Genomic DNA, 55397 nt, shown 5'->3' with positions numbered 1-55397 from the left:
CCGAGGGCGCCTCGGAGGAGGAGCTGGCCCGCGACGTGGCCCGCCTGTCCGCGCAGTGGGAGAACATCCAGAAGAAGGCGAAGTCGGCCAGCCCGCCCGAGCTGCTGTCCGCCGAGCCCGACCTGACGATCAGGGTCGTGCGTGACGTGTTCAACGAGGACTTCACCTCGCTGGTCGTGCAGGGCGACGACGCCTGGGACACCGTCGACGAGTACGTGAAGTACGTCGCGCCGCATCTGGGCGAGCGCCTGTCGAAGTGGGACGCCGGTCAGGGTGACGTGTTCGAGTCGTACCGGATCGACGAGCAGCTCGCCAAGGCGCTGGAGCGCAAGGTGTGGCTGCCGAGCGGCGGCTCCCTGGTGATCGACCGCACCGAGGCGATGACGGTCGTCGACGTCAACACCGGCAAGTTCACCGGCCAGGGCGGCAACCTCGAGGAGACCGTCACGCGCAACAACCTGGAGGCGGCCGAGGAGATCGTCCGCCAGCTCAGGCTCCGCGACATCGGCGGCATCATCGTCATCGACTTCATCGACATGGTGCTCGAGTCCAACCGCGACCTGGTGCTGCGGCGCATGCTGGAGTGTCTGGCCCGCGACAGGACCAAGCACCAGGTGGCCGAGGTGACCTCGCTGGGGTTGGTCCAGATGACCCGTAAGCGGGTCGGTCAGGGCCTGCTGGAGGCGTTCTCGACGGTCTGCGACTGTTGCAACGGGCGCGGCCTGATCATCTCCACGGAGCCGGTCGAGGCCAAGCCGGAACCGCGCGGCACGCAGGGCAAGATGGCCGTGGAGAAGGCGGTCGCCGACAAGGTTTCCGCGGCGAAGGTCTCCGGCAACCGTGATACTGTGACCGGTGCGCTTGAAGAAGTCCCCGCTGAGGACGACCAAGCCAGCCAGACTTCCGGCAGGGGGCGGAGACGCTCCCGCCGAGCCAAGTCAGCCGAGTAGCTTCGGCAGACTTCCGACGTTCCGTCCGGTTCGCCTAGGGCGCCGTTAATCCGGTACCCTGGTGAATCGGTGCGTCAGGTGACGTGCCCTGTTGGCGCGCTTACTCGGTTCGTCGGTTTTGACAGGCCGAATGACAGGCGCAGCATTCGGAGTCAGCGGCCATTCCCGCGCGGGGTGGCCGGGGTTCGCAGTGCAACAGTGAGTCAGTAGAAGGGTTCCGCGGTGTACGCGATCGTTCGTTGCGGCGGCAGGCAGCAGAAGGTCTCCGTCGGTGACGTCCTCGAGGTGGACAAGGTCGCCGGCGAGGTCGGCTCTTCGGTTTCGCTGCCGACGGTGCTCGTCGTCAACGACGGCGATGTGACCACGGAGGCGGGCAAGTTCACGGTCAACGCCGAGATCCTCGGCGAGACCAAGGGCCCCAAGATCCGCATTCTCAAGTACAAGAACAAGACCGGTTACAAGAAGCGCCAGGGTCACCGCCAGCGGTACACCCAGGTGAAGATCACCGGCATCGACCAGGCCTGATCGGGAGTTTGAGAGATGGCACACAAGAAGGGCGCGTCGTCCACCCGGAACGGCCGTGACTCCAACGCTCAGCGCCTGGGCGTCAAGCGCTTCGGCGGCCAGCTGGTCAACGCGGGCGAGATCATCGTCCGCCAGCGTGGCACCCACTTCCACCCCGGCGACAACGTGGGGCGTGGCGGCGACGACACGCTGTTCGCGCTGGCCGCCGGTCACGTGCAGTTCGGTGTCAAGCGCGGGCGCCGGGCCGTCAGCATCGTTCCCGTCACGGAGTAGTTTCCTCCCGGGTTTTCGCAGCCAAGGGGTGGATCGATCGAGTGTCGATCCACCCCTTGGCGTTGTGCGGGGATGTTCTGCGGCCCCGCGCTTGTTTGAACAGGCGACCGCCCGGCGTGAGGACTGCCGCCGGGCTCGTTGACGCAGTGGAGATGCCCCTGCCGGGGTGATGGAGAGGGTGCTTGATGCCGGACTTCGTGGACCAGGTGGTCCTGCACATCAAGGCCGGTGACGGGGGGAACGGGTGCGCCTCCATCCACCGGGAGAAGTTCAAGCCGCTCGGCGGCCCCGACGGGGGCAACGGCGGGCGGGGTGGCGACGTCGTCCTCGAGGTCGATCCCAACACCGCGACCCTGCTCGACTACCACTACCGCCCGCACCGCAAGGCCGGCAACGGCAAGCAGGGGCAGGGGTCCAACCGTGACGGCGCCAACGGCGACGAGGTGGTCCTGCCCGTGCCCAACGGCACGGTGGTGAGGGACAGCGCCACGGGCGAGGTGCTGGTCGACCTCGTGGGGGTCGGCACGCGCTACGTGATCGCCCAGGGCGGGCACGGCGGGCTGGGCAACGCGGCGCTGGCCACCACCCGGCGCAAGGCGCCCGGGTTCGCGCTGCTCGGCGAGCCGGGCGACGAGCTCGACGTCATGCTGGAGCTCAAGAGCGTCGCCGACGTGGCGCTGGTCGGGTTCCCCAGCGCCGGGAAGTCGTCGCTGATCGCCGCGCTGAGCGCGGCCAAGCCCAAGATCGCCGACTACCCGTTCACCACGCTCGTCCCCAACCTGGGCGTGGTGACGGCCGGCGACACCGTGTTCACCGTCGCCGACGTGCCGGGGCTGATTCCCGGGGCGTCGCAGGGCAAGGGCCTCGGGCACGAGTTCCTGCGCCACGTCGAGCGGTGCGACATGCTCGTGCACGTCATCGACTGCGCCACCATGGAGCCGGGGCGCGATCCGATCACCGACTACGAAGTGATCGAAGCGGAGTTGCGGGCGTACGGCAAGCTCGACGACCGGCCGCGGCTGGTCGTCCTCAACAAGGCCGACGTGCCCGACGCCAGGGAACTGGCCGAGATGGTCGCGCCGGAGTTCGAGGCGCGAGGGCTGCGGGTCTTCACGATCTCGGCCGCCACGCACGACGGGCTGCGCGAGCTCACGTACGCCATGGGCGAGTGGGTGGCCGCCGCCAGGGCCGCCAAGCCGGTCGAGGAGCCCACGCGGCTGGTGATCCGGCCCAGGCAACTCGGGGACGCCGGCTTCCGGGTGCGACGGGTCAACGACAACCTGTTCCAGGTCACCGGCGAGAAGCCGGAGCGGTGGATCAGGCAGACCGACTTCAGCAACGACGAGGCCGTGGGTTATCTCGCCGACCGGCTCGAACGGCTCGGGGTGGAGGAGGAACTGGCGAAGGCCGGCGCCCGTGCGGGGGTCGAGGTGGTCATCGGGCCCATGGAGGGCGGCTACGTCTTCGACTGGCAGCCCACGCTCCACGCCGAGTCGGTACGGCAGGGTCCGAGGGGCTCCGACGGCCGCCTCGGGTAGGCCCTCTTCTGGTGTGCCCGATCCGTCCCTGCCGGGCGGGTGCCCGCGCAGGGCGGTGGCGGCGGGCGGCTGGTGCCTTCGGGACGCTCGTGGGCGGGGAGCCTGGTCCGTGCCAGGTGTCGGTCCCGTGGTGGATCAGTGTGGCGGGTCGCGGTTGTTCCCGTCCCGCTGGGGCTTGTGTCTGGCTCCGAGGGCTTGTCCGCCGGGGGGCACGGCGTGATGGCGTCCGGCGTGCGACGGTCACGACGAGGGGCCGGCTGGAGGCCGCCCCTGCCCGGTCAAGGGCGGAGGGTGGCTTCGGCGCCGCCGTCGGCGTAGAGGATCTGGCCGGTCATGAACGCGTTGTCCGGGCTGACCGTCCAGGCGAGCAGGGACACGATCGCGGAGACGGGCCCGGGGAATCCGAGGGGCTGGGGCATCATGGAGGAGACGAGCGCGCGGGTGGCCGGATCGTCCAGGAACATCGTCCTCGCCGACTCCGTGTCCACCACGCCCGGTGCGACCGCATTGAGCGGAATGCCGGCCTCTGCCCAGGCAGGGCTGACGGCGGCCCGGCGGAGCCAGCGGTTGAGCGCCAGCTTGGTGGACGGGTAGACGATGCGCCCCCGGCCGGCCTCGACGGCGGTCGTGACGGCGGACACGGCGGCCTCCTCGTCCATGGACAGGCACGCGCCGACGATGGAGTCGTCGGCGGCCACGATCGCGCTCAGCGAGGAGACGGCGACCGCCCTGGGCCGGTCCGATGCGGCCAGAAGGGGCCGGAGGCGCTCCAGGGTCGCGATCGTGCCGAAGAAGTTGAGCCGCGCGGTGAGCGGCGACGGGGCGGCGCTGCCGGCCACGGCGATCAGGCCGTCGACCCGGCCGTCCGAGGCCGCCGCCACCCCTGAGGCGAGCTGTTCGCGGCCCTCCGGGGTGGTCAGGTCGGCGGTCACCTCGGCGTCGCGCACGTCGCAGCGGATCACCCGGTCGCCGCCCTTCTCCAGGTGGTCTGCGGTGGCGGCGCCGATGCCCGACGCGGCCCCGGTGACGACGTAAGTACGGATTCCCATGGACAAATTACTACATCGAATGAATAGATACAGTCAATGTAGTAATGTGGCGTCATGGCGGACGGGCTGAGGGAGCGGAAGAAGCGGCGTACGCGCGAGGCGCTGACAGCGGCGGCGGTGGAGCTGTTCCGGCGGCAGGGCTACGAGGCGACGACCGTCGCCCAGATCGCGGCCGCGGCCGACGTGTCGACCAGGACGTTCTTCCTGCACTTCCCCACGAAGGAGGATGTCGTTCTGTCCGACGCCGGCACGCGGGTCGAGCTGGCCGTACGGACCATCGAGGGGCGGAGGCCGGACGAGCCGCTGCCCGACGTGCTCGCCACGGCGGTCGAGCGCATGATCAGCGAGGTCGCCGGCTCTGACCTGGCCACCGGGATGGCCGACGTCCGGGTGGAGCTGACGCTGACCGTCCCCGACCTGCAGGCCCGGATGATGCGGCGGCTGCTGGACGCGCAGCGGCGCGTCGTCGACGCGTTGTGCCGGAGCTATCCGGAGGAAGACGACGAAGTGGTCGTCGGCGCGATGGTGGGGGCGATGATGGGTGCGGTGACCTCGGCGGCCGCGTACGCGCTGCGCCGGGGTGACACGCCGGAGGAGGTCACCGCCGCCATGCGCGCGGCGGCCGGGCGCGTCGCACGTTCCAGCAGCCGATAAGCTGCCAGACGTGCGGGAACAGCTCAGCTCGGCGTCCAAGGTCGTGGTCAAGGTCGGCTCCTCCTCGCTCACCACCCCCCAGGGCATGATCGACGTCGACCGGGTCGACGCGCTGGTGGATGTGCTGGCGGCGCGGCGCCTGGCCGGAACGCAGATCGTCCTGGTCTCCTCGGGAGCGATCGCGGCGGGCCTCGGCCCGCTGGGGCTGACCGCGCGACCACGTGACCTGGCCACCCAGCAGGCGGCCGCGTCCGTCGGGCAGGGTGTGCTCGTCGCCCGCTACACCTCCTCCTTCGCCCGCTACTCCCTGCGCGTCGGCCAGGTGCTGCTCACCGCCGACGACATGATGCGCCGCGCCCACCACGCCAACGCCCAGCGCACTCTCAACCGGCTGCTCGAGCTGGGCATCGTGCCCATCGTCAACGAGAACGACACGGTGGCCACCGACGAGATCCGCTTCGGCGACAACGACCGCTTGGCGGCGCTGGTGTCGCACCTGATCCACGCCGACGCCCTGGTGCTGCTGTCGGACGTCGACGCGCTCTACGACGGCCCGCCGAGCCGCAGCGGCTCGCGCCGGCTGACGGAGATCCGCGGCGCCGGCGACCTGATCGGGGTCGAGCTCGGCAGGAACGGCGCGGCCGTGGGCACCGGCGGCATGGTGACCAAGGTGCAGGCGGCCAGGATCGCCACCGGGGCCGGAGTGCCCGTGGTGCTCACGGCGGCCGCTCACGCGGCCCAGGCGCTGAGCGGAGCGGACGTCGGCACCTACTTCCACCCCGGCGGCCGCCATCCCGGCACGCGCCTGCTGTGGCTCGCGCACGCCACCACCGGGCGCGGCCGGCTCCACCTCGACCAGGGCGCGGTCGACGCCATCGTGGGCCGGCGCAAGTCGCTGCTGCCGGCAGGGGTGACGTCGGTGGAGGGCGAGTTCGCCGCCGGCGACCCCGTCGACCTGTGCGAGCCGAAAGGTCTCGTGGTGGCACGCGGCCTGGTCAACTTCGACGCTGCCGAGATCCCCGGCCTGCTCGGGCGCTCCACGTGGGAGCTGGCGAGCACGCTGGGTCCGGAATACGAGCGCGAGCTGATCCACCGTGACGACATCGTCATACTGGAAGCCCACAGTTGAGAGCCGGATGCCCGACCGACGGGCCCCGGTGACGAAGGACGGACGGGGCGCCGGGCGCCCCGGGCAGCGGAGCGGAGCGGAGCCATGAGCACAGAGTTCCTGAAGGTCGCCCACGCGGCGCGAGAGGCCGCCGCCGAGCTGGCCCCGCAGCCTCGGGCGCCGAAGGACCGGGCGCTGCGCGCCATCGCCGACGCGCTGGTCGCGCACGCGGCGCCGATCCTCGAGGCCAACGCCAAGGACGTCGAGCAGGCCAGGTCCCAGGGCACGGCCGAGGCGATGATCGACCGGCTGCGGCTCGACGAGGCCAGGATCGCGGCCATCGCCGAGGCCGTGCGGCAGGTCGCCGACCTGCCCGACCCGGTCGGCGAGGTCGTGCGCGGCGCCACGCTGCCCAACGGCCTCGAGTTGCGCCAGCTCAGGGTGCCGCTGGGGGTGATCGGCATCATCTACGAAGGCCGGCCCAACGTCACCGTCGACGCCGCCGCCCTCTGCCTCAAGAGCGGCAACGCGGTGCTGCTGAGGGGCTCGTCCAGCGCCCACTCCTCCAACGCCGCCCTGGTGCGGGTCATGCAGGACGCCCTGGCCGGCACCGAGGTCCCGGCCGGGGCCGTGCAGCTCGTCCCCGGGCTGACCCGCGACTCGGTCAAGGAGCTCATGCGCGCCCGCGGCCTGGTCGACGTGCTGATCCCGCGCGGCGGAGCGTCGCTGATCAACTCGGTGGTCGAGGAGTCCACCGTCCCGGTGATCGAGACCGGCGTCGGCAACTGCTCCGTCTACGTCGACGCCGACGCCGACCTCGACCTGGCCGTGCAGATCCTGGTCAACGCCAAGGCGCAGCGGCCCTCGGTGTGCAACGCGGCGGAGACGTTCCTGGTGCACGCCGACGTGGCCGACGCGTTCGTGCCCCGGGCGCTGCGGGCCCTGGCCGAGGCGGGCGTGACCGTCCACGGTGATGCGAGGATCGCCGCGTACGGCGAGGTCGTGCCGGCCACGGATGACGACTTCCGCGCCGAATACCTCTCGCTCGACATCGCCGCCGCCGTCGTCGGCTCGCTGGAGGAGGCGGTGGCCCACATCAGGCGCTACGGCTCCGGCCACACCGACGCCATCGTCACCAGGTCGCAGGGGGCCGCCCGCAGGTTCGTCGCGCTCGTCGACTCGGCGGCCGTGGCGGTCAACGCCTCGACGAGGTTCACCGACGGAGGCGAGTTCGGCTTCGGGGCGGAGATCGGCATCTCCACACAGAAGCTGCACGCGCGCGGCCCGATGGGGTTGCCCGAGCTGACGTCCACCAAGTGGATCTACACCGGTGAGGGGCATTTGCGCACGTCGGAGGGCACGGTGGTGGCCGGTTAACCGGCGTGTCGGCATGGCCGGCGCCTGACGACGCGGCTTGACTGGGGGCATGGAAATTGTCGTCGCCCTCGCCCTCATGGCCGCGGTGTTGTTCGGCGCCGACCGGCTGCTGCTCCGGCTGGAGAGCCGTGGCCGGGTCAACTGGCGCAGGAACAATCGCAGGCGGCTGTCCGAGGCGCCCACAGCCGAGCTCGACAGCATGTTGTCCGGCGGGCCGGCCACTCACGCGCGCCATTAACCTTCGGCGTGCCTCACGCGGTGACTCGCGTCACGGCGCTAGGGTTGTGTCCCTTATGGGCGCGCCGGGCGGGGAGGGACGGTGAGCAAGCTCGGCAAGGTGGGGCCGTACACCCTGGTCGAGCGGCTCGGCCGCGGCGGCATGGGAGAGGTCTATCTCGCCTCGACCCGTCGTGGCGAGCACGTCGCACTGAAGGTCCTGCACGACCTTGCCGAGGACGAGACCTCGCGCATCAGGCTGGAGCGCGAGGTCCGCGCGCTGCGCAGGGTCGAGAGCCCCTACGTCGCCAAGGTCCTCGACGCGGACCTGGGCTGCGCGCGCCCCTACCTGGTCATGGAGCACATCGAGGGCGCCACGCTGCTCGACCGGGTACGCCAGAACGGCCCGCTCGACGACGCCGACCTGGTCGACCTCGCCCAGGGCATCGCGGCGGCGCTGGCGATCATCCACGCGGCCGGAGTCGTCCACCGCGACCTCAAGCCGGGCAACATCATCATGGGCGCCGGCGGGCCGGTCCTGATCGACTTCGGCATCGCCCAGGTGCTCGACGCGACCCGGCTCACCATGACGGGCACGTTCCTCGGCACGCCCGGCTACACCGCGCCGGAGATCTTCGCCGACGAGCACGTCGACTCGCCCGCCGACGTGCACGCGTGGGCGGCCACGGTGGCGTTCGCGGCGACCGGGCGGCCGACGTTCGGGCGGGGCACGGCCGAGGCGCAGATGTACGCGGTGCTGAACGGGCAGGCCGACCTCAAGGGCGTGCCCGTGCAGCTGCTGCCCCTGCTGCGGGCGGCGCTCAACAGGGAGCCGGGCAAGCGGCCGACGGCGGCGTTGCTGGCCGATCGGCTGTCGCGGCTGGCCAGGGCGGCGAGCGGGGCCGATCAAGAGCCCGCGGCGAGCGGTGGGCGGGCCGTCGAGGCGGCCGAGGAGGCCGGCAAGGGCACGGCCGTGCGCAGCCGCACGACGGAGGACTCGGCGCGCGGACGGGCCGGCGGCACGGGTGCGGACGGCAAGGTGCCCGCGCCGCGGGGCCGTACGAGCGCCGACGGCAAGGGCGCGGCGGCGCGCAGCCGTGGCAACGCGGACGGCGCGGCGGTCCGGAGCCGGGCGGCCGGGGACGGTCCCGCGGCGCGCAACCGCGCGAACCCGGACGGTTCCGCCGCGCGCGGCCGGACAGGCGCTGACGGTGCCTCTGTTCGTGGCCGCGCGGGCACGGACGGGGCCGCGGCGCGGAGCCGGGCGAGTACGGACGGTTCCGCGCGGAGCCGGACAGGCGAGGACGGGGCTGCACGGAACAGAGCGAGTACGGATGGATCCGCGCGGAGCCGGGCGGGTGCCGATGGGGCCGCGCGGAACAGGACGAGTACGGACGGGGCCGCACGCAACCGGGCGGGCACGGACGGAGCCGCGGCACGGAACCGCACGGACGGGGTTGCTGCGGCGCGGAGCCGTGTCCAGGCCGAAGGGAAGGTGCCCGCGCCGCGGAGCCGAGCGAGCGTCGACGGCAAGGTCACGGGGCCGCGCGCCAAGGTGACCGCGCCACGTCAGCGGACGGCGGCGGCCGTACGCGCGAGGGCCGCGACCAAACCGCAGGACAAGCGGAAGACGGGCCTGCGTTCCGAATCGTCCACCACGCTGCCCGCGGGCAACGGCGCCCTGCTGCTGCTCGCCGCGCTGGCGGTGCCGTGCGTGGTGACCTCGGTGATCTGGCCGATCGCCTCCATCGCCATCACGACGGTGCTCGTGGTGCTGACCAGGACCCTCTGGATGAGCCACTGGCTGGTCAGGAACCGCAGCTCACGGGCCACGCGCGTGGCCCTGCGCGTGCTGCTCTTCCCGCTCGCGCTCGCGGCGGCGGCGGCGACGGCCGCCGTGTGGCCTGGCGTGCCCGTCGCGGTGGCGTCGGGCGGGGCGCTCTGGGCGACCGGCGGGGGTCAGATCGACGCTGACTGGTGGCAGCAGCCGGCGCCGGTGACCGTGGCCGGCGTGGTGTTCGGCATGTTGTGCGGTGGATTCGCCGGGCGCGAGATCGAGCGCATCGGCCAGCGCCTGCCCGATCTGCGCAGGGAAGGGCTGCGCGCACTGGCCGTGCTGGGCGGGTTCGTCGCCCTGTGCGCGGCCGCCGTGCGCGCCATCGCCCTGCTGCTCTGATCCGCCGTCGCCGTGCGCGGCGGATCACGCGGTCGATCACGCTGATCGGCCGCGTGCGGCGCTCCCGTCAGCCCTGGCCGCCGTCGCGGCGGGAGAAGCGGTTGAAGATGCGCTCGCCCGCGTTGACGGCGCCCTCGGCCACGTCGCGCAGGACGCCGATGAACGGGTCCTGCGACTGCTGCCACGAGGCGCGGTAGGACTCTGCCGCAGCCTTCATCTCGTCGGTCACCCGGGCGTTGGCGTCGTCTTCCCTGCGCGGGTAGTCGCCGCCGATGATCCGGTCGTACTCGCCGCTGCGCTGCCACTTGTCCAGCTCCGCCACGCGCACCACCGCGAACGGGTGGGTGGTGCCGAGCAGGTTGAGCACCTTGAGGAAGCCGTCGCGAAGGTCGCCCGCGGTGTCGTATTCCTGGTACTGCGCGAGGAACGCCTCGATGTTCATCTCGTGGGTGTAGTCGCCGCCGGCGAGCTTCATCAGCGCGCGCTTGGCCGCCTCGGGGTTCTGTCCCGTGAGCAGGCCGCCGCGGTCGGAGGACAGCTCGGACTTGCGGTACCACTCCTCCAGGCCCGCGACGATCGCGCGCAGGCCGATGTAGCCGAGCGGGATCCAGGCGACGCGGGTGGCGAGGCGGGTGAGGATGTCGAGCATCGTCCGGTAGACCGCGTGCCCCGACAGGATGTGCGAGGTCTCGTGGCCGATGACGAAGCGCTGCTCCTCCTCGTTCATGAGGTTGAGCAGGCCGGTGGTCACGACGATGAACGGGTCGTCGAAGCCGATGGCCTTGGCCTGGACCTGCGGGTCCTGCTGGACGTAGATCTCGGGGATCCGGTGCAGGTCGAGGGTGTAGGCGGCGTCGCGGCCCATGTCGTAGAGCGAGCGGAACTGGGTCTCGCTCACGCGTACGGCCGACGCAAGATACATCAGGCGCAACCGGCGCTCGCTGACGAGGCCGGACATCTGCTTGAGAACTGTGTCGAACCCACTCAACTTACGCAGAGCGACCAGGGCGGACCGGTCTGCGGGGTGTTCGTAGGCTCGGGACGATATGCCGGGCAGTTGGACGCGGTTGCGGTCCGGGGTGGTCGTCATGCCCGGCATGCTACGTCCGCAACCGAAGCGATGCGCGGACATCACTCAGGGGGGTGCCATCATGTTGTCGTAGGACGTCCGCGTAAGGTCCGATTCATGATGAACGCGCCTGGTATCCAGGGGAAGCGGCGAGTGGGCGTGATGGGCGGGACGTTCGATCCCATCCATCATGGACACCTTGTCGCGGCCAGCGAAGCGGCCCACCATTTCCATCTCGACGAGGTCGTCTTCGTACCGACCGGACGGCCGTACCAGAAGTCCGAGCGTGAGGTCTCGGCGGCGGAGGACCGCTATCTGATGACGGTCATCGCGACGGCGTCGAACCCCCGCTTCTCCGTGAGCAGGGTGGACGTGGATCGCCCTGGCCCTACCTTCACTATCGACACATTGCGTGATGTATCGGACGTTTATGGTCCGCAGACCGACCTTTTCTTCATCACCGGCGCCGACGCCCTCGGCGCCATCCTCGGCTGGCAGGACGCCGGCGAGTTGTTCGAGCTGGCCCACTTCGTCGGCTGCACGCGCCCCGGCCACACGCTGCACGACCCCGGCCTGCCCGACGGCAAGGTGACGCTGCTGGAGATCCCCGCGCTGGCCATCTCGTCGTCGGAGTGCCGCCAGCGGGTCGCCAAGGGCGAACCGATCTGGTATCTGGTGCCTGACGGGATCGTGCAGTACATCAACAAGCGCGGGCTCTATCACGCCACCGGCTGAAGGTCGTCACGCTGTGGGTGAGGGGTTTCGGCCCGGAAGGGTACGCTCAACATAAGGCTTGCTGCCGACACAGGAGGACAGACCCGCATCGTGACCGCATCTGACAGATCCGTCCAGCTCGTGCGCATCGCCGCGGAGGCCGCGGCCGACAAGCTGGCCGATGACATCCTCGCATACGACGTGAGCGAACAGCTCGTCATCACCGACGCCTTCCTGCTCTGCTCCGCCACCAACGACCGTCAGGTACGCGCCATCGTCGACGAGATCGAAGAGCGGCTGCGCACCGAGGCCGACGCCAAGCCCGTGCGCCGAGAGGGCGAGCGCGAGGGCCGCTGGGTGCTGCTCGACTACATCGACATCGTCGTGCACGTCCAGCACGAGGAAGACCGTACGTTCTACGCGCTCGAGCGCCTCTGGAAGGACTGCCCGGCCATCACGCTGCCGGAGAGCGTCATGCAGGCCAATCTGCAGCGGGCCCGCAGTTGAGTAAAAGGATCGTGTGTCTGCGTCACGGGCAGACGTTGTGGAACGTCGAGCGGCGCTTCCAGGGCCACTCCGACATCCCTCTCGACGAGACCGGCATGGCGCAGGCGGCCAGGGCCGCGTCGCTGCTGGCATCGCTGCGTCCCACCCTGATCGTCTCCTCCGACCTCCAGCGGGCCAACGACACCGCGCTGGCGCTCGGGCGGGTCGTCGGGCTCGACGTGGCGGTCGACAAGGACTTCCGCGAGCGCGGCGGTGGTCAATGGGAAGGGCTGACGCGCGAGGAGATCGCCGCGCGCTGGCCCGACGAGTACGCCGCCTGGGAGGCACCGGACGGAGAACCCGTCGGTGACGTGGCCGCCCGGGTGGCGGCCGCGATGCGCAAGTGGGCCGGCCGCCTCGACGACGACGGGCTGCTCGTCGTGGCCTCGCACGGGGCCGCGCTGCGGCTCGGGATCTGCGAGCTGCTCGGGCTGCCGGAGGAGCTGTGGCCGGCGCTCGGCGGGCTGGGCAACTGCTCCTGGTCCGTGCTGCAGGAAGGGCGCAAGGGCTGGCGGCTGCTGGAACACAACGCGGGCACCCTGCCGGAGCCGGTCAACAGTGACGACCGGCCGGAGGCCGTGGCCTGAGGTCCGTACGGCTCGGGGGCCGTACGGGAGCGTTCCGGTGTGCCCGCGCGATTAGGAGAATCGCGGCGGATGGCTATATGCTCTCCGAGCGCCGCAACGGGTGTGCTCGGAGCGGTGATCAGGGGCTATGGCGCAGTTGGTAGCGCGCCTCCATGGCATGGAGGAGGTCTGGGGTTCGAATCCCCATAGCTCCACCCGCGGGGTCGGCATGAGAACGGCGGTGTCCTTCAGGGGCGCCGCCGTTGTTCGTATGTGCGGCCGGGGCGCCGATCCGGCGACGGAGGTCGCGCGTGCACCCGGCTCGACCGAACCGTGACCGGGTTGTCGGGTGTTCGCCTGACACGCCCGCGTGCGGGCCGTCCGTAGGCTCGGACCCGGCCACGGTTCGAGCGCGGGGGCGGACGCATGCCTGGCCGCCGAAGGACGGCAGGCCCCCCTCGTGCTCCGTCGGACACGGCCTTTCGGCTGGTGTGGCCACCCGGTCAAGGTTCTGCCGCTCTGCTGTGAAGGGTCGCTGATGTCCACCCCATTCCCGCCGTCTCCGGGGCACGGCCCCTCAGGGCCGCCGTACGGGCCTGGCGCGCAGGGGATGCCGGGGCAACAGGGCGGTGGCTTCCCGCCGATGGGGCCCGGAGGGCAGGGTCCGCGGCCGGGCGGTCCCGGCGGGGCGGGTCAGAGCGGTTCTGGAGGTCCCTGGCCGGGCGGGCCGGGTCAGAGCGGTCCTGGAGGGCCGTGGCCGGGCGGTCCTGGGCGGCCTCCTCGGCGCAACGGCGGTGGGAAGGGGCCGCTGATCGCCATCGTGGCCGTGCTCGCCGTCGTCCTGATCGGCGGGGCGGCCGGAGGGTGGCTGCTCATCCAGCAGTTCAGCGACGGACCAGGGCCGCCGCCCGACCCGTCCGGCAAGCGGCCCAGACTGGTGCGGACGCCCTCGGCGACCCCGGCCGCCGAGGCGGTGAAGCTGCGGCCGATCACCGGGTCCCAGCTCTGCGACGCCATCCCGGACGCCCTGCGCAAGAGCCTCGTCACCGACGGCAAGTACGGCGGGAGGGACGCGTCCACCGGGGCCGCCGCGGAGGACGACAAGCAGGCGAGCTGCGGGTGGCGAAACAACAAGATGGACGTCGGCGGCGGCGTCATCGGCCATCGCAGCCTGAACATCTCCGTCCAGGCCAGGAGCTCCGACACCCGGAACGCGATCGCGTACGCCAAGGACCGCTTCGAGCGGGACAGGAAGGCGCACGAAGGGCGCGTCAACGTACGGGACGGGCAGCGGATCGACGGGAAGACCTCCGGCTCGTCGTTCGGCGAGACCATCAAGCTGGACCACGGCGACGCCTCGTACAGCCAGAGCTCGATCGGGCACAGCGGCCTGTCCGCCGAGGTGTACGTCCGGCAGGGGCCGTGGCTGATCAAGGTCCGGTACGGCGGCAGCAACCGTTCCGGCCGGAAGTACCCGTCGGGCGACGAGGTGCGCGCCGCGGCCGGCAAGGTCGCCGAGCGCATCACCGCGGAGATGGCCAAGGACGCCTCGAAGGTCAAGGTCGGCGGGCCCTGCGGGATCATCAGCGTCGCGGACGTGCAGTCGGCGTTCTTCCCCGCCGTCACGGGGCCGTCCGTGGGCGACAACGACGGGCGCATCAAGCAGACCACCTGCACCTGGGCCATCCAGGAGGCGGTGAAGCACGAGCCGGGCCAGGAGTACACCACCAGGGGCGGAAGCCTGCGCGTCCACGTCGTCGACTGGGGGAAGGACGGCAGCAGCGGGTCGGACTTCCAGTTCGATCGTGATGCCAGGAAGTACGACCGCTACCGCGCCAAGGGCGGCATCGGCAACAGCGTGAGCCACACCACGTACGGGCCCAGGGAGGAGCTTTCGGGGCTCGGGGAGAAGGCGTTCGCCGTGGTGTCCTCGACCACCACGCCGGGCGAGCAGGACGAAGAACCCCGGCAGGAGTTGCTGATCAAGGTTCTGTCCGGCGAGCGTACGGTCGAGTTCTCCTTCAGGGGCACGACGGCCGGCGGCGGCATCGTCGAGGCCGACGACTACGAGAAGCCGGTCTTCGAGCCCGCGGTCGCCAAGTCCGCCGTGACGCAAGTGGCGAAGACGTTCCTCGCCGGACTGAAATGACCGGCGGCGCGGAGGGGTCCGGCGCCGCGGGCGGGCGGCGGCCCGGGCGCCCGTTCGGGGGCGCCCGGGGCTGACCGCCGAGGTCACGAGCTCGCCGGGTGGACAGGGGGTTGCCCGCCCGGCGGGGGAGCGTGCTGGAGGGGCGCGGCCCCTCCAGCACGCATTCCTCACGCGGGCGCGGCGCCTGGAACCGGTGCGCGGTCCGGTCACCCGGGCGGGTGAGGGCTGGGACAAGCAGGGCGAATGGGCAACCGTCCATAGTTACCGCACGCGAAACTAATTTTCCACATTTACTGCGAGATGGAAAATTTCTTCCTACATCGCTTGACCTGGGCGGTTAACACTGGGAAAGCTGTGGCGGGACAGCAGCAGCGTGAAAGGACCCCCATGGTGACTGTCCGCGCGTTCGCGCCCGGCGACGAACGCTCCCTGGTGGACGCCTGGAACAGGAGCATGCCAGGAGATCCCACCACCTCCGGATGGTTGCGGGACTGCGTGCTGCTCGACCCGAACTTCGACCCCGAGGGCCTGCGGGTGGCCGTGGTGGACGGGCAGGTGGTGGGCTGCGCGTACGCCGTCCGCAGGCTGACGCCCCTTGCCCCCGGCACCGATCTGGAGCCGGAGACCGGCTGGATCCCGTTCTTCTTCGTCGCGCCGGAGCATCGCGGCGGCGGGCTGGGGCGGCGGCTGGTGGGGGAGGCGCTGGCGTTTCTGGAGGGCGCCGGCCGAACGCGGGTGGATTTTTCGTCCTATACGCCGAACTACGTGCTGCCGGGCGCCGACCCGGAGCTCTACCCCGCCGGCTTCCGGCTGCTGGAGTCGCTGGGCTTCCGTACGCTGTACTCGCCGGTCGCGATGGACCGCACGCTCGTCGGCTACGTGACGCCGGAGGACGTGCACGAGCTGCGCGCCAGGCGCGAGAGCGAGGGGTACGTCTTCCGCAACCCCGCCGTGGGCGAGCTGCCGGAGCTGATCCGGTTCGCGGCCGACGCCTTCAACCCCGACTGGGGCGAGGCGATCCGCCACCACCGCGACCCCGATCGCATCGTGATCGCGAAGAAGGACGGGATCGTGGGCTTCGCCCTCTACGCGGCCTACCGCGGCATCCCCGAGCGGTTCGGCCCCTTCGGCGTCGACCCGGGGCAGCGCGGCACCGGCCTCGGCAAGATCCTGCTCCATCTCACCATGACGATGATGCGGGCCGAAGGGCTCCACTCGTCGTGGTTCCTGTGGACCGGCGAGACCAGCCCCGCCGGCCACCTCTACACCAAGGCCGGTTACGAGATCACCAGGCGGTTCCACGTGATGAGGCGAGAAGCATGACGCACGTTCTGGCCATCGGCGCCCACGCGGGCGACCTCGACCTGACCGCGGGCGCCGTGCTCGCCCAGCACGTCCTGCGCGGCGACCGCGCGACGCTGCTGCACCTGACGCTCGGCGAGCGCGGCCATCCCCGCATGTCCGTGGCCGACTACGCCAAGCAGAAGCGCGAGGAGGCCGAGACGTTCGCCGAGCGGATCGGCGCCGGCGTGCGCTTCCTCGACTACGAGGACGGCCTGCTCCCCGAGGACGACGAGGTCAAGATGCGCGTCGGCGACCAGATCAGGGAGCTGCGGCCGGACGTCATCCTGACCCATTGGGGCGCGTCCATCCACAAGGATCACGCTCGCACCCACCGCATCGTCGAGGACGCCCGCTTCTACGGCGGGCTGAAGACCCTCGAACGCGAGCAGCCCGCCTACTGGGCGAGCGAGCTCTACTACGCCGACAACTGGGAGGACGCCGAGGGTTACGCCCCCGACGTGTTCGTCGAGCTCAGCGAGGAGGCGTACGAGATCTGGTCACAGGCCATCACCGGCTACGCCTACGCCAGGGGCGAGACCTACGGCTTCCCCTACGTCGACTACTACCGCGCGCTGACCGTCGTGCGCGGTGCACCAGCCGGATACGGCCGCGCGCAGGCGTTCGCCGCCCCGAAGGGCTCGCGCGTCCTCCGGACGAAGTATTTCGGAAAGGCAGCCCTCCAATGATCAGGCCCCCCGTGAAACGTCTGCTGGCGGTGCTCGCCGCCCTCACCCTCGCCGGCTGTTCCGGCGGCGGAGGCTCCGGCGGGAGCGGTGAAGGTGAGAACGCCCCGCCGCTGATCATCCACGCCGTGGACGCGGGCACGTTCCAGGAGGACTTCAACCCGTACCACCTCGAAGGCGTGAACTTCGGGACGAGCGGGATGATCCACGAGACCCTCATGTACTTCAACAAGCTCAAGCCCGGCGAGATCACGCCGTGGCTGGCGCTGAAGCACGAATGGTCTGACAAGGGCAAATCGCTCACCTTCACCCTTCGCCAGGGCGTGAAGTGGTCCGACGGGAAGCCGTTCACCGCCGACGACGTCGCCTTCACGTTCCAGATGCTCAAGGACAACCCGGAGCTCAACAGGAACGCGCTGGAGATCACCGGCGCCGAGGCGCTGGCGCCGGACAAGGTGCGGATCGACTTCGAGAACACCTCCTACGCCAAGCTGTTCAACATCGCCGGCAACTCGCCGATCGTGCCCAAGCACCTGTGGGAGAAGCAGAAGGACCCGGTCACCTTCACCAACTCCAAGCCGGTCGGCACCGGCCCCTACACGCTGTCGAAGTTCTCGGCCCAGCTGTACGAGATGGTCAAGAACCCGTCCTACTGGCAGCCGGGCAAGCCCGAGGTGCCGGTGCTGCGCTTCCCCGCGTACACCGCAAATGCCGTCCAGACGGCGCTCCAGCAGGGCGAGGTCGACTGGGCGGGCGCGTTCGTGCCGGACATCCAGAAGATCTACGTGCAGGGCAAGCCGGAGCAGAACAAGTTCTTCTTCCCGCCCGAGGGCGTGGTGACGCTGCTGCCCAACCTGACCCATCCGATCCTGTCCAAGCCGGAGGTGCGCCAGGCCATCAGCCTCGCCATCGACCGTGACAAGATCGTCCGGGTGGCCGAGCGCGGCTACACCAAGGTCGCGCATCCGACCGGCGTGCCGATGCCGGGCGGGGAGGCGTACGTGCCGCCCGAGTACAAGGACGCCGCGTTCAAGGTGGACCTGGCCAAGGCCAAGGAACTGCTGAAGGGCGTCGATCCGGCCAAGCTGAAGTTCACGCTGCTGGTGCCCTCACCGTTCACCGACTGGGTCAACGCCGCCCAGCTCATCCGGGAGGACCTCGCCAAGATCGGCATCACCGTCGACACCAGGGGCGTGGCGTTCCAGGACTGGGTGTCCAAGGTCGGCAAGGGCAACTACGAGCTGTCGATCAGGGCCACCGCGTCCGGGCCGACCCCCTACTACCAGATGCGCTCGATGCTCTTCGGCGGCCTGGCCGAGCCCGTCGGCGAGTCGGCGACCGGCAACTACCAGCGCTGGAAGGACTCCGAGACCGACCGCCTGATCGAGGACTACGCCGCCACCGAGGACGAGGCCGAGCAGCAGAAGGCCACGCAGGGGCTCGGCAAGATCATGGTGGAGAAGCTGCCCACGCTGCCGCTGTTCTACAGCCCGTCGTGGGCGCAGTACCGCACGAACAAGTACGTCGGCTGGCCGTCCGAGCAGGACCCGTACGCGATGCCGTCGCCCTACACCTCGCCCGACGCCGCCGTGGTGCTGCTGCATCTGAAGCCGGCCGCCAAGTGAGGTTCCTGGCTCGGCGGCTCGGCTTCTACCTCCTGACGGCCTGGGCCGCCATCACGCTCAACTTCCTGATCCCCCGGCTCATGCCGGGGGATCCGGTGGAACTGCTCGTGGCCAGGATGAAGGGCAACGTCGAACCGGCTGCCATCGACGCGATGCGCCGCGCGTTCGGCATCAGCGACGCGAACCTCTGGCAGCAGTACCTCGACTACCTGGGCAATCTCGCGCGCGGCGAGCTGGGCCGCTCGATCACCTTCTTCCCCACCGAGGTGTCCACGGTCATCGCCGACAGCCTGCCGTGGACGGTCGGGCTCGTCGGCGTGGCCACCCTGATCAGCTACCTCATCGGCACCTCGCTGGGCGTGCTCATGGCGTGGAAGCGCGGCACCTGGCTCGACGGGGTGCTGCCCGCGGCCACGTTCATGCACGCGGTCCCGTACTTCTGGGTGGCGCTGGCGCTCGTGTTCGTCTTCGGCGTGACCCTGCAGTGGTTCCCCGTGTCGAGGGCGTACGGGCTGGACGTGATGCCCGGCATGACCGGCGAGTTCGCGGCGAGCGTGCTCTACCACGCGGCGCTGCCCGCCGTCACGATCGTGATCGCGTCGATGGCCGACCGCATCCTCGGCATGCGCAACGTCATGGTGACGACGCTGGGCGAGGACTACGTGGTCATGGCCGAGGCGAAGGGGCTGACCTCGCGGCGGGTCATGTGGGCGTACGCGGCCCGCAACGCGATCCTGCCCAACATCACCAGCTTCGCCCTCTCGCTCGGCTTCGTGGTGGGCGGCTCGGTGCTGACGGAGATCGTCTTCTCGTATCCGGGGATCGGGTCGATGCTCCTCAAGGGCGTGGAGAACGAGGACTTCCCGCTCATGCAGGGCATCTTCCTCGTCATCTCCCTGGCCGTGCTCGTCGCCAACTTCCTGGCCGACCTGGCGTACGTCGTGCTCGACCCGCGAACCAGGCAGGAGTCCGAATGAAGATCAAGATCGGCTTCGGCATCCTCGTCTTCTTCGCGCTGATGGCCCTGGTCGGCCCGCTGCTCATCGGCGCCGACCCCGCGGCCACCAGCGAGGACGGGCTCCAGGGCCCGTCGGCGGAGCACTGGCTCGGCACCACGCAGACCGGCCAGGACATCCTCACCCAGATCGTGTACGGGGCCCGCATCTCGATGGGCGTCGGCGTGCTGTCGGCCGTCATCGCCAACCTGCTCGCGATCCTGGTCGGCCTCGTCGGCGGCTATTTCGGCGGCGCGGTGGACGAGGTGCTGTCCGTGCTCACCAACATCTTCCTGGTGCTGCCCGCTCTCCCGCTGATCATCGTGCTGGCCGGCTACCTGCCGCAGCGCGGCGTCGGCTCCGTGGCGGTGGTGATCGCGGTCACCGGCTGGGCGTGGGGCGCCCGCGTCCTGCGCGCCCAGACCCTCTCGGTGCGGCGGCGCGACTTCGTCCAGGCCGCCAGGGCCAGCGGCGAGGGGCCGCTGCGGATCATCTTCTTCGAGATCATGCCCGTGCTGCTGCCCGTCATCGCCACCAGCTTCCTGGCCACCGTGGTCGCCGCGATCCTGGCCGAGGCCGGTCTGTCGTTCCTGGGCCTGGCCGACCTGTCCACGGTCAGCTGGGGCAGCATGCTCTACTTCGCCCAGAACGGGCAGGCGCTGCTCATCGGGGCATGGTGGTGGTTCATCCCGCCGGGATTGTGCATCGCGCTCATCGGCACCGGCCTCGCGCTGGTGAACTTCGGCATCGACGAGATCGCGAACCCCCGCCTGCGCACGGTCAAGGTCAAGGTCCGGAAGGCCCGTACATGAACGTCCTGGAGATCCGCGACCTCGGCGTCGACTACCTGTCGCAGACCGGCGCCGTGCACGCCGTCGCCGACGTCTCGCTCGACCTGCGGCGGGGCGAGATCCTCGGCCTCGCGGGGGAGAGCGGCAGCGGCAAGTCCACGCTGGCCAACGCCGTCGCCCGGCTGCTGCGCCCGCCCGCCGCGATCACCTCCGGCTCGGTGGTCTACCACCGCCAGGACGGCACCGCCGTGGACGTGCTCGCCCTCAAGCGGGACGAGTTGCGCGCCTTCCGCTGGAAGGAACTGGCCGTCGTCTTCCAGAGCGCCATGAACTCGCTCAACCCGGTCAGCACCGTCGGCGCCCAGATCGACGACGTCCTGCGCATCCACGCCCCCAAGATGCCCCGCAACGACCGGACGGAGCGGGCCGTCGAACTGCTGCACCGCGTCGGCATCAGCGCCGACCGGCGGCGGTCGTACCCGCACGAACTGTCGGGCGGCATGCGGCAGCGCGCCGCCATCGCGATCGCGCTCGCCCTCAACCCCGAGGTCATCATCATGGACGAGCCGACGACGGCGCTCGACGTGGTGGTGCAGCGCGACATCCTCCACGAGATCAGGGCACTCAGGGAGGAGTACGGCTTCGCGGTCGTGTTCATCACGCACGACCTGTCGCTGCTCATGGAGATCTCCGACAGGATCGCCATCATGTACGCGGGCCGCGTCGTCGAGACCGGCACCGCCGCGGCGCTGCACAGGGCGCCGCGGCACCCGTACACGCTGGGCCTGCTCCGCTCGTTCCCCCGCCTGCACGGGCCCCGCGAGGAGCTGCTCGGCATCCCCGGCACCCCACCCGACCTGCGTTCGCTGCCGCCCGGCTGCGCCTTCCACCCGCGCTGCGGGAGGGCCATGGAGGAGTGCTCCACGCGGCTGCCCCTGCTGACCGGTGGTTCGGGCGGGGCGGACGGCGAGGTGGCGTGCCTGCTGAACGGCGGCCGCGGTGTGGAGGAAGCATCATGATCGTTCTTGAGGGCCGTAACCTCACCAAGCACTTCACCTCGGCCCGCGGGCCGAGGGAACGGTTCGGGAGGCGGCCGCCCGTGCGTGCCGTGGAGGACGTGTCGATCGCCCTGCGCGCCGGCTCCGTGTCGGCGCTCGTGGGAGAGAGCGGTTGCGGCAAGAGCACGGTGGCCCGGCTGCTCGCGCAGGTCTATCCGGCCACGTCGGGCGAGCTGCTGCTGCGCGGCGAGCCGGTGCGCGCGCATCGCGGGGCGGCGTTCCGCGACTACCGGCGCCAGGTGCAGCTCATCTTCCAGGACCCGTTCTCCTCGCTGAACCCCTTCCACCGGGTGCGCTACCACCTGGCCAGGCCGCTGCGCATCCACGGGCACGCCCGCTCGGACGAGCAGGAGCGCAAGATGGTCGCCGGACTGCTCGAACGCGTCAGCCTCACGCCGGTGGAGCAGTTCATGGACAAGCTGCCCCACGAGCTGTCCGGCGGGCAGCGGCAGCGGGTGGCCATCGCACGGGCGCTGGCCGTCCAGCCCGTCGCGCTGATCGCCGACGAGCCCGTGTCGATGCTGGACGTGTCGATCAGGCTCGGCGTGCTGCGGCTGCTGGAGGAACTGGCCAAGGAGAGCGGGCTGGCGCTGCTGTACATCACGCACGACATCGCCAGCGCGCGCTACTTCGCCGAGGACATCACCGTGATGTACGCGGGCCGGCTCATCGAGAGCGGGCCCAGCGAGGCGGTCACCCAGTCGCCCCGGCACCCGTACACGCGGCTGCTGCTGGAGTCGGCGCCCGACCCCGACCGGGTGACCCCGCCCGACGCGACCCGGCACGGCGAGCCGCCCAGCCTCATCGCCCCGCCCGGCGGGTGCCGTTTCCATCCGCGCTGCCCGGTGGCGCTGCCCGTGTGCTCGAGCGAGGCGCCGGGACGTACGGAACTGGGGGAGGGCCGCTGGACGCACTGCTGGCAGGCGGAGACGCCGGAGCCCGTGGCGCGGTGATGTCCCGTTGTGGTCGTTGCTGTCCGTGGCGACGTAGCGCAACCACGGCCACCTCGTCCCCGATCCACTTCGCGGCCTCCTGGACGGTGGCCGGGTCGGTGACGTCCAGGACGACCGCGTACGCGTCGCCGCCCTCCGCCCGCACCGCCGCCGCGCTCTCCTCACCGCGCCGCGCGTCCCTCGCGCCGATCAGAACCGTCATGCCCAGCGCGGCGAGCTGGTCGGCGGTCGCCCGGCCGATTCCCTTGTTCGCCCCGGCGATCAAAGCCAGTTTCTGGTTGTCGTTCATGGCCGAGCTCCTGTCTGGCGTGAGTCGGTCCGTCCCGGGACGGGACAGCCCGGCCGTTCTGTGACACGGAAAACGGGACGGCCGGTTTGAGCCGGTCTCTCCCCGGGATCCGGACGGAGCCACGAGGTCTTTCCCGGAGCTCTCTCCTTCCATGTCACGGAACGACCCGGCTGTCTCGTCCCGGGTGAAAGACACACACGTTGGGGCGGATGAGGATTTATGCGGGTATTCGTGGCGGGCGGGACCGGGGTGCTCGGGCGGCGGCTGGTGCCGCAACTGGTCGCGCGTGGCCATCAGGTGACGGCGACGACGACGAACGCGGACAAGCTGGGCCTGCTGGAGGGACTGGGCGCCGACGGGGTCGTGATGGACGGCCTGGACGCGGTAGCAGTGGGGGAGGCGGTGGCACGGGCCAGGCCGGACACGATGGTGCACCAGATGACCGCCATCTCCGGCAAACCTGATATCAAGCACTTCGACCGCTGGTTCGCCACCACCAACCGGCTACGCGTCGAAGGGACGGACCACCTGCTGACCGCCGCGGAAGCGGCCGGCGTGAGCCATTTCGTCGCCCAGAGCTACGGCGCCTGGAACGGCATCCGTACAGGCGGATGGGTGAAGGTGGAAGAGGACCCGCTGGACCCGACGAGCACAGGCCAGGGGGCGCACGCGATTCGCCACCTCGAGGAGGCGGTCGTCAGGGCGGGCGGCGCGGTCCTGCGCTACGGCGCGTTCTACGGGCCGGGGGCCACCGACGACCAGGTCGAACTGGTGCGCAAGCGGCAGTACCCGGTCATCGGCGACGGCGGCGGCCACAGCTCGTGGGTGCATCTCGACGACGCCGCGACCGCCACCGTCCTGGCCGTGGAGCACCAGGCCAGAGGCGTGTTCAACATCGTTGACGACGAGCCCGCCCCGGCCGGCGAGTGGCTGCCCCATCTGGCGGCGTGCGCGGGCGCGAAGCCGCCGATGCGGATCCCCGCATGGCTGGCCCGGCCGCTGGCAGGGAAGACGGCGGTCACCATGATGACCGAGGGACGCGGCTTCTCCAACGCCAAGGCCAAACGGGAGCTCGGCTGGCGGCTGCGCCACCCCTCCTGGCGGCAGGGTTTCAAGGAGGAGCTGACGTGAACCGGGCCGAGGAGTTCGAGGAGCTGCGGCCGCTGCTGTTCTCGATCGCCTACCGGATTCTCGGGAGCGTGAGCGAGGCAGAGGACGCGGTCCAGGAGACCTGGCTGCGTTACGAGGCCTCACCGGCACAGCCCAGGTCGACCAAGGCGTTCCTGGCGGCCACGGTGTCCCGGATCTCGATCGACGTGCTGCGCTCGGCGCGCGTGCGGCGGGAGGAGTACTCCGGCGCGTGGTTCCCCGAGCCGCTGCTGACCGACCCGTACGCGGACCCGGCGCGGTCGGCGGAGCTGGCCGACTCCTTGTCGATGGCCGCCCTGCTGCTGCTGGAGCGGCTCAGCCCGCTGGAGCGCGCGGTTTTCGTGCTGCGCGAGGTGTTCGGGTTCGGCTTCGGTGAGGTCGCCTCCGCGGTGGGGCGTTCGGAGGCGGCGTGCCGCCAGCTCGCCGTCCGGGCGCGCCGCCACATGGACGACGGGCGCGCCCGGTTCGAGGCGGATCGCCGCAAGCGTGACGAACTCGCCGGGCGTTTCTTCCACGCCTTCAGAGAAGGAGACGTGGAAGGGCTGCGCGTGCTGCTCGCCGGCGACGTACGGATGGTCGGCGACAGCGGCGGCAAGGCGCCGCTGTGGGGAGACGGCGTCTTCGGCGCCGGGAACGTGGCCCGGATGCTGGGCGGCATCGCTACGCCGTTCGCACGGATCGGCGGCGTCGTGGAGCCGCACGAGATGAACGGCCAGCCGGGCGCGATCTTCCGCGACCGGGACGGCAAGATCGTCAACACGTTGGCGCTCGACATCCTCGACGGGCAGGTCCAGACGATCCGCGCCGTGCTCAACCCCGAAAAGCTGCGGCACCTGGGCCCGGTGGCGGACGCCTGGGAGGTCGTGCGCGAGGTGAACCAGGCGCGCGGGCCCGGATGGAGCAGCCCTGCCTGACACCGACCCGGGCCGACCTGGGAGACGACCCGGTCATGGACCTCACGCGCGCGTGACGGCGGTCTCCGGCTGGAGGGCCCGCGGCCCGGCGCCGGCGTCGCTCCGCACCCACAACACCGCCGCCACGGCCACCGCCGCGATCAGCAGCACCAGCCCGCCGGCCACGATCACCCACCACCAGCCGGACCTGGGCGGCCTGGCTTCGTAGACGGGAACGTCGGGCAGCATGTCAGGGGTGTAGGGCAGGCGCTGCGTGTACGGCGACTCCGGCGGGCCCTGCGAGGGCGGGCCGGGCGGCGGGACCGGGTGCGGGAAGCGATGCCTGATCGTCCGGTTGGGATCAGGTTCCTGCCCGTCTGGCTGCTCTCGCGTCATGATCCCCCCACGCGCTTGTGAGTAAGGCCCACATTGTCACACTTCCGGGGGATATTCCGTCTACATGACACGACGGAAGCCGTGCGACAGAGCGGCCGGCGGCCGCTAACCCTGGCCGCCGCCGTAGGGCGGCTGCTGCCAGCCCTGCTGCGGGGGCTGCTGGGGGTAAGGCTGCTGCGGATGGGGCTGCTGGTGCTGGATCGGCTGCTGCTGCCAGCCCTGCGCCTGGCCGGGCTGCGGGTGGTGCGGCTGCTGCGGGTCGCGCCGGGCGATCACGCCCGCGATCAGCAGGCCCGTGCCGGTCGCGTTGAAGAGCATGCCGAGGGCGCCGATGAGCATGGCGGCGCCGCCCGCGCCCAGGGCGTCGTACAACGAGGTGGCGATGAACCCGAGGACGACGTTGACCAGCACCCCCACGAGCAGCACGGCGCAGCCCGCCATGCCCAGCGTCGCGCCGCGCCCATGGGCGCGGCGGTTCATGGCGGTCACGATGACGCCGCCCACCAGCACGACGACCATGACGAGGGGGAAGATGATCGTGATCACGTTGAGCATCAGGCCTTCTCCGGGGGTTGCGGGGTCTCAACGACGGTAGTGGATCGGCGGGCTTCGTCCACCGCCTTGCCGATGGAGCCGAGATCCAGGGCGCCCTGATAGCGCACGCCGTTGAGGAAGAGGGTGGGGGTGCCGCGCACGCCGCTGTCGCGGCCCGAACTCTCGTCGATGGCGATCCTGGCGGTGTGGCGGGAGACGTCCGTCCAGGGCTCGACGTCGATCTGGGCGGCGTAGTGCTCGAGGTCCGCGTCCGTGAGGAACCGCTGGTTGTCGAAGAGGATGTCGTGCATCTCCCAGAACCGTCCGGCGTCGTCCGCGGACTCGGCCACGACCGCCGCGGAGGCGGCCCGCGGATGCAGCGTGCGCAGCGGGAAGTGCCGGAACACCACGCGAACGTCCGGGTTCTTCCTGAGCAGCTCGTCCAGCACCGGGTGGAGCCGCCCGCAGTAGGGGCACTCGAAGTCGCCGTACTCCACGATCGTCACCCTGGCCTTCGCCGGCCCGCGCACGTGGTCGCCGGGCCCCACCGGCACCGAGAGCAGCTCGGGCAGCTCCTCCTCGGGCTCCGCGTCGGGCGGCGCGCACACCCCGCCGCGGTCCCACGCCAGCTTGAAGATCAACCATCCCAGCACCGCGGACAGCAGGGACCCCGCCAGAATCCCGATCTTCGCCTGCGACTGGATGCCCGGCTGGTCGTCGAAGGCCAGGTCCACGATGAACAGGGAGACGGTGAAACCGATCCCGGAGACCGCCGCGCCGCCGAACAACTGCCCCCAGACCAGGTTGCCCGGCAGGCTGCCCCACCCGAACCGCAGCGGCACCCACGTGCCCAGCGAGATGCCGACGAACTTGCCCAGCAGCAGCCCCAGCGCCACACCGATCGACACGGGCGAGGTGACGGCGGCCCGCAGGGCCTCGCCGTCCAGCACCACCCCGGCGTTGGCCAGCGCGAACACCGGCACGATCACGTACGAGCTCCACGGCTGCAACCGCAGCCGCAGCCGCTCGTTGACGGAGACGGCCCGCTGCACCCGCACCGTGGCCTCCCTGGCGGCCTGCGCGCTCGGCGAGCTGGTGAACGAGTGCACGGCCTCGCCGGCGAGCAGCAGCTTCTGGTCGGTCGGCGCGTAGACGAAGACCAGGACGCCGAGCGCGATGCCGACCAGCGTGGGATGGATCCCGCTCTCCAGCGTGGCCACCCAGAGCCCGAAGCCCAGCACGATGTACGCGGGAGCCCGCCAGATCTTCAGCTTGCGCAGGGTCAGGATGGCGGCGAGCAGCCCGAACGCGGTGAGGAGCGCGGGAACGGACAGGCTGTCCGTGTAGAACAGCGCGATGACCAGGATCGCCAGCACGTCGTCCACGATGGCCAGCGTCATCAGGAACGCCCGGAGCGGATCGGGGCAGCGGGCCCCCACGACGGCGAGCACGCCCAGCACGAACGCGGTGTCGGTGGCGATCGGCACGCCCCAGCCGACGGCTCCTGGCCCGCCGAAGTTCAGCAGGAGGTAGATCCCGGCCGGGACGAGGATCCCGCCCAGCGCCGCCACGGCCGGCACGGCGAGCAGCCGGCGGTCGCGCAGCTGCCCGAGCCGCACTTCGTACGACACCTCTAGGCCGATGAGGAAGAAGAAGACCGCCATCAGGCCGTCGTTGACCCAGTGCCGCAGGTCGAGGGAGAACAGCGCGTCATCGAAGGAGATGCCTGTCGGTATGTGCCAGAAGGCCTCGTACGTGTCGCCCCACGGCGAGTTCGCCCACAGCAGGGCGAGCACGGTGGCGGCGAGCAGCACGGTCGTGCTGCCCGCTTCCGTCCTCAGAAACGCCCGCAACATGACAGTTCACCTCCAGGTGTCCGATCCTAAAGGTGCCTGGAAAACCGCCTTCGAGCTGCCCGGCCGGGACCCTGCCGGCGGGCCGTTCGGCGGGCCATCCGACTGGGCCGTCCGACTGGGCCGTCCGACTGGGCCGCGGGGCGCACGCGGCCGCGGTCACCGGAAGAACAGGACCACCGCCGCGTCCCGCGCCAGCAGGAACCCGACGATCGCCAGCCCCCAGCTCAGGGCCGAGGCCGCATGCCTGGCCAGCCACGCGCGCAGCCGCTCCAGCTTCGGCTCCAGCCACGCACCCGCGACGCCGCGCAGGCCCATGAGCGCCAGCGGTGGCGCGATCATCACCCCCACGTACGCCGCCAGCAGCGGCACCCACTGCCCGGCCGCCAGCCCGGAGGTCGTCATGACGCCGATCGCGGCCAGGTACGGCACCATCGTGGCCACCTCGAGCACTCCGGCCGTCAGCCCCAGCAACACCATCGTGCGCGGCCCGCCCACCCGCGGCTCGAACCGGCGCTCCGGCTTGCCGAGCCTCGCGCGCCGCTTCGGGTCGAACCTGAAGCTGAGCGCGAACAAGCCGGCGCCCAGCGCGAGCTGCACCCAGGAGGCGGGGCCGCTGCGCAGCACGTCGCCGAAGGCGTCCATCGCCGTGGACAACCCCAGCATGAGCGCGACCCCCACCAGGAAATAGAAGCCCGCCACGGTGGCCAGATAGATCAGCAGCCGCGACACCCGCGACCTGCCCGAGGCCAGCAGCAGGTAGACGGGGATGCCGAGGGTGCCGAAGCTGGTGCTGTCGACGACCGCGAGGGCGGCGAGGGTGAGCAGCAGGCCGATCGTCATACCGTCGATCCTCGCGGGCGCGGCCGGGCGCCGCCTCCTCCGGCGGAGCGAAGCCGGCGTACATCCTTCTGCTCACCCGCCCGCCCGGCGGTACTGTGGGCCGTCGCTACCGCCCGGCACCGGCGAAGGAGATCCGATGAAGAGCCGACGGTGGGGCCGGTCGAGCGGCACCCGCGACACGCTGCTTCGCGCCGCCCGCGAGGTCTTCCTGGCCAAGGGGTACGCCGAGGCGACCGTCGCCGACATCGTCGAGGCGTCCGGCATCAGCGTCGGCAGCCTCTACCACCACTTCGGCGGCAAGCCCGGCCTGTTCCTGGCGTTGTGGGAGCAGTTCGTGCGCGGGCAGGAGGAGCGCGCCTCCAAGGCGGCCAGGGCCGCGGACGGCGCCGCCGAACGGTTCCTCGCCGGCGCCCGCGCCTACCTGGAAGGCTCGTGGGAGCACCGCGAGGTGGCCAGGTTGTTCCTGGAGAACGACGGCCCCGCCGAGTTCGTCACGCTGCGCCGGCAGCGCGGCCGCGACTGGATCGGCGGCAACAAACGCCTGCTCGGCCTGGCGGACACGCGCGAGAGCCACGTACTCGTCGTGCTGCTCACGACCATGATGGGCGAAGCGGGCCGCGAGGTGGCCGCGTGCGAGAGCGGCGAGGACGCCAGGTTGACGATCGACGAGGCGATCCGCCTGGTGAGACGGCTGCTCCCTACCTCCGGCGGCGTATCCGAGCCGTCTCCTTAGGGACGACGACACGGCGTGCGACCGGTGCGAGCGTGGACCGCATGGACGCTCTCCGCAGGGCGCTGGGCTGGCTGTCCGCCTGCTACGCGCTGGTCTTCCTGTCGTTCGCGCTGCCGCACTGGGGTGTCGTGCCCGGCCTGATGGGCGAGCCCGTGATCATCCCGGCCGCGGTCGTCGAGACGCTGTGCGTGGCCGCCGTGCTCGCCGGCGCTCGCGGCGCGCTGGCCGGGCGCTCCTGGGCCTGGAACGGGCTGATCTACAGTCACGCGGCGGCGCTGGGCGGGGTGGTGCTGGGCATCCTGGCCACGGCGCTCGGCGGGGCCGGCTCGGCGCTGCTCACGTGGTATCACGGCTCGATGGCGGCCGTGCTCGCCGCGGGCCTCGCCGGAGCCTTCTACTTCTCCAGCGTGCGCAGGTAGGCGGCGGCCTCGTCGAGCCGGTCCTCGCCGAACACGCGGATGCCGTCGAGCTCGAGCAACGCCGTCGTGACGCCCTGACCCGGCGTGCGGCGCCCTTCGAAGGTGCCGTCGTAGACGGACAGCCCGCCGCACGAGGGGCTGCCTTCCTTGAGCACCGCCATCCGGATCCGGGACGAGCGCGCCAGCGCGAGCGCCGACCGCGCGCCTGACAGGAACGCGGCCGTCACGTCGGAGCCGTCGGCCGCCAGCACGCGCGCCGCGCCCGAGAGCACGGCCGCGCCGCCCGCGCCGCACTCGATCTCGGCGGCCGGGCGCGGGACCGGCAGCCCGCCCTCGACCTCTGGGCAGAACGGCACCAGCCGTCCCTCCGCCCGCCACGTGGCGAGCAAGGCGTCGGAGCTGGTCTTCGCGCCGCCGTCGTAGCGCACCCTGCGCCCCATCAGGCAGGCGCTGACGAGGATTCTTTCCACGACTTCGATCCTATGAGCGCGATCGGCACCAGCGAGACGGCGGCCAGCGCGATGGTCACCCAGAACGCGTGCGCGAACGGCTGGGCCGCGCCGCCCCTGGTGGACGACTGCAGCACCACGGTGAGCACCGCGACGCCGAACGGCGCGGCGAGGCGTACCGCGATCGTGCTGAGCGTGGTCGCGGCCGGGATGGCGGCCTGCTCCAGCGTCCTGAACGCGGCGGCCATCACCGACGTGGACACCAGCCCGTGCCCGAGCCCCAGCCAGAACATCGCCACCGGGCCCGCGTCGAGCAGGACGAACGCCATGATGCCCGTCACCGCCACGACGACGCCCGCGGCGCCCGCTCCACGAGGACCCCGGCTGTCGGTGAGCTTGCCCGCCAGCGGCATCGTGAGCGCCGCGCCGACGCCCATCGGAGCCAGCAGCAGGCCCGCCTGCAGGGCGCTGCCGCCCTCGGCGAGCTGGCTGTGGAGGGGTACGAGCACGGTGAAGCCGAACAGGGCCGCCGAGTAGCACACCAGCGCGCACACCGCCGCTGCGAACGATCGGTCGGCGAGCAGCCGCAGGTCCAGCAGCGCCCCTGAGGCCCGCAGCGAGCGCAGCACGAACGCGGCGACCAGCGCCACGCCGATCCAGAGCGCGGGGTGCGCGGGCGACGAGCCGTTGCCCACCTCGGACAGCCCGTGGACCAGTGCGGCCAGGCCCGGCGAGAGCAGTGCGAGGCCCACCACGTCGAGGCTGCGCGGGCTCGCGCCCGGCTCGCGGGGCAGCAGCACGTACGCGGCCACCAGCGCGACCGCGCAGACCGGCACGTTGATCAGGAACAGCCAGCGCCAGCCGAGACCCTCCACGATCACTCCGCCGAGCGGCGGCCCCAGCACGGGCGCGAGCATCGCCGGGACCGAGATCATGGCCATCGCGCGGCCCATCCGCTCCCGCCCGGCCGCCTGGGCCAGCAGCGTCTGGCCCACCGGCAGGAGCAGGCCACCGCCCAGTCCCTGCACCGCGCGGAAGGCGACCAGGCTGCCGACCGACCAGGCGGCGGCGCTGAGCGCGGATCCCGTCACGAACAGCACGAGCGAGAGCAGCCAGACGTTCCTGCCGCCGAACCTGCCGACCGCCCAGCCGGTGACGGGGACCGTCATCGACAACGCCAGCAGGTAGCCGGTGACCGCCCACTGCATGGTGGCGAGCGTCGTGTGGAAGTCGCGGGCCAGGGCGCCGAGCGCGACGTTGACGATCGTGGTGTCGAGCATCGTCATGATGACGCCCATGAGCACGACCAGGCCGGTGGCGCGGAGGGGGTTTCGTACGGCGTATCGCATGTCGTACAGCGTATCAATTCCGTACGGTGTCTAGAATCAGGCTTGTGAGTTCCGTCTGGTCCCGCCCCGAGCCGCCCCGCCGTCCCGCGCTGAGCAGGGAGGCGATCGTGACCGCCGCCGTCGCGATCGCCGACGCGGAAGGGCTGGCCGCGGTCTCCATCCGGCGCGTCGCCGCCGAGCTCGGCGCGCGCGCCATGACGCTCTACTCGTACATCGAGCGCAAGGAGGACCTGCTCGCGCTCATGCACGACGCGATCGCCGCCGAGGTCCTCGTCGACGAGCCGCTGCCGGACGACTGGCGGGAGGCGCTGCTGCTGCTCGCCCGGCGCGAGCGCGAGATGGTGTTGCGCCATCCGTGGCGGGTCGAGCTGATCTCGCAGCGGATCGAGGTCGGGCCCAACGGGCTGCGTCACGTGGAGCAGAAGTTGTCCGTGTTCGACGGGCTCGGGATCGACCGGCTGACGGCCTGGCGGATCCTGGCCGCGTTCGCCGACTACATGACCGGGTTCGTGATCAGGGAGGCGACCGACCGCCGCGCGCCCAGGCGGCAGGGCATCAACGACGCCGAGCGGGCCGCCGCCGCCGAGCCGTACATCAGGGAGCTGATCGACGGCGGCGAGTTCCCCCGGCTGGCGCCGATGATCGAGGAGGGCGTGCGGGGCGCCGACGACAACTTCGAGCGCGGGCTCTCCTGGGTGCTGGACGGAATCGAGGCCGGCCTGCACGGGCGATAGCCTTACCTGCGATGAACACCGTCGTCTCCACGATCGTCATCGCCGGCTCCCTGCTGCTCATGCTCGTGAGCCTGGTCGTCGCGATCCGCAACCGGCCGATGGGCATGGTGCTGCTGTCCGGGTTCGCCCTGCTCGAGGTGGCCCTGCTCGTCCAGGCCGGCCTCGTGATCGCGGCGGTGGCCGGCGGAGCGGGGCCCGGCGACAAGGTGACGCTGTTCGGCTACATCGGCGGCGGGGTGCTGATCCCGCCCGCCGGGGTGTTCCTGGCGCTGGCCGAGCGGAGCAGGTGGGGGCCGGCCATCCTGGTCGTGGCCGGGTTCGCGATCGCGGTGATGAACGGGCGGCTGCTGCAGATCTGGCAGGGCGTGGCGTGAGCGCCACCGTCGGCTCCGGGCCCGGGCGCGCCCTGATCGCCGTCTACGGGCTGTTCTCGCTGGCCGCGGGCGCGCGGGCGGCCGTGCAGATCGCCGGCCGGTTCTCCGAGGCGCCGCTGGCCTACTCGCTGTCGGCCTTCGCGGCGCTCGTCTACATCGTGCTCACCGTGGCGCTCGCGCGGGGAGCGCGCGGCCTGGCGCTGGCCGCGCTCGGCATCGAGCTGGCCGGCGTGCTGATCATCGGCACCGCCAGCCTGGTGGATCCGTCGGCGTTCCCCGACGAGACGGTCTGGTCGGCGTACGGCCGGGGTTACCTGTTCATCCCGCTCGTGTTGCCGCTGGTGGGCTTCTACTGGCTGCTGCGCCGTCGGTGACGGCGGCCCCCGCGGCGTTATCGCCGTGCCCGCCGGGGCAGTGGCTGATCCCATGAGCAGTATCGAACACTCCGTAGACGTACAGGCCCCCATCTCGGCGGCCTACAACCAGTGGACGCAGTTCGAGAGCTTCCCCGAGTTCATGGAGGGCGTGGAGTCGGTCAAGCAGATCGGCGACACGCGCACGGCGTGGGTGGTGGAGATCGCCGGGGTGAGGCGCGAGTTCGAGGCCGAGATCACCGAGCAGCACCCCGACGAGCGCGTCGCCTGGCGCTCGGTCGACAAGCCGCACCAGGCGGGCGTGGTGACCTTCCACCGCGTCGACGACGCGAGGACCAAGGTCACGCTCCAGATGGAGTACGACCCCGAGGGCTTCGTCGAGACCGCCGGCGACTGGCTGCAGATCGTCCGCATGCGCGTCACGAACGACCTCAACCGCTTCAAGGAGTTCATCGAGTCGCGAGGCCGCGAGACGGGCGGCTGGCGCGGCGACGTGCCGGGGCCGCACCAGCGCGGCTCGACGTACGGCGGGGAGCAGTCCGTGCCGCCCGGCACTGTCGGCGGCGGCGGGGCGCCTCCCGGGGGCACGCTCCCGCCTCCCGGGCCGGTGCCGCCGCACGGCCAGCCCCCCGAAGGGCCGCCGCGTCCCCTTCTCTGACCGGAGCATCGTCCACCGGCATCGCCCCCGGGCCCCGCGAGGCTCGGGGGCTTGTCATGGGTCAGGAATAAAGCGGCCTTTAGCTCCTGTTAGGCTGATGATTCATCCCATGATTTGATGAATGGAGGATCTCCGGCGTATGAGCGTGCTCGCCCAGGAGTCCAGAGGCCGTACCAGCTCTCTCGCGTGGCTCCTCGTGCTGGGGATCGTGCTCGCCGCGCTCAACCTGCGCACCGCCGTCACCAGCGTGGGGCCGCTGCTCGACCAGCTCGCCGGCGCGCTCGGCATGACGAGCGTCGGCACCGGCGTGCTCACGACGCTGCCCGTGCTGGCCTTCGCCAGCGTCGGCGCGATCACCCCCACGCTCGCCAGGCGCGTGGGCGAGCACCGGTTGCTGCTGCTCGCCCTCGTCACGCTCGGCGTGGGCATGCTCATCAGGTCAATGGTGGGCTCCGCCGAGATATTCCTGCTGAGCAGCGCGGTCGCGCTGTCCGGCGGAGCCGTCGGCAACGTGCTCATCCCGACGCTGATCAAGAGGCACTTCCCGGCCCGCACCGGGATCATGACCACCGTCTACACCACGGCGCTGGCCGCCGGCACCATGCTCGCCGCCGCCGCGACCGTGCCGATCGAACGCGCGTCAGGCGACTGGCACATCGCGCTCGGCGTGTGGGCGGCCCTGGCCGCCGTGGCCGCCGTTCCATGGCTCGCGCTGCTGCGCAGCGAACCGGAGCGGGACGCGGGCGCCGGGGACGCGGGCATCCGCCGGATGGTCAGGAGCCGGCTGGCGTGGACGGTGGCGATCTATTTCGGCACCCAGGCGATGATCGCGTACATCATGTTCGGCTGGCTTCCCACCATCCTCGTCGACGGCGGCTACACCACGTCGCAGGCCGGGGTGATCCTGGGGGTGTTCACCGCGCTGAACATCCCGGTCTCCATCGCCACGCCCATGGTCGCCTCCCGCTTCCGCGACCAGCGACCCGTCGTGGTGGGGCTCGTGGCGTTCTACGCGGCGGGGTTCCTCGGGTTGTGGTTCGGGCCCGCGTCCATGGCGCCGGCCTGGATCGTGCTGGTGGCCGTGGGCATGGGCTCGTTCCCGCTGGCGCTGATGATGCTGGCGCTGCGCACCCGCACGCCGGAGGCCACGGCCGGGTTGTCGGCCTTCGGGCAGAGCGCCGGCTACCTCATCTCGGGTGCGGGACCGCTGCTGGTCGGCGTGCTGCGCGAGGCCACCGGCGGGTGGGCGCTGCCGTACACGATGATCTTCCTGGTTCTCGTGGCGCAGCTCTGCACCGGCCTGTACGCGGGCCGCGACCGCTACCTGGAGGACGAGCGGCCGCCCGCCACGGCTGGGAAGATCGGCGGATGAGATCCACTGTCGTCACCTTCCCGTCCGGCCGGGTCGGCGGCCGTTCGACGATCGAGGGGGCCGTGCCGGTGGGGGACCGGCACGGCCTGGTCGTCGCCGAGACGCCCTTCCACCCCCTCGACCACACCTGGCCCGACCAGCCCGCCGACCGGGGCACGCTCGCGGGCCTGCCGGTTCTCGACTGCGTGACAGGGGCCCAGTCGAGCACCGGCGAGGTGTTCGCCGGCGAGGACATTCCGGTGCGGCGCGGCGCCGAGGGGTGGGAGTGGCTGGTCCTGCACCTCACCGAGTCGCCGTTGCCCGTGGGGGCCGAGGTGGAGCTGGAGGTGGACGCCGGCTTCCGCGCGGGGCTCTCGGCCGGCCACACCGCCTGCCACCTGGCCGCGCTCGCCCTCAACGCGGCGCTGGCCGACCGCTGGCGCAAGGAGCCGGCGCTCGACGGGCTCGGGCGGCCCGACTTCGACCAGGCGGCGATCGCCTCGTCGCGGATCGTGCCGCGCGGCAGCGTGGACGTCTACCGTCTGGGCAAGTCGTTGCGGAAGAAGGGTTTCTCCGCGGAAGGGCTGGACCTGGCGCAGCTCACCCGGCGCGTGAACGAGCAGCTCGCCGCCTGGGTGGAGGCCGGGGCGCCGGTCGCCGTCGACGTGCCGGGGCCGGAGCTGACGGCCCGGCGCACGTGGCGGTGCTCGCTGCCGGAGGGCGAGGCGTCCATCCCGTGCGGCGGCACGCACGTGAGCACCACGGCGGAGCTGGGGCGGGTCGAGGTCGCGTTCACGCTGGAAGAGGCGGCCCTGACCATGCGCACCACCTGCGCCTAGCCAGGCCCGCACCGATGCGTCGTCAGCATATGCTGACACGCGGGCGCTTGTCAGCATATGCTGACGCTATGGACGTCACCGAAGTGGCCGGGAGGGCCGCCGGCCGCGACCCCGAAGTGGGGCTGGCGGCGGTGGCCGCTCTCAGGGCCCTGCTGGAGGAACTGGAGGCGGCGCACGTCTCCAGCGCCCGCGCCCAAGGTTGGTCCTGGGAGCGGATCGCCGACGCGCTGGGAGTGCGGCGGCAGACCGTCCACCGCAAGCACGCCCGCAGGACGAGGAGGTAAGACGTGTTCGCCAGGTTCACCGAAGACGCGCGCAGGGCCGTGGTGCGGGCGGGGATCCTCGCGCTCGACGCCGGGCGGCCCACGCTCGGCGCCGACCAGCTGCTGCTGGGACTGGCCGAGGTACGCCCGTTCGCGCTCGCGTCGTTCACCGCCCGCGCCGCCGACGTGCGCGAGCGCGTCGGCGCGGGCGACCTGCGGGCGCTGCTGGCCACGATCGGCATCGACCTCGACGCGGTGCACCGCCGCACCAGGGCGGGCACGGACGAACCCGGCCTGTGGAGCCTGCGCCGCTCGCGGGTCCGCCCGCTGCGCGTCACCCTGTACGGGCCGCTCGGGCAGCTCCCGCTGGCCATGCACGCCAGGAAGGTCATCGAGGTGGCGGCGTGGCGGCCGGGGCCGGTCACGGGGGAGCGGCTGCTGTGGGGCCTGCTCGCCGACCCCGCCAACGGCGCCGCCGCGATCCTCGCGGACGCGGGCGTGGACCTGCCGGCGCTCGTACGGGAGGCGGGCATCCCCACCCGCCGCGCCGCCTGACCGGTCAGCCGGCCTCGCTCGCCGTCGGCTCCAGATGAGCGATCTTGTCCGGGTTGGCGATGAGGTAGATCGTGCTGATCCTCCCCTCCGAGACCTCCAGCGAAATGACCGACACCACCCGCCCGGCCGCCGAGAGCACGATCGCCGGGGCGTTGTTCAGCACCGCGGAGCCGAACGAGATCCCCTCCGACCGCGCCACGCCGACCGAGGCCAGGAAGCGGGCGAAGTTCACGGGGCGGCCGATCGACAGCAGGAAGCGGCCGACGTTCTCCGCCCCCGTGATGGTCCGCAGCGCGGCCCTGGCCTTGCCGCCGCCGTCGGTGACCATCGTGATCTCGTCGGCGAACATCGCGATCAGCGTGTCCAGGTCTCCCTCCGCCGCGGCGCTGACGAACCGCTGCGTCATCCGCCTGCGCTGCTCACGGTCCACGTCGAACCGCGGCCGCTTCTCGCGTACGTGCTCGCGCGCCCGCCGGGCGAGCTGCCTGGTGGCCGGCTCGCTGCGTGCGATGATCTCCGCGATCTCGGCGAACGGCAGGTCGAACGCCTCCCGCAACACGAACACGGCCCGCTCGAGCGGCGACAGCGTCTCCAGAACCACGAGCAGCGCCATCTCCACGGATTCGGCCAGCTCGGCGTGCTCGGCGGCGTCCGGGGCGGTGCTGATCGGCTCGGGCAGCCACGGCCCGACGTACGACTCGCGCCGCGACTTCGCCCACCGCAGCCGGTCGACGGCCAGCCGCGACGTCACCCTGACCAGATAGGCCTTGGCGTCGTCGACGCCCGCCTCGTCCACCCTTGACCAGCGCAGCCACGCCTCCTGGACGACGTCCTCGGCGTCGGCGACGCTGCCGAGGATCCGGTACGCGACCCCGGCCAGCAGGCTTCTGTGCTCCTCAAACGTCGACATGACGTCTAAGACGTATCACGAGTGCCCCGGTGTGACACGAGGGCTCCGGATCTCCTATACACTTGGTGATCGCAAGGGGCTATGGCGCAGTTGGTAGCGCGCCTCCATGGCATGGAGGAGGTCTGGGGTTCGAATCCCCATAGCTCCACAACATCGTTCAGCTCCGGCCTTCGTCTGATGACGGGGGCCGGTTCCGTTTCCGGACGAGGCCTGCCGCCGATCGCGAGGCCCCGGGACGGCCGGCGAAGCCTCCGGGCGAGAGATATCCTTTCTGACCCAGAGGGCAGGGAGTCTCATCAGTGGTGGTCATCGCTCCGGAGCGGTCGTTCGACGAAGCCGAGGTTTTCGCACTCTACGACTCGGTCGGCTGGGGGCCGTGGACACGTGACATCGCCAAGGTCTGCCGGAGCCTGGCGAACTCGCACCTGGTCATCACCGCCAGGGACGAGGAGGGGCGGCTTCTCGGGCTGGCGCGGACGGTGTCGGACGACGAGATGATCTGCTACGTCCAGGAGTTGCTGGTCGACAAGGAGTTTCACGGCCGGGGCATCGGGCGGCGGCTGCTGGAGCACCTGAAGGAACGTTACGCGCACTGCCGCTACTTCATGCTGACCACCGATCACGAGTCCACGCCGGAAGGGGTGGCCAACCACGCCTTCTACCGGCGCCTCGGCCTCATCGAGCACCACGAGCAGAAGTTGTCGGCGTTCGGGCTGAGAGTCGGAGAAGGCTGACTTTCCGCCGGTTGCGTAATGTTGGCGATATGACGATCTTCGGCCCTGCCATCGACGTACGCCCGCTGTTCCCGCGCGAGCGGCGGGCCCTGCTGGACCTCCTCGGCGGGCTCGCGCCGGAGGACTGGTCGAGGCCGACGGTATGTCCCGGATGGGACGTCCACGACGTCGTCGCCCACGTGCTGAACGACTACATGCGGCGGCTGTCGGGCAGCCGCGACGGCTACGGCCGTGCCGTCTTCGCCGACGACGAGACGCTGCCCGCCTACCTGGCCCGCGTCAACGGCCAGTTCGCCGAGGCGCTGCGCCAGATCAGCCCGCAGGTGATGATCGACCTGCTCGGCCGGCTCGGCGGCCAGCTCGACGACCTGTGGGCGGCCCGCGACCTGGGAGGGCCCGCCGACCTGGACGTGTCCTGGGCCGCCACGGACGTCGGCAGCCCGGCGTGGCTCGACTTCGGGCGCGAGTACACCGAGTTCTGGGTGCACCAGCAGCAGGTGCGCGACGCCGTCTCCGCTCCCGGGGCCGACGACCCCGCCCTGATGGGGCCGGTGCTGGACGTCTTCGCCCGGGCCCTGCCGTACACACTCCACTCGGAGGAGCGCCCGGAGGGGACCACGGTCGTGCTGGAGGTGACCGGGCCCGCCGGCGGCCGGTGGTCCGCCACCAGAGGCGCGGGCCGGTGGAGCCTGTCCCAGGCCGGTGCGGAGCCCGCCGCCCGCGTCTCGATGGACCAGGACACCTTCTGGCGCCTGGCCACCAGGGGCGTCACCCCCGACCAGGCCCGCGAGCGCGCCGACATGACGGGTGACCCGGCGCTCGCCGCGTCGGTCGCCACGCTGCTGGCCATCGTCGCCTGAGCGCTTCCCCGGTCAAAGTGCGCACCGGCTGAGCACTTCGGACCGCACGTCATGCGAGCCGACCGACTTGTCGCCGCCCCGCTCCTCATGCAGGCCCGCGGCGTCAGGCCGGTGTACGAGCGCCGCGCCGGCGAGCGCACGCAGCGGCTGGCCGATCCCTGGGGGCTCGTGGACAAGGACGGCATCTGGTACGTGGCGGCCGGGACCGAGCGGGGTCAGCGTACGTTCCGGGGGGACCGGATCGTCTCCGCCACCGTGACGGACCTGCCCTTAGAACGGCCGGAGGGCTTCGAGCCGGCGCGGGCGTGGGAGCGGGTCGTCGCGGAGATGGAGCAGCGGCGCTCGCAGACGTCGGCGACGGTGCTGGTCGCCGAGAGGTTCGCGCCCATCCTGCGTGACCACTTCGGGCGCCACTGCGAGGGCGAGGAGAGCTCGCCGGGAGGGCGGGCCCGGCGCCGGTCAGGGCCGAGCCGGCCAGGATCGGCGCCGATCTCGTCGAGCGCTACGGCGAACGACCTCGCCCGAGTGCGCGCATGAGTGAGGCGAGCCAGGCGTTCGGGCCGGAGGCGTCGACCCCGGCCCGGGCGCGGGGGAGCGGGATACGATTCAGTAGTGCCGGTGGTGATGTCTCCGAGACCCCAGCGTCTTGCCTATGTGGAAGCCGCCCGGCAGGTGCACGGACACGTGGCGGCGGCCGTCGGGGCCGGTCGTGACCCGGAAACGCCGGTTGCCGAAACTGTGGCCGACGCCGTGCCGCGACAGGTTGATCCGGAACGGTCCCACCTTGATCGACTTTCTGTAGTGCCAGCCCAATGCCCCTCCTCCTGCTTCGTACGCTCATCCGGAAGAACGACCGGGCCATGCGCGGGGTTCCTCCCGCCGGGCCGTGACCATCGGAAGGATCCGCGCTCATGATCGTGATCGCCCACCTGAGCGACATCCACATCGGCGCCACCCCCGACGCCGTCGCGCGCGCCGACAGGGTGATGCGCTACCTGGACGCGCTGCCGTACGACCTCGACGCGGTGCTGGTGACCGGCGACATCGCCGATCACGGGCTGGCCGAGGAGTACGAGCAGGCCGGGAAGGTGCTCACCTCGCGTCACCCCGTACTGGCCGGGCCCGGCAACCACGACGTGCGGGGGGAGTTCCGCCGGGTCCTGCTCGGTGAGCCGCACCCAATGGTCCGCGCCGGCGACGGATCCCGGCCTGGGCCCGTCAACCAGGTGCTCCGCACGGGCCGCGCGATCTACGCCATGTGCGACTCGTCCATCCCCGGCGAGAACGCCGGGCGGCTGGAGGACGAGACGATCGCCTGGCTCGAAGGAGTGCTGGACGGCGCCGACCGCCCGGTGTTCGTGGCCTTCCACCATCCGCCGGTGACGCTGCAGAGCCCGCCGCTGGACGGGATCAGGTTGCACCGGCCGGAGCGGCTGGAGGAGGTGCTCACCGGCCGTGCGGACGTGCCGGCCGTGCTGGTCGGCCATGCGCACATGCCGGCCGCCACCACGTTCGCCGGACGCCCGCTGCTGGTCGCTCCCGGGGTCGTGTCCACGGTGCGGCTTCCCTGGGAGGGCGGCACGACGTTCGACACCTGCATCGACTACGACCTGCCGCCGGCGCTCGCGTTCCACGTGCTCGACGGCGAGGGCCGGATGACCACCCACTACCGCCTCGTCCCCCCGTGATTATGTGTGTCCCATTCTCCTTTGAAGTTTTCCAGCGTGAAACGTCCGCACCCGCTGAATCGCCAGATGTGGTAGCGCCCCGGGGTTCCTTCCTGGATGGTGCAGAACGCATCGCCGCACTGTTCACGGAATGGACGAAAAGCCGCGCCGCTTGAGCGCCTGCCTCGGTTCTGGGGGTCCAGAAGTAGGTGACGTGGGCATTCGAGTAGTTGATGGTGACGTATGCGGGCGGGACGGCGAGGGCGCGCTGCGCCGACGTGGTGGACAGTGCCGCCGCCGGTTGCGCGCCGCCCGGAAGAATGACGAAGAAAGTGGCGAGCGTCGCCGACGCCGTCGCCGCCTTGAGCGCGAGTTTCCTTACCTGACGCAGTCTGTTCGACGAGTGTCTTGCTCCGTCAAGCCGGGGAACTGTCCTCACCTCAACAACGTAGGGAGATGTACGCCGCAGGGTGTACATGGCGGTTCGCGTGACCTGACCGTAATCCGGCGAGCCCTTGACGAGACCCTTTGTTAACGTTCACAGTCGGGGCCATACCGAAAAGGAGCGCGGCTTCCGGCCGCCGCTCGTGATGTGTCGAGCAGGAGAAGGTGGCCGGCGGGAAGGTAGGAGGCGCTGGCGTCCACCTCAGTATGTTAGCGCTCACATAGGAAGGGACCCCCCACGTGTTAAAGAGGATCTCGGCGCTGGTGCTCGCCGGGCTCACCGCGATGTCGGTGGCGGCGTGCGGCAGTGGCGGCAGCGGCAGTGCCGGCACGGACGGCGCGGACGGCTCGGGTGGCGCGGACGGCTCGATCACCATGGGCTTCTCCCAGGTGGGAGCGGAGAGCGGATGGCGCACCGCGAACACCAAGTCCGTCCAGGAGTCCGCCAAGGAGGCGGGCATCACGCTCAAGTTCTCCGACGCCCAGCAGAAGCAGGAGAACCAGATCAAGGCCATCCGCTCCTTCGTCCAGCAGAGGGTGGACGTCATCGCCTTCTCGCCGGTGGTGGAGTCGGGCTGGGACACGGTGCTCAAGGAAGCCCAGAACGCGAAGATCCCGGTCATCCTGACCGACCGCGCCGTGGACTCCAAGGACACGACCCTGTACAAGACCTTCCTCGGCTCGGACTTCATCGAGGAGGGCAAGAAGGCCGGTCAGTGGCTGGTGGAGGAGTACAAGGACGCCACCGAGACGGTGAACATCGTCGAGTTGCAGGGCACGACCGGCTCGGCGCCGGCGAACGACCGCAAGGCCGGGTTCGCCGAGGTCATCGGGGCCGACCCGAAGTTCAAGATCATCGCCTCCCAGACCGGTGACTTCACCAGGGCCAAGGGCAAGGAGGTCATGGAGGCCTTCCTGAAGTCGAACCCGGACATCGACGTGCTCTACGCGCACAACGACGACATGGGCCTCGGGGCGATCGAGGCGATCGAGGGCGCGGGCAAGACGCCCGGCCAGGACATCAAGATCATCACTGTGGACGCCGTCAAGGACGGCATGCAGGCGCTCGCCGACGGGAAGATCAGCTTCATCGTCGAGTGCTCCCCGCTGCTCGGCCCGCAGCTGATGGACCTGGCCAAGAAGGTCGTCAAGGGCGAGCAGGTGCCCACCCGCGTGGTGACCGAGGAGACGACGTTCACCCAGGAGCAGGCCAAGCAGGTCCTGTCCACCCGCCAGTACTGACCGCCCGGCCGGGGCCGCCCCGGCCCCGGCCGTCACTTGCGAAGGGGAAAGGCGTATGGCCGTACCCGCGCCGGTCCTGACGATGAGCGGGATCGGCAAACAGTTTCCCGGCGTGAAAGCCCTGGACGGCGTGGACCTGCGACTCTCACCCGGAGAGGTGCACGCGCTCATGGGAGAGAACGGCGCGGGCAAGTCCACCCTGATCAAGGTGCTCACCGGCGTCTACCCCGCCGACGCGGGCACCATCGAACTGGACGGCGCCGCCGTGGCGTTCGGCAGCCCCCTGGAGGCGCGGCAGGCCGGCATCAGCACGGTCTACCAGGAGGTCAACCTCTGCACGAACCTCTCGGTCGCCGAGAACATCCTCATCGGCAGGGAGCCGCGCCGCCTGGGCCGTATCGACTGGAAGCGGATGCGGGCCAGGGCCGCCGAACTGCTGTCGCGGCTGGAGCTGAGCCTGGACGTGTCGGCGCCGCTGTCGTCGTACTCGCTGGCGATCCAGCAGATGGTGGCGATCGCGCGGGCGCTCGACGTCGACGCGAGGGTGCTGATCCTCGACGAGCCCACGTCCAGCCTGGACGCGGGCGAGGTCGAGCAGTTGTTCATGGTGATGAGGCGGCTCAAGGAGGAGGGCATCGCCATCCTCTTCGTCTCCCACTTTCTCGACCAGATCTACGAAATTTCGGATCGTATGACGATCCTCCGCAACGGCCGGCTCGTCGGCGAATACCTGACCAGCGAACTCAGCCAGGTGCACCTCGTCGCCAAGATGATCGGCCAGGAACTGGACGCGCTCGAACGCCTGCACGGCGAGGCCAGGGTCTTCGACCGCCCGCTGGTCGAGGCGCGCGAACTCGGCAGGGCGGGCGCCATCGAGCCGTTCTCGCTCACCATCCACGAGGGCGAGGTCGTGGGCCTGGCCGGGCTGCTCGGCTCCGGCCGTACGGAGATCGCGCGGTTGTTGTTCGGCGCGGACCACGCGGGCACGGGCGAGATCGCGGTCGGCGGATCGCCGGCGTCCTTGCGCACGCCGCGCGCGGCCATGCATCACAAGATCGCGTTCTGCTCGGAGAACCGCAAGGAGGACGGGCTCATCCCCGACCTGACCGTGCGCGAGAACATCATCCTGGCCCTTCAGGCCACCCGGGGCTGGACGAGACCGGTGCCGAGAGAACAGCAGGACGAACTGGTCGGCAGGTACGTCAAGGCGCTGCGGATCAGCCCGCCCAACCCCGAGCACCTCGTCCGCGACCTCAGCGGCGGCAACCAGCAGAAGGTGGTGCTGGCCAGGTGGCTCATCCTGGAGCCGCGCCTGCTCATCCTCGACGAGCCCACCCGGGGCATCGACGTCGGCGCGAAGGCCGAGATCCAGCGGCTGGTGGCGGAGCTGTCCGACGGCGGCGTGGCGGTGCTGTTCATCTCGGCCGAGCTGGAGGAGGTGCTGCGCCTCAGCCACAAGGTCGAGGTGCTGCGCGATCGGCGGCTGGTGGCGGAGCTGCCCAATGGCGACGAGCTGACCACGGACCTGCTCATGGAGACGATCGCGAGCGGAGGCCGGGACTCATGAGACGGCTGCTCTGGCCGGTGGCGGTCCTCGTGCTGCTGCTGGCGCTCAACGTGCTCTTCACCCCGAGCTTCCTGTCGATCCAGGTCAGGGACGGTCACCTGTACGGCAGCCTGATCGACATCCTGCGGTTCGGGGCTCCGCTGATCCTGGTCGCGCTCGGCATGACGCTCGTCATCGCCACCGGCGGCATCGACCTGTCGGTGGGCTCCGTGGTGGCGATCTCGGGCGCGCTGGCGTGCCTGCAGATCAGCCAGGACGCCGGCGTGTTCACGGCGGTGGCGCTGGCGCTCGGGCTCTGCCTGGCACTGGGAGCGTGGAACGGGTTCCTCGTCGCGGGCATCGGCATCCAGCCGATCATCGCCACGCTCATCCTCATGGTGGCCGGGCGCGGCCTGGCACAGCTCATCACCGGCGGGCAGATCATCACCGTCAACAGCGAGGCGTACAAGGTGATCGGCGGCGGCTACTGGCTGACCGTGCCGTTCGGCGTCCTGATCGTGCTCGCCGTGCTGGGGATCACCGCGTTCCTGACCCGGCGGCTGGCGCTGGGGATGTTGATCGAGTCGGTCGGCGGCAACGCCGAGGCGAGCCGGCTGGCCGGCATCAGGTCGCGCGGGATCATCCTCATGGTGTACGCGTTCGCCGCGCTGTGCGCCGGCGTGGCCGGCTTGATGATCAGCTCGAACGTCTCCAGCGCCGACGGCAACAACGCCGGCTTGTGGATCGAGCTGGACGCCATCCTGGCCGTCGTGATCGGCGGCACGTCGCTGGCCGGCGGCCGGTTCTCGCTGGGCGGCACCGTGCTGGGCGCGCTCATCATCCAGACCCTGACCACGACCGTCTACTCGATCGGCGTGCCGCCGGAGACGACGCTGCTGTTCAAGGCGCTGGTCGTGACGGCGGTCTGCCTCATCCAGTCGCCGTCCTTCCGCGCGAAGGTGTTCGGCGGGCGGGGCAGGACCGCCCCGCCCGGCGCCGTGGCCGAGGCGCCGGCGCGGGTGCGCGAGGGAGTGCCGCCGGACGGAGTGAGGTCATGAGCTGGTGGCGGCGTATGGCGGCCGAGCCCGCCGGACGGAGTGAGGCGATGAGCATGAGCACGATGACGCTGGGCCGGGCCGTGCCCGCGAAGTACCTGCCGGTGCTGGTGACCGGCTGCCTGTTCGCGGCCATGTTCGTGGCGGGCGGGATCCGCTACGAGGGGTTCGCCAGCGGGCAGGTGGTGCTCAACGTCTTCATCGACAACGCGTTCCTGCTGGTCGTGGCGGTGGGGATGACGTTCGTGATCCTGACGGGGGGCATCGACCTGTCGGTGGGCTCGGTGGTGGCGCTGTCGACGATGATCGCGGCCAGCCTGATGGCGGGGCCGGGATGGCCGCCGTACGTGGTGATCCCGCTCGTGCTGGCCATCGGGTCGGGGCTGGGACTGGTGATGGGCGCGATCGTGCACGCCTTCGACATCCAGCCGTTCATCGTGACGCTGGCGGGCATGTTCCTGGCCCGTGGGTTGTGCTACACGATCGGGACCGACTCGATCCCGATCGAGGACGCGACGTTCACGGCGTTCGCGCAGACCAGGATCGACCTGTTCGCCGATCTGTGGATCTCACCCAGCGTGGTCATCGCTCTGGTGGTGGTGGTCGTGGCGGCGTACGTGCTGCACTACACCCGGCTGGGCCGCTCGGTCTACGCCACCGGCGGCAGCGAGCAGTCGGCGATGCTGATGGGCCTGCCCGTGGGCCGGACGAAGATCGCGGTCTACACGATCAGCGGCTTCTGCTCGGCGCTCGGCGGGGTGTTGCTGTCGTTCTACATGCTCTCCGGCTACGGTCTGCACGCCGTGGGCATGGAGCTGGACGCGATCGCGGCGGTGGTCATCGGCGGCACGCTGCTGACCGGCGGCAGCGGCTTCCTACTCGGCACCGTGCTCGGCGTGCTCGTGCTCGGTCTGATCCAGACGATCATCAGTTTCGAGGGCACGCTCTCCTCGTGGTGGACGAAGATCTTCATCGGCCTGCTGTTGTTCGTCTTCATCCTGTTGCAGCGGGTGTTCTCGGCCCGCTCAAGCCGTTGACCTGCGAGGAGACGTTTCGGGAAAGTTACCTGTCAGTTATGGGCGACCGTTGACAAGGGCTTTGTTAACGATAACAATCGGGCGGTGGTGAACGCGGAATTTGTTGTTATTCGTCACGTTCTGTGATGGGAATCACCGCTCTATCGGCAGCCGCCACGTCCAGCGCTGCCGCGACCCCCTTCGCAAGGAGATGACATGAGGTTGGGACGAATCGGGGGCGTGGTGTCCGCCATCGCGCTCGCCGTGACCATGACGGCCTGCGGTTCGAGCACGAAGACGATCGACGCCGAGGCATCCGCCTCCGCCGCGGCAGGCAACGCCGGCGCCCTGGTCGGCGTCACGATGCCCACCAAGTCGTCGGAGCGCTGGATCCACGACGGTGACAACGTCAAGGAGCAGCTCGAGAAGCTGGGCTACAAGGTCGACCTGCAGTACGCGGAGAACGACATCCCCACGCAGGCCAACCAGATCGAGAACCAGATCACCAAGGGCGCCAAGCTGCTGATCATCGCCTCGATCGACGGCACCGCGATCACGTCGCAGCTCCAGCAGGCCGCCGACAACAAGATCCCGGTCATCGCCTACGACCGGTTGATCCGCAACAGCCCCAACGTCGACTACTACGCCACGTTCGACAACTACAAGGTGGGCGTGCAGCAGGCGACCTCGCTGCTGAAGGGCCTCGGCGTCGAGGACGGCGAGAAGGGCCCGTTCAACGTCGAGCTGTTCGGCGGCTCGCCCGACGACAACAACGCCACGTTCTTCTGGAACGGCGCCATGTCCGTGCTCCAGCCGAAGATCGACGACGGCACGCTCGTGGTGAAGAGCGGCCAGACCGACTTCAAGACCGCCGCGATCCTGCGCTGGGACCCGGCCACCGCGCAGAAGCGCATGGAGGACATCCTCACCAAGACCTACACCGGCGGCGCCAAGGTCGACGGCGTGCTCTCGCCGTACGACGGCCTGTCCATCGGCATCCTGTCGGCGCTCAAGAGCTCCGGCTACGGCCGCAGCGGCCAGGCGTACCCGATCGTGACCGGCCAGGACGCCGAGCTCGCCTCGGTCAAGTCGATCATCGCCGACGAGCAGTACTCCACCATCTTCAAGGACACCCGCGAGCTCGCCGAGCAGACCGTGAAGATGGCCGACGCCGTGCTCAAGGGCGGCAAGCCCGAGGTGAACAACACCGAGGACTACGACAACGGCAACAAGGTCGTCCCCTCGTACCTGCTCGAACCGGTGATCGTGGACAAGAGCAACTACAAGGACGTCATCATCGGCGGCAACTACTACACCGAGGACCAGCTCAAGTAGGGCCGGCCGCCCGGGGGCCGGCGAGGTCCCCGGGCCTGCCCGCCTGCGAGCGAGGGGCGTAATGACCGAGCAAATCTTGCGGATGAGCGGGATCACCAAGACGTTCCCCGGCGTCAAGGCGCTGCAGGACGTCAATCTGACCGTCCGGCGGGGCGAGATCCACGCCATCTGCGGTGAGAACGGCGCCGGCAAGTCGACGCTGATGAAGGTGCTGTCGGGCGTCTACCCGCACGGCGGCTACGAGGGCGAGATCACCTTCGAGGGCCGGCGGTGCGAGTTCGGGAGCATCCGCGACAGCGAGCGCGCCGGCATCGTCATCATCCACCAGGAGCTGGCGCTCAGCCCGCAACTGTCGATCGCCGAGAACATCTTCCTCGGCAACGAGCGCGCGAGGCGCGGGCTCATCGACTGGAACCGCACCAACTACGAGGCCGCCACGCTGATGAAGCGGGTCGGGCTGCGGGAGAACCCGACCACGGCGATCGCCGACATCGGCGTGGGCAAGCAGCAACTCGTGGAGATCGCCAAGGCGCTGGCGAAGGAGGTGAGACTACTCATCCTCGACGAGCCCACCGCCGCGCTCAACGACGACGACTCCGCGCACCTGCTCGACCTGCTGCGCGGCCTGCGTGACGAGGGCATCACCTGCGTGATCATCTCGCACAAGCTCAACGAGGTGACCGCGATCGCCGACTCCGTCACGATCATCCGCGACGGCCGCACCATCGAGACCCTGGACATGGCCACCGACCAGGTCACGGAGGACCGCATCATCTCCGGCATGGTCGGCCGCGCGCTCGACAACCGGTTTCCGCCGCACGAGCCGGTGATCGGCGACGAGGTGCTGCGCATCGAGGACTGGACGGTGTACAGCCCCAACCAGCCCGACAGGAAGGTGGTCGACGGCGCGGCGCTCGCGCTGCGCCGCGGCGAGATCGTCGGCCTGGCCGGGCTGATGGGCGCCGGCCGCACGGAGCTCGCGATGAGCGTCTTCGGGCGGACGTACGGCGTGCACATCACCGGCAAGATCTTCAAGGACGGCAAGCCGGTCGAGATCCGCAACGTCCAGGACGCCATCAGGCACGGCATCGCCTACGCCACGGAGGACCGCAAGAGGTACGGGCTCAACCTCATCGAGGACGTCAAGCGCAACATCAGCGCCGCCGGGCTGCGCGGGATGTCGAAGCGCGGCTGGGTCGACGAGATGGAGGAATATCGCGTCGCCGAGGAGTTCCACAAGAGCATGAACATCAAGGCGCCCAGCGTGTCGAGCATCGTCGGCCAGCTGAGCGGCGGCAACCAGCAGAAGGTCGTGCTCTCCAAGTGGATCCTCACCGAGCCCGACGTGCTCATCCTCGACGAGCCCACCCGCGGCATCGACGTCGGCGCCAAGTACGAGATCTACACGATCATCAACCGCCTGGCCGACCAGGGCAAGGCCGTGCTCGTGATCTCCTCCGAACTGCCTGAGCTGCTGGGCCTGTGCGACCGCATCTACACGCTCTCCGAGGGGCGCGTCACGGGTGAGGTGCCGCGCCGGGACGCCACGCAGGAACGCCTCATGCACCTCATGACCAAGGGACAGGAGTAGCTCACATGAGCAGCATCACGCCCGCCGACGTGGAGGTCGGCGCCAAGGGCGACGGAGGATCGCCACGGCAGCCGGGCCGGGTGTCGCTCGGCGGACTGTCGCTCAACCTGCGATCGAGCGGCATCTACATCGCCTTCGCGCTGATCGTCGCGCTGTTCTCGGTGCTGACCGACGGAGCCCTGCTCACGCCGCAGAACATCTCGAACATCATCGTCCAGAACTCCTACGTGCTGATCCTCGCGATCGGGATGATCCTCGTCATCATCGCCGGGCACATCGACCTGTCCGTCGGCTCGGTGGTCGCCGTCACGGGCGGGCTGGCCGCGGTGCTCATGGTCAACATGAGCGTGCCGTGGCCGCTGGCCCTGCTCATCACGCTGGTTGCCGGAGCCCTCATCGGGGCGTGGCAGGGCTACTGGATCGCCTACTTCGGCATCCCGGCGTTCATCGTGACGCTGGCCGGCATGCTGCTGTTCCGGGCGCTGACGCTGACCGTGCTCGGCAACCAGGGCATCGGCCCGTTCCCCGACCAGGTCCGCACGCTCGCCAACGGCTTCACCAGCGGCTATCTCGGCAACATCGGCCTCGGCCCGCTCGACGGCGCCGACCTGTTCAGCCTGCTGGTCGGCCTCTTCGCCGTCGCCGGCATGGTCGCCGCCCAGTGGCGCTCGCGCACCGCCCGCCAGGGGTACGGGCAGGTGGTCGACCCGATGGCGCTGTTCGTGGTGAAGATGGCGGCCGGCGCCGCGCTGATCCTCTTCCTCGTGGTGCAACTGGCCCGGTTCAACAACCTGCCGTGGGTGCTGGTCCTGCTGGCGGTGCTCGTGCTGGCGTACTCGCTGATGGCCGGCAGGACCGTGTTCGGCCGGCAGATCTACGCGATCGGCGGCAACCTCCAGGCGGCGGTCATGTCCGGCGTACGCGTCAAGTCGGTGGTCTTCTGGATCTTCGTGAACATGGGCGTGCTGTCGGCCATCGCCGGCATCATCTTCGCCGGCCGGCTCAACCAGGCGGGCCCCACGGCGGGCAACGCCTTCGAGCTGGACGCCATCGCGGCGGCGTTCATCGGGGGTGCGGCCGTCCAGGGCGGCGTCGGTAAGATCGTCGGCGCGATCACCGGCGGCCTGATCATGGCTGTCATCAACAACGGCATGTCCCTGATCGGCTCGCCGAGCGAGCGGGTCATGCTCGTCAAGGGCGCCGTCCTCCTCGCCGCGGTGGCCTTCGACGTGTGGACCAAGCGCAGGGCGGGCGCCGCGCGCTAGCAGCGACCTGCCCGGCCGAGTGAAAGGAGAGACCGTGACGACCCCCAAGCGCCGTCTGCCGGTCATGGCTGACGTGGCCAAAGAGGCGGGCGTCTCGCACCAGACGGTCTCCCGGGTGCTCAACGACCACCCGAACGTCCGGGCCGACACCCGCGCCCGGGTGGAGGAGGCGATCACCCGGCTGGGCTACCGGCGCAACCTGGTCGCCCGCGCCCTGGTCACCAAGCGGTCGAGGACGCTCGGCGTGGTGAGCTTCGACACCACGCTGTACGGCCCGGCCAGCACGATCTACGGCATCGAGCAGGCGGCCAGGAGCGCCGGCTACTTCGTCAGCATCGTCAGCCTGAAGTCGATCGACGCGGCCGGCGTCCGCGACGCCATCGACTACCTCGCCGAGCAGGGTGTCGACGGCGTGGTGGTGGTCGCCCCGCAGCGCTCGGCCGCGCGTGCCCTGGAGAACCTGCCGTCCGGCATGCCGGCCGTGGCGGTCGAGGGCACGCACAGCGCGGACGTCTCCGTGGTGTGCATCGACCAGATCGAGGGCGCCAGGCTCGCCACGCGCCACCTGCTCCAGCTGGGCCACGAGACCGTGTGGCACGTCAGCGGCCCGTCCGACTGGCTGGAGACCGAGGGCCGGATGCAGGGCTGGCGCGCCGTACTCGAGGAGGCCGGCCGGGACGTGCCCGAGCCGCTGGCAGGCGACTGGAGCCCGCGCGCCGGCTACGAGGCGGGCAAGAGCCTGGCGCGGATGGGCGGCGTCACCGCCGTCTTCGCGGCCAACGACCAGATGGCGCTCGGCGTGCTGCGCGCCCTCAGTGAGGCGGGGGTGCGCGTCCCCGACCAGATCAGCGTGGTGGGCTTCGACGACATCCCCGAGTCGGCGTTCTTCTCGCCGCCGCTCACCACGGTCAGGCAGGACTTCGACGTGGTGGGCAGGCACTGCATCGAGGTGCTGCTCAGGCAGATCGACGGGCAGGCCGGCGGGCCGATCGGCGGGTCCATCGACGGGAGGCCCGCCGCGTACGAGCGCCTGGTCGTGCGGCCCGCCTTCGTCGTCAGGTCCAGCACCGCCCCAACTCGGTAGATGATGGGGATGCCCCCGGATAACCCCTGGAGTCCAATGTGAACGCTAACACCTACGTGGTCGGAGTGGACTTCGGCACCCTCTCAGGGCGTGCCGTCGTCGTTCGCGTGCACGACGGCGCCGAGCTGGGCAGCGCCGTTCACGAGTACGCCCATCGCGTCATCGAGACGGAACTGCCCGGCTCCGGCGTACGGCTCGGCCCCGACTGGGCGCTGCAGTCGCCGCAGGACTGGATCGACGTGCTCAGGACCGCCGTGCCCGAGGCGGTCGCCGCCGCGGGCGTCGCGCCCGAGCAGGTGATCGGCATCGGCACCGACTTCACCGCCTGCACCGTGCTGCCCGCCACCGCCGACGGCACGCCGCTGTGCTTCGAGACGCCCGGCGAGCCGCACGCCTGGCCCAAGCTCTGGAAGCACCACGCCGCGCAACCCCACGCCGACCGGATCAACGACCTGGCCGCGCGCCGGGGCGAGAGCTGGCTGCCCCGCTACGGCGGCAAGATCTCCTCCGAGTGGCAGCTCGCCAAGGGCCTGCAGGTCCTCGAAGAGGCCCTCGACGTGTACGCCAGAGCCGAGCGCTGGATCGAGGCCGCCGACTGGATCATCTGGCAACTCACCGGCGTCGAGAGCCGCAACATCTGCACCGCCGGTTACAAGGGCGTCTTCCAGGACGGCCACTACCCGTCGGAGGAGTTCCTCGCCGCGCTCAACCCCGGATTCGCCGGGTTCGCCGCCAAGCTCGCCACCGGCCAGGTTGGCGACCAGATCGGAGATGGGGCCGGCGGCGTCACGCTCGCCCCGCTCGGCGGCCTCGCCGGCCGGCTGACCGCGCGGGCCGCCGGATGGACCGGGCTGACCGAGGGCGTGGCCGTCGCCGTCGGCAACGTGGACGCCCACGTCACCGCCGCCGCCGCGGACGCCGTGCGGCCCGGCCAGATGGTGGCCATCATGGGCACCTCCACCTGCCACATCATGCCCAGCGACCAGCTCGCCGAGGTGCCCGGCATGTGCGGCGTCGTCCAGGACGGCATCGTGCCCGGCCTGTGGGGCTACGAGGCCGGGCAGTCCGCCGTCGGCGACATCTTCGCCTGGTTCGTCGACTCCTTCGGCGCGGACGGGCACGAGCAGCTCACGTCGCTGGCCGAGAAGCAGGCCGTGGGGCAGCACGGGCTGGTGGCGCTCGACTGGTTCGGCGGCAACCGCTCGGTCCTCGTGGACCACAACCTCTCCGGGGTGATCGTCGGCCAGACGCTGGCCACCAGGCCGGAGGATGTCTACCGCGCGCTCATCGAGGCCACCGCGTACGGCGCCCGCATGATCGTGGAGACGTTCGAGAAGGCCGGCGTGCCGGTCGAGGAGTTCGTCGTCGCCGGCGGCCTGCTGAAGAACCCCTTCCTCATGCAGGTCTACGCCGACGTGCTGCGCCGCCCCCTGTCGGCCATCGGCTCCGACCAGGGGCCCGCGCTCGGCTCGGCCATCCACGCCGCCGTCGCCGCCGGAGCCTACCCCTCGATCGGGGAGGCGGCCGCGGCCATGGGCAAGCGCACCGAGGCCGCGTACGTGCCCGACCAGGCCCGCGCCGACGCCTACGACCGGCTCTACGCCGAATACCGCAAGCTCCACGACTTCTTCGGAGACGGACACATGCTGCACACCCTGCGCACCATCAGGAACGAGGCCCACCCATGACCCGCGAGGGAGCGCCGTCGCCCGGAGGAGCGGCGGGAGCGCAGCGACCTGAGCGGGGGAGGGCGGCGGCGTCTGGCGACCGAGCCGCCGAACGGAGTGAGGCCATGGGCGGAGTGGGAGTGCCGTCGTCCGGAGGAGCGGCGGGAGCGCAGCGACCTGAGCGGGGGAGGGCGGCGGCGTCTGGCGACCGAGCCGCCGAACGGAGTGAGGCCATGAGCGGAGTGGGAGTGCCGTCGTCCGGAGGAGCGGCGGGAGCGCAGCGACCTGAGCGGGGGAGGGCGGCGGCGTCTGGGGACCGAGCCGGCGAACGGAGTGAGGCCATGAGCAGGACGGTGGCCGGCCTGCATGCCGAGTTGGTCCGCTACGGGCTGGTCGTCTGGACAGCCGGCAACGTCTCGGGGCGGATCCCCGGCGAGGACCTGTTCGTCATCAAGCCGTCCGGCGTCTCCTACGACGAGCTGACCGCGGAGAACATGGTCGTGTGCGACCTCGACGGCAATCTCGTCGAAGGCGCGCACTCGCCGTCCAGCGACACCGCCGCGCACGCGTACGTCTACCGCAACATGCCCGACGTGGGCGGCGTCGTGCACACCCACTCCACCTACGCCTCGGCGTGGGCCGCCCGCGGCGAGGCCATCCCCTGCGTGCTGACCGCGATGGCCGACGAGTTCGGCGGCGAGATCCCGCTGGGCCCGTTCGCCCTGATCGGCGACGACTCGATCGGCCAGGGCATCGTGGAGACGCTCAAGGGCCACCGTTCGAAGGCCGTGCTCATGCAGAACCACGGGGTGTTCAGCATCGGCAAGGATCCCAAGGCCGCCGTGAAGGCGGCGGTGATGTGCGAGGACGTGGCCCGCACCGTCCACGTGGCCAGGCAGCTCGGCGAGCCGCTGCCCATTCCGCAGGACGACATCGACCGCCTCTATGACCGCTACCAGAATGTCTACGGACAGAGGAGCCCGCGTTGAACATCTGGTTTCTGACCGGCAGCCAGGGACTTTACGGCGACGACACGCTGCGCCAGGTGGCCGAGCAGTCCCGGCGGATCGCCGAGCAGCTGCCCATGCCGGTGGAGTGGAAGCCCGTGCTCACGGACGCGGCGGCGATCCGGCGCATCATGCTCGAGGCCAACGCCGACGACTCGTGCGGGGGCGTGATCGCGTGGATGCACACGTTCTCGCCGGCCAAGATGTGGATCGCCGGGCTCGACGCGCTGCGCAAGCCGCTGCTGCACCTGCACACGCAGGCCAACGTGGAGCTGCCGTGGAGCTCCATCGACATGGATTTCATGAACCTGAACCAGGCCGCCCACGGCGACCGCGAGTTCGGCCACGTGCAGACGCGCCTGGGCGTCCCGCGCAAGACCGTGGCCGGGCACGTCAGCGACCCGGCCGTGGCCGGGCGCATCCTCACCTGGGTCCGCGCCGCCCGCGGCCTGGCCGAGGTGCGCACGCTGAAGCTGGCGCGCTTCGGCGACAACATGCGCGACGTGGCCGTCACCGAGGGCGACAAGGTCGAGGCGCAGCTGCGCTTCGGCGTGTCCGTCAACACCTACGGCGTCAACGACCTGGTCGAGGCCGTGGACGCCGCCGCCGACGCCGACGTGACGGCGCTGGTCAAGGAGTACGCCGAGCAGTACACCGTCGCCCCCGAGCTGCTCGGAGAGCGGCACGAGTCGCTGCGTTACGCGGCCAGGATCGAGCTGGGCCTGCGCGGCTTCCTCGAAACCGGCGGCTTCAGGGCGTTCACCACCAACTTCGAGGACCTCGGCGGCCTGCGCCAGCTGCCCGGCCTGGCCGTGCAGCGGCTGATGGCCGACGGTTACGGCTTCGGCGGCGAGGGCGACTGGAAGACGTCGGTGCTGCTGCGCACCCTCAAGGCCATGGCGCCCGGAGGCACCTCGTTCATGGAGGACTACACCTACCATCTGACGCCCGGCCAGGAGCTCATCCTGGGCGCGCACATGCTGGAGGTCTGCCCGTCCATCGCCGCCGCCACCCCGTCCTGCGAGATCCACCCGCTGAGCATCGGCGGCAGGCAGGACCCGGTCAGGCTCGTCTTCGACGCCGAGCCCGGCCCCGGCATCGTGGTCGGCCTGGCGGACATGGGTGACAGGTTCCGGCTGGTGGCCAACGAGATCGACGTCGTGGCCCCGCCCGAGCCGCTGCCCAAGCTGCCCGTGGCCCGCGCGGTGTGGCGCCCTCACCCCGACCTGCGCACGTCCACGGAGTCGTGGCTCACCGCGGGCGCGCCCCACCACACGGTGTTGTCCACGGCCGTCGGCCGGGACGAGCTGACCGATCTGGCCGACATGCTCGGCGTCGAGCTCGTGATCATCGATGCCGGGACGACCACCGAGCGGTTCGCCAGGGAGCTGCGCTGGAACCAGGCGTACTACCGCCTGGCCCAGGGCTTCTGACCGGCCGGGGGGGGGGGGGCTCCCCCCCCCCCCCCCCCCCCAAGGAGGGGGGAACCCCCGAAGGAGCTCACAAGGGAGAACGTTGTGAGGTGGGGGGCGTTGGGCGTGCCCACCGGGGGGGTAACAC

Annotated in this window: 57 protein-coding genes, 2 tRNA genes and 1 pseudogene (1 of these 60 only partly in view); 49 read left to right on the top strand and 11 right to left on the bottom strand. The window is 70.7% G+C overall.

Features of this window, described 5'->3' with window-relative positions; translation table 11 throughout:
• The 4 genes from ACZ6SA_RS38175 to obgE all read left to right on the top strand — a co-directional run.
• Positions 1-950, top strand: partial view of an Rne/Rng family ribonuclease gene (locus tag ACZ6SA_RS38175; protein ID WP_465833737.1) — the 3' portion only. It extends 2146 nt beyond the left edge of the window; 950 of the gene's 3096 nt are visible here — the last part of the coding sequence; its start codon lies beyond the left edge, outside the window; the stop codon is at positions 948-950.
• Positions 951-1172: 222 nt separating this feature from the next.
• Positions 1173-1475 carry a 50S ribosomal protein L21 gene (gene rplU, locus ACZ6SA_RS38170; RefSeq protein ID WP_132638318.1) on the top strand — a complete coding sequence of 101 codons (303 nt, stop codon included), beginning with the start codon at positions 1173-1175 and terminating at the stop codon, positions 1473-1475.
• Between the two features lie 15 nt (positions 1476-1490).
• Complete coding sequence (rpmA, locus tag ACZ6SA_RS38165) at positions 1491-1748, top strand: 50S ribosomal protein L27 (RefSeq protein ID WP_132516546.1); 258 nt, start codon at positions 1491-1493, stop codon at positions 1746-1748.
• Between the two features lie 185 nt (positions 1749-1933).
• Positions 1934-3286 carry a GTPase ObgE gene (gene obgE, locus ACZ6SA_RS38160; protein ID WP_465833735.1) on the top strand — a complete coding sequence of 451 codons (1353 nt, stop codon included), beginning with the start codon at positions 1934-1936 and terminating at the stop codon, positions 3284-3286.
• Positions 3287-3564: 278 nt separating this feature from the next.
• Here the strand turns inward: obgE and ACZ6SA_RS38155 are convergent, their stop codons facing one another.
• On the bottom strand, positions 3565-4335 hold the full coding sequence (locus tag ACZ6SA_RS38155) for an SDR family oxidoreductase (RefSeq protein WP_465833733.1): 771 nt from the start codon (positions 4333-4335) through the stop codon (positions 3565-3567).
• Positions 4336-4389: 54 nt separating this feature from the next.
• On the opposite strand from ACZ6SA_RS38155, the gene ACZ6SA_RS38150 reads away from it, so the two are divergent.
• The 5 genes from ACZ6SA_RS38150 to ACZ6SA_RS38130 all read left to right on the top strand — a co-directional run bounded on the left by ACZ6SA_RS38150 (position 4390) and on the right by ACZ6SA_RS38130 (position 9866).
• Positions 4390-4989 carry a TetR/AcrR family transcriptional regulator gene (locus tag ACZ6SA_RS38150; protein WP_347650246.1) on the top strand — a complete coding sequence of 200 codons (600 nt, stop codon included), beginning with the start codon at positions 4390-4392 and terminating at the stop codon, positions 4987-4989.
• 10 nt (positions 4990-4999) lie between these two features.
• A complete protein-coding gene (gene proB, locus ACZ6SA_RS38145; protein WP_465833730.1) occupies positions 5000-6118 on the top strand; it encodes a glutamate 5-kinase in 1119 nt (372 codons plus the stop codon).
• Positions 6119-6202: 84 nt separating this feature from the next.
• On the top strand, positions 6203-7474 hold the full coding sequence (locus ACZ6SA_RS38140; RefSeq protein ID WP_347650247.1) for a glutamate-5-semialdehyde dehydrogenase: 1272 nt from the start codon (positions 6203-6205) through the stop codon (positions 7472-7474).
• 49 nt (positions 7475-7523) lie between these two features.
• Complete coding sequence (locus ACZ6SA_RS38135) at positions 7524-7712, top strand: hypothetical protein (protein ID WP_347650248.1); 189 nt, start codon at positions 7524-7526, stop codon at positions 7710-7712.
• 81 nt (positions 7713-7793) lie between these two features.
• A complete protein-coding gene (locus ACZ6SA_RS38130; RefSeq protein WP_465833727.1) occupies positions 7794-9866 on the top strand; it encodes a serine/threonine-protein kinase in 2073 nt (690 codons plus the stop codon).
• A gap of 67 nt (positions 9867-9933) precedes the next feature.
• On the opposite strand, the gene ACZ6SA_RS38125 is transcribed toward ACZ6SA_RS38130, so the two are convergent.
• On the bottom strand, positions 9934-10965 hold the full coding sequence (locus tag ACZ6SA_RS38125) for a M48 family metallopeptidase (protein ID WP_443150911.1): 1032 nt from the start codon (positions 10963-10965) through the stop codon (positions 9934-9936).
• Between the two features lie 87 nt (positions 10966-11052).
• Between ACZ6SA_RS38125 and nadD the strand changes: the two genes are divergently transcribed.
• The 12 genes from nadD to ACZ6SA_RS38065 all read left to right on the top strand — a co-directional run bounded on the left by nadD (position 11053) and on the right by ACZ6SA_RS38065 (position 22359).
• Complete coding sequence (nadD, locus tag ACZ6SA_RS38120; protein ID WP_347650251.1) at positions 11053-11670, top strand: nicotinate-nucleotide adenylyltransferase; 618 nt, start codon at positions 11053-11055, stop codon at positions 11668-11670.
• A 90-nt stretch (positions 11671-11760) separates the two neighbouring features.
• Entirely contained in the window at positions 11761-12156 is a 396-nt protein-coding gene (gene rsfS, locus ACZ6SA_RS38115; protein WP_347650252.1) for a ribosome silencing factor, read from the top strand.
• On the top strand, positions 12153-12782 hold the full coding sequence (locus ACZ6SA_RS38110; RefSeq protein WP_347650253.1) for a histidine phosphatase family protein: 630 nt from the start codon (positions 12153-12155) through the stop codon (positions 12780-12782). Before rsfS ends, ACZ6SA_RS38110 begins: the two co-directional genes overlap by 4 nt.
• A gap of 121 nt (positions 12783-12903) precedes the next feature.
• Positions 12904-12976: transfer RNA gene (locus tag ACZ6SA_RS38105), tRNA-Ala, on the top strand.
• A gap of 605 nt (positions 12977-13581) precedes the next feature.
• Positions 13582-14910 carry a hypothetical protein gene (locus ACZ6SA_RS38100; protein ID WP_465833724.1) on the top strand — a complete coding sequence of 443 codons (1329 nt, stop codon included), beginning with the start codon at positions 13582-13584 and terminating at the stop codon, positions 14908-14910.
• Positions 14911-15297: 387 nt separating this feature from the next.
• Positions 15298-16233 carry a GNAT family N-acetyltransferase gene (locus ACZ6SA_RS38095; protein ID WP_347650255.1) on the top strand — a complete coding sequence of 312 codons (936 nt, stop codon included), beginning with the start codon at positions 15298-15300 and terminating at the stop codon, positions 16231-16233.
• Entirely contained in the window at positions 16230-16940 is a 711-nt protein-coding gene (locus ACZ6SA_RS38090; RefSeq protein ID WP_465833722.1) for a PIG-L deacetylase family protein, read from the top strand. Before ACZ6SA_RS38095 ends, ACZ6SA_RS38090 begins: the two co-directional genes overlap by 4 nt.
• An 11-nt stretch (positions 16941-16951) precedes the next feature.
• A complete protein-coding gene (locus ACZ6SA_RS38085) occupies positions 16952-18562 on the top strand; it encodes an ABC transporter substrate-binding protein (RefSeq protein ID WP_347650257.1) in 1611 nt (536 codons plus the stop codon).
• Positions 18559-19539: an ABC transporter permease gene (locus ACZ6SA_RS38080; RefSeq protein ID WP_465833719.1), complete on the top strand. Its 981-nt coding sequence runs from the start codon at positions 18559-18561 to the stop codon at positions 19537-19539. Before ACZ6SA_RS38085 ends, ACZ6SA_RS38080 begins: the two co-directional genes overlap by 4 nt.
• Positions 19536-20369: an ABC transporter permease gene (locus tag ACZ6SA_RS38075; protein ID WP_132606084.1), complete on the top strand. Its 834-nt coding sequence runs from the start codon at positions 19536-19538 to the stop codon at positions 20367-20369. The genes ACZ6SA_RS38080 and ACZ6SA_RS38075 overlap by 4 nt, the downstream gene beginning before the upstream one ends.
• Complete coding sequence (locus tag ACZ6SA_RS38070; protein ID WP_465833717.1) at positions 20366-21367, top strand: ABC transporter ATP-binding protein; 1002 nt, start codon at positions 20366-20368, stop codon at positions 21365-21367. The genes ACZ6SA_RS38075 and ACZ6SA_RS38070 overlap by 4 nt, the downstream gene beginning before the upstream one ends.
• Positions 21364-22359, top strand: a complete 996-nt coding sequence (locus ACZ6SA_RS38065) for an ABC transporter ATP-binding protein (RefSeq protein ID WP_465833715.1) — start codon at positions 21364-21366, stop codon at positions 22357-22359. Before ACZ6SA_RS38070 ends, ACZ6SA_RS38065 begins: the two co-directional genes overlap by 4 nt.
• Positions 22360-22468: 109 nt before the next feature.
• On the opposite strand, the pseudogene ACZ6SA_RS38060 reads toward ACZ6SA_RS38065, so the two are convergent.
• A pseudogene (locus tag ACZ6SA_RS38060) lies at positions 22469-22648 on the bottom strand (SDR family NAD(P)-dependent oxidoreductase); the annotation flags it as partial.
• Positions 22649-22867: 219 nt separating this feature from the next.
• Between ACZ6SA_RS38060 and ACZ6SA_RS38055 the strand changes: the two are divergent.
• A complete protein-coding gene (locus tag ACZ6SA_RS38055; RefSeq protein WP_465833713.1) occupies positions 22868-23779 on the top strand; it encodes an NAD-dependent epimerase/dehydratase family protein in 912 nt (303 codons plus the stop codon).
• The gene (locus ACZ6SA_RS38050) at positions 23776-24711 is read left to right on the top strand and encodes an RNA polymerase sigma-70 factor (RefSeq protein ID WP_347650262.1); all 936 of its coding nucleotides are present in this window, start codon (positions 23776-23778) and stop codon (positions 24709-24711) included. The genes ACZ6SA_RS38055 and ACZ6SA_RS38050 overlap by 4 nt, the downstream gene beginning before the upstream one ends.
• Positions 24712-24753: 42 nt before the next feature.
• Here ACZ6SA_RS38050 and ACZ6SA_RS38045 read toward each other — a convergent pair whose 3' ends face one another.
• From ACZ6SA_RS38045 to ACZ6SA_RS38030, 4 genes are all read right to left on the bottom strand, one after another.
• The gene (locus ACZ6SA_RS38045; protein ID WP_443150921.1) at positions 24754-25086 is read right to left on the bottom strand and encodes a hypothetical protein; all 333 of its coding nucleotides are present in this window, start codon (positions 25084-25086) and stop codon (positions 24754-24756) included.
• A 105-nt stretch (positions 25087-25191) separates the two neighbouring features.
• Positions 25192-25641, bottom strand: coding sequence for a hypothetical protein (locus ACZ6SA_RS38040; RefSeq protein ID WP_347650264.1), 450 nt, complete (start codon positions 25639-25641; stop codon positions 25192-25194).
• A complete protein-coding gene (gene nhaA, locus ACZ6SA_RS38035) occupies positions 25641-27476 on the bottom strand; it encodes a Na+/H+ antiporter NhaA (RefSeq protein ID WP_347650265.1) in 1836 nt (611 codons plus the stop codon). Before nhaA ends, ACZ6SA_RS38040 begins: the two co-directional genes overlap by 1 nt.
• 156 nt (positions 27477-27632) lie before the next feature.
• Entirely contained in the window at positions 27633-28316 is a 684-nt protein-coding gene (locus ACZ6SA_RS38030) for a GAP family protein (RefSeq protein ID WP_347650266.1), read from the bottom strand.
• Positions 28317-28452: 136 nt separating this feature from the next.
• Here ACZ6SA_RS38030 and ACZ6SA_RS38025 point away from each other — a divergent pair, with 136 nt between their 5' ends.
• Entirely contained in the window at positions 28453-29049 is a 597-nt protein-coding gene (locus tag ACZ6SA_RS38025) for a TetR/AcrR family transcriptional regulator (protein ID WP_347650267.1), read from the top strand.
• Positions 29050-29090: 41 nt separating this feature from the next.
• Positions 29091-29468 (top strand): hypothetical protein, encoded by a 378-nt coding sequence (locus ACZ6SA_RS38020; protein WP_347650268.1) that lies wholly within the window; start codon positions 29091-29093, stop codon positions 29466-29468.
• Here the strand turns inward: ACZ6SA_RS38020 and ACZ6SA_RS38015 are convergent.
• Positions 29444-29938: a 2-thiouracil desulfurase family protein gene (locus tag ACZ6SA_RS38015; protein WP_347650269.1), complete on the bottom strand. Its 495-nt coding sequence runs from the start codon at positions 29936-29938 to the stop codon at positions 29444-29446. The two genes, ACZ6SA_RS38020 and ACZ6SA_RS38015, sit on opposite strands and share 25 nt — an antisense overlap.
• Positions 29908-31266 carry a DHA2 family efflux MFS transporter permease subunit gene (locus ACZ6SA_RS38010; protein ID WP_347650270.1) on the bottom strand — a complete coding sequence of 453 codons (1359 nt, stop codon included), beginning with the start codon at positions 31264-31266 and terminating at the stop codon, positions 29908-29910. The genes ACZ6SA_RS38015 and ACZ6SA_RS38010 overlap by 31 nt, the downstream gene beginning before the upstream one ends.
• A 44-nt stretch (positions 31267-31310) precedes the next feature.
• Between ACZ6SA_RS38010 and ACZ6SA_RS38005 the strand changes: the two genes are divergently transcribed.
• The 8 genes from ACZ6SA_RS38005 to ACZ6SA_RS37970 all read left to right on the top strand — a co-directional run bounded on the left by ACZ6SA_RS38005 (position 31311) and on the right by ACZ6SA_RS37970 (position 36414).
• The gene (locus ACZ6SA_RS38005) at positions 31311-32000 is read left to right on the top strand and encodes a TetR/AcrR family transcriptional regulator C-terminal domain-containing protein (protein ID WP_347650271.1); all 690 of its coding nucleotides are present in this window, start codon (positions 31311-31313) and stop codon (positions 31998-32000) included.
• A gap of 11 nt (positions 32001-32011) precedes the next feature.
• Complete coding sequence (locus ACZ6SA_RS38000) at positions 32012-32374, top strand: hypothetical protein (protein WP_347650272.1); 363 nt, start codon at positions 32012-32014, stop codon at positions 32372-32374.
• On the top strand, positions 32371-32748 hold the full coding sequence (locus tag ACZ6SA_RS37995) for a hypothetical protein (protein WP_347650273.1): 378 nt from the start codon (positions 32371-32373) through the stop codon (positions 32746-32748). The genes ACZ6SA_RS38000 and ACZ6SA_RS37995 overlap by 4 nt, the downstream gene beginning before the upstream one ends.
• Positions 32749-32800: 52 nt before the next feature.
• Positions 32801-33406: an SRPBCC family protein gene (locus ACZ6SA_RS37990; RefSeq protein ID WP_347650274.1), complete on the top strand. Its 606-nt coding sequence runs from the start codon at positions 32801-32803 to the stop codon at positions 33404-33406.
• Between the two features lie 121 nt (positions 33407-33527).
• Positions 33528-34778 carry a CynX/NimT family MFS transporter gene (locus ACZ6SA_RS37985; protein ID WP_465833705.1) on the top strand — a complete coding sequence of 417 codons (1251 nt, stop codon included), beginning with the start codon at positions 33528-33530 and terminating at the stop codon, positions 34776-34778.
• Positions 34775-35596, top strand: coding sequence for an alanyl-tRNA editing protein (locus tag ACZ6SA_RS37980; protein WP_347650276.1), 822 nt, complete (start codon positions 34775-34777; stop codon positions 35594-35596). Before ACZ6SA_RS37985 ends, ACZ6SA_RS37980 begins: the two co-directional genes overlap by 4 nt.
• Positions 35597-35664: 68 nt before the next feature.
• Entirely contained in the window at positions 35665-35880 is a 216-nt protein-coding gene (locus tag ACZ6SA_RS37975; protein WP_347650277.1) for a helix-turn-helix domain-containing protein, read from the top strand.
• Positions 35881-35883: 3 nt separating this feature from the next.
• Positions 35884-36414, top strand: coding sequence for a hypothetical protein (locus ACZ6SA_RS37970; RefSeq protein WP_465833702.1), 531 nt, complete (start codon positions 35884-35886; stop codon positions 36412-36414).
• 4 nt (positions 36415-36418) lie between these two features.
• Here the strand turns inward: ACZ6SA_RS37970 and ACZ6SA_RS37965 are convergent, their stop codons facing one another.
• Entirely contained in the window at positions 36419-37324 is a 906-nt protein-coding gene (locus tag ACZ6SA_RS37965; RefSeq protein WP_465833700.1) for an RNA polymerase sigma-70 factor, read from the bottom strand.
• Positions 37325-37399: 75 nt separating this feature from the next.
• Between ACZ6SA_RS37965 and ACZ6SA_RS37960 the strand changes: the two genes are divergently transcribed.
• From ACZ6SA_RS37960 to ACZ6SA_RS37945, 4 genes are all read left to right on the top strand, one after another.
• Positions 37400-37472, top strand: a tRNA-Ala gene (locus ACZ6SA_RS37960).
• A 151-nt stretch (positions 37473-37623) separates the two neighbouring features.
• Positions 37624-38058 carry a GNAT family N-acetyltransferase gene (locus tag ACZ6SA_RS37955; RefSeq protein WP_347650280.1) on the top strand — a complete coding sequence of 145 codons (435 nt, stop codon included), beginning with the start codon at positions 37624-37626 and terminating at the stop codon, positions 38056-38058.
• A gap of 29 nt (positions 38059-38087) precedes the next feature.
• Positions 38088-38918 carry a maleylpyruvate isomerase family mycothiol-dependent enzyme gene (locus ACZ6SA_RS37950; RefSeq protein ID WP_465833698.1) on the top strand — a complete coding sequence of 277 codons (831 nt, stop codon included), beginning with the start codon at positions 38088-38090 and terminating at the stop codon, positions 38916-38918.
• Between the two features lie 51 nt (positions 38919-38969).
• Positions 38970-39455 (top strand): helix-turn-helix transcriptional regulator, encoded by a 486-nt coding sequence (locus tag ACZ6SA_RS37945; RefSeq protein WP_347650282.1) that lies wholly within the window; start codon positions 38970-38972, stop codon positions 39453-39455.
• Positions 39456-39524: 69 nt separating this feature from the next.
• Here ACZ6SA_RS37945 and ACZ6SA_RS37940 read toward each other — a convergent pair whose 3' ends face one another.
• Entirely contained in the window at positions 39525-39731 is a 207-nt protein-coding gene (locus ACZ6SA_RS37940) for a DUF4236 domain-containing protein (RefSeq protein WP_347650283.1), read from the bottom strand.
• A gap of 98 nt (positions 39732-39829) precedes the next feature.
• Here ACZ6SA_RS37940 and ACZ6SA_RS37935 point away from each other — a divergent pair, with 98 nt between their 5' ends.
• The 12 genes from ACZ6SA_RS37935 to araA all read left to right on the top strand — a co-directional run bounded on the left by ACZ6SA_RS37935 (position 39830) and on the right by araA (position 55270).
• Entirely contained in the window at positions 39830-40606 is a 777-nt protein-coding gene (locus ACZ6SA_RS37935) for a metallophosphoesterase (RefSeq protein WP_465833695.1), read from the top strand.
• Between the two features lie 663 nt (positions 40607-41269).
• Positions 41270-42271, top strand: coding sequence for an ABC transporter substrate-binding protein (locus ACZ6SA_RS37930; RefSeq protein WP_465833693.1), 1002 nt, complete (start codon positions 41270-41272; stop codon positions 42269-42271).
• 55 nt (positions 42272-42326) lie between these two features.
• Entirely contained in the window at positions 42327-43838 is a 1512-nt protein-coding gene (locus tag ACZ6SA_RS37925; RefSeq protein WP_443150941.1) for a sugar ABC transporter ATP-binding protein, read from the top strand.
• Complete coding sequence (locus ACZ6SA_RS37920) at positions 43835-44875, top strand: ABC transporter permease (protein ID WP_465833691.1); 1041 nt, start codon at positions 43835-43837, stop codon at positions 44873-44875. Before ACZ6SA_RS37925 ends, ACZ6SA_RS37920 begins: the two co-directional genes overlap by 4 nt.
• Positions 44872-45909 (top strand): galactofuranose ABC transporter, permease protein YjfF, encoded by a 1038-nt coding sequence (yjfF, locus tag ACZ6SA_RS37915; RefSeq protein WP_465833689.1) that lies wholly within the window; start codon positions 44872-44874, stop codon positions 45907-45909. The genes ACZ6SA_RS37920 and yjfF overlap by 4 nt, the downstream gene beginning before the upstream one ends.
• Before the next feature lie 195 nt (positions 45910-46104).
• Positions 46105-47223, top strand: coding sequence for a multiple monosaccharide ABC transporter substrate-binding protein (gene chvE / locus ACZ6SA_RS37910; RefSeq protein WP_347650289.1), 1119 nt, complete (start codon positions 46105-46107; stop codon positions 47221-47223).
• 61 nt (positions 47224-47284) lie between these two features.
• The gene (mmsA, locus tag ACZ6SA_RS37905; protein ID WP_465833686.1) at positions 47285-48814 is read left to right on the top strand and encodes a multiple monosaccharide ABC transporter ATP-binding protein; all 1530 of its coding nucleotides are present in this window, start codon (positions 47285-47287) and stop codon (positions 48812-48814) included.
• Between the two features lie 5 nt (positions 48815-48819).
• On the top strand, positions 48820-50079 hold the full coding sequence (gene mmsB, locus ACZ6SA_RS37900; RefSeq protein WP_443150945.1) for a multiple monosaccharide ABC transporter permease: 1260 nt from the start codon (positions 48820-48822) through the stop codon (positions 50077-50079).
• A gap of 34 nt (positions 50080-50113) precedes the next feature.
• A complete protein-coding gene (locus tag ACZ6SA_RS37895; RefSeq protein ID WP_347650292.1) occupies positions 50114-51163 on the top strand; it encodes a LacI family DNA-binding transcriptional regulator in 1050 nt (349 codons plus the stop codon).
• A gap of 56 nt (positions 51164-51219) precedes the next feature.
• The gene (gene araB / locus ACZ6SA_RS37890) at positions 51220-52851 is read left to right on the top strand and encodes a ribulokinase (RefSeq protein ID WP_465833750.1); all 1632 of its coding nucleotides are present in this window, start codon (positions 51220-51222) and stop codon (positions 52849-52851) included.
• 320 nt (positions 52852-53171) lie between these two features.
• Positions 53172-53819: an L-ribulose-5-phosphate 4-epimerase gene (locus ACZ6SA_RS37885; protein ID WP_347650293.1), complete on the top strand. Its 648-nt coding sequence runs from the start codon at positions 53172-53174 to the stop codon at positions 53817-53819.
• On the top strand, positions 53816-55270 hold the full coding sequence (araA, locus tag ACZ6SA_RS37880; protein WP_465833683.1) for an L-arabinose isomerase: 1455 nt from the start codon (positions 53816-53818) through the stop codon (positions 55268-55270). Before ACZ6SA_RS37885 ends, araA begins: the two co-directional genes overlap by 4 nt.
• Positions 55271-55397 lie beyond the last annotated feature (127 nt).

It is taken from the genome of Nonomuraea sp. NPDC049378 (assembly GCF_055586745.1).
The sequence above is the reverse complement of the archived record's forward strand: the minus strand, read 5'-3'. Positions and strand labels throughout refer to the sequence as shown.

Bases quoted from the DNA above. Each gene is read 5' to 3' on its own strand.
- rpmA (WP_132516546.1), top strand. From the start codon at position 1,491: ATGGCACACAAGAAGGGCGCGTCGTCCACCCGGAACGGCCGTGACTCC.
- obgE (WP_465833735.1), top strand. From the start codon at position 1,934: ATGCCGGACTTCGTGGACCAGGTGGTCCTGCACATCAAGGCCGGTGAC.
- ACZ6SA_RS38155 (WP_465833733.1), bottom strand. From the start codon at position 4,335: ATGGGAATCCGTACTTACGTCGTCACCGGGGCCGCGTCGGGCATCGGC.
- ACZ6SA_RS38150 (WP_347650246.1), top strand. From the start codon at position 4,390: ATGGCGGACGGGCTGAGGGAGCGGAAGAAGCGGCGTACGCGCGAGGCG.
- ACZ6SA_RS38140 (WP_347650247.1), top strand. From the start codon at position 6,203: ATGAGCACAGAGTTCCTGAAGGTCGCCCACGCGGCGCGAGAGGCCGCC.
- ACZ6SA_RS38135 (WP_347650248.1), top strand. From the start codon at position 7,524: ATGGAAATTGTCGTCGCCCTCGCCCTCATGGCCGCGGTGTTGTTCGGC.
- ACZ6SA_RS38125 (WP_443150911.1), bottom strand. From the start codon at position 10,965: ATGCCGGGCATGACGACCACCCCGGACCGCAACCGCGTCCAACTGCCC.
- nadD (WP_347650251.1), top strand. From the start codon at position 11,053: ATGATGAACGCGCCTGGTATCCAGGGGAAGCGGCGAGTGGGCGTGATG.
- ACZ6SA_RS38095 (WP_347650255.1), top strand. From the start codon at position 15,298: ATGGTGACTGTCCGCGCGTTCGCGCCCGGCGACGAACGCTCCCTGGTG.
- ACZ6SA_RS38090 (WP_465833722.1), top strand. From the start codon at position 16,230: ATGACGCACGTTCTGGCCATCGGCGCCCACGCGGGCGACCTCGACCTG.
- ACZ6SA_RS38075 (WP_132606084.1), top strand. From the start codon at position 19,536: ATGAAGATCAAGATCGGCTTCGGCATCCTCGTCTTCTTCGCGCTGATG.
- ACZ6SA_RS38070 (WP_465833717.1), top strand. From the start codon at position 20,366: ATGAACGTCCTGGAGATCCGCGACCTCGGCGTCGACTACCTGTCGCAG.
- ACZ6SA_RS38065 (WP_465833715.1), top strand. From the start codon at position 21,364: ATGATCGTTCTTGAGGGCCGTAACCTCACCAAGCACTTCACCTCGGCC.
- ACZ6SA_RS38055 (WP_465833713.1), top strand. From the start codon at position 22,868: ATGCGGGTATTCGTGGCGGGCGGGACCGGGGTGCTCGGGCGGCGGCTG.
- ACZ6SA_RS38045 (WP_443150921.1), bottom strand. From the start codon at position 25,086: ATGACGCGAGAGCAGCCAGACGGGCAGGAACCTGATCCCAACCGGACG.
- ACZ6SA_RS38040 (WP_347650264.1), bottom strand. From the start codon at position 25,641: ATGCTCAACGTGATCACGATCATCTTCCCCCTCGTCATGGTCGTCGTG.
- nhaA (WP_347650265.1), bottom strand. From the start codon at position 27,476: ATGTTGCGGGCGTTTCTGAGGACGGAAGCGGGCAGCACGACCGTGCTG.
- ACZ6SA_RS38030 (WP_347650266.1), bottom strand. From the start codon at position 28,316: ATGACGATCGGCCTGCTGCTCACCCTCGCCGCCCTCGCGGTCGTCGAC.
- ACZ6SA_RS38025 (WP_347650267.1), top strand. From the start codon at position 28,453: ATGAAGAGCCGACGGTGGGGCCGGTCGAGCGGCACCCGCGACACGCTG.
- ACZ6SA_RS38020 (WP_347650268.1), top strand. From the start codon at position 29,091: ATGGACGCTCTCCGCAGGGCGCTGGGCTGGCTGTCCGCCTGCTACGCG.
- ACZ6SA_RS38010 (WP_347650270.1), bottom strand. From the start codon at position 31,266: ATGCGATACGCCGTACGAAACCCCCTCCGCGCCACCGGCCTGGTCGTG.
- ACZ6SA_RS38000 (WP_347650272.1), top strand. From the start codon at position 32,012: ATGAACACCGTCGTCTCCACGATCGTCATCGCCGGCTCCCTGCTGCTC.
- ACZ6SA_RS37990 (WP_347650274.1), top strand. From the start codon at position 32,801: ATGAGCAGTATCGAACACTCCGTAGACGTACAGGCCCCCATCTCGGCG.
- ACZ6SA_RS37985 (WP_465833705.1), top strand. From the start codon at position 33,528: ATGGAGGATCTCCGGCGTATGAGCGTGCTCGCCCAGGAGTCCAGAGGC.
- ACZ6SA_RS37980 (WP_347650276.1), top strand. From the start codon at position 34,775: ATGAGATCCACTGTCGTCACCTTCCCGTCCGGCCGGGTCGGCGGCCGT.
- ACZ6SA_RS37975 (WP_347650277.1), top strand. From the start codon at position 35,665: ATGGACGTCACCGAAGTGGCCGGGAGGGCCGCCGGCCGCGACCCCGAA.
- ACZ6SA_RS37965 (WP_465833700.1), bottom strand. From the start codon at position 37,324: ATGTCGACGTTTGAGGAGCACAGAAGCCTGCTGGCCGGGGTCGCGTAC.
- ACZ6SA_RS37950 (WP_465833698.1), top strand. From the start codon at position 38,088: ATGACGATCTTCGGCCCTGCCATCGACGTACGCCCGCTGTTCCCGCGC.
- ACZ6SA_RS37945 (WP_347650282.1), top strand. From the start codon at position 38,970: ATGCGAGCCGACCGACTTGTCGCCGCCCCGCTCCTCATGCAGGCCCGC.
- ACZ6SA_RS37935 (WP_465833695.1), top strand. From the start codon at position 39,830: ATGATCGTGATCGCCCACCTGAGCGACATCCACATCGGCGCCACCCCC.
- ACZ6SA_RS37925 (WP_443150941.1), top strand. From the start codon at position 42,327: ATGGCCGTACCCGCGCCGGTCCTGACGATGAGCGGGATCGGCAAACAG.
- ACZ6SA_RS37920 (WP_465833691.1), top strand. From the start codon at position 43,835: ATGAGACGGCTGCTCTGGCCGGTGGCGGTCCTCGTGCTGCTGCTGGCG.
- yjfF (WP_465833689.1), top strand. From the start codon at position 44,872: ATGAGCTGGTGGCGGCGTATGGCGGCCGAGCCCGCCGGACGGAGTGAG.
- chvE (WP_347650289.1), top strand. From the start codon at position 46,105: ATGAGGTTGGGACGAATCGGGGGCGTGGTGTCCGCCATCGCGCTCGCC.
- mmsA (WP_465833686.1), top strand. From the start codon at position 47,285: ATGACCGAGCAAATCTTGCGGATGAGCGGGATCACCAAGACGTTCCCC.
- mmsB (WP_443150945.1), top strand. From the start codon at position 48,820: ATGAGCAGCATCACGCCCGCCGACGTGGAGGTCGGCGCCAAGGGCGAC.
- ACZ6SA_RS37885 (WP_347650293.1), top strand. From the start codon at position 53,172: ATGAGCAGGACGGTGGCCGGCCTGCATGCCGAGTTGGTCCGCTACGGG.